Origin of the sequence: Raskinella chloraquaticus (SeqCode), from assembly GCF_021731865.1 — a bacterium.
GTDB lineage: Bacteria > Pseudomonadota > Alphaproteobacteria > Rhizobiales > UBA4765 > Raskinella > Raskinella chloraquaticus.
The window spans coordinates 114,681-166,967 of the sequence record NZ_JAKFWN010000024.1 but is presented as its reverse complement, the minus strand read 5'-3'; the positions used below and the strand labels follow the sequence as shown (position 1 = coordinate 166,967).

The 52,287-nt window shown below is 60.2% G+C and carries 42 protein-coding genes and 2 tRNA genes (1 of these 44 cut by a window edge); 30 read left to right on the top strand and 14 right to left on the bottom strand.

Annotated features, from left to right (window positions below):
• Nucleotides 1–120: 120 nt before the first annotated feature.
• A tRNA-Ser gene (locus ACINK1_RS08985) sits at nucleotides 121–210 on the bottom strand.
• Nucleotides 211–291: 81 nt separating this feature from the next.
• Nucleotides 292–2,004 carry a methyl-accepting chemotaxis protein gene (locus ACINK1_RS08980; RefSeq protein WP_376800805.1) on the bottom strand — a complete coding sequence of 571 codons (1,713 nt, stop codon included), beginning with the start codon at nucleotides 2,002–2,004 and terminating at the stop codon, nucleotides 292–294.
• A 181-nt stretch (nucleotides 2,005–2,185) separates the two neighbouring features.
• Between ACINK1_RS08980 and ACINK1_RS08975 the strand changes: the two genes are divergently transcribed.
• The 12 genes from ACINK1_RS08975 (at nucleotide 2,186) to mazG (ending at nucleotide 13,458) form a co-directional block, all read left to right on the top strand.
• Nucleotides 2,186–2,581: a hypothetical protein gene (locus ACINK1_RS08975; RefSeq protein WP_376800806.1), complete on the top strand. Its 396-nt coding sequence runs from the start codon at nucleotides 2,186–2,188 to the stop codon at nucleotides 2,579–2,581.
• A 212-nt stretch (nucleotides 2,582–2,793) separates the two neighbouring features.
• A complete protein-coding gene (locus ACINK1_RS08970; protein WP_376800807.1) occupies nucleotides 2,794–3,918 on the top strand; it encodes a septal ring lytic transglycosylase RlpA family protein in 1,125 nt (374 codons plus the stop codon).
• Nucleotides 3,919–3,989: 71 nt separating this feature from the next.
• Nucleotides 3,990–5,204 (top strand): D-alanyl-D-alanine carboxypeptidase family protein, encoded by a 1,215-nt coding sequence (locus ACINK1_RS08965; protein WP_376800809.1) that lies wholly within the window; start codon nucleotides 3,990–3,992, stop codon nucleotides 5,202–5,204.
• Nucleotides 5,201–5,869, top strand: coding sequence for a dTMP kinase (tmk, locus tag ACINK1_RS08960; protein WP_376800811.1), 669 nt, complete (start codon nucleotides 5,201–5,203; stop codon nucleotides 5,867–5,869). Before ACINK1_RS08965 ends, tmk begins: the two co-directional genes overlap by 4 nt.
• On the top strand, nucleotides 5,866–6,888 hold the full coding sequence (locus ACINK1_RS08955; RefSeq protein ID WP_376800812.1) for a DNA polymerase III subunit delta': 1,023 nt from the start codon (nucleotides 5,866–5,868) through the stop codon (nucleotides 6,886–6,888). Before tmk ends, ACINK1_RS08955 begins: the two co-directional genes overlap by 4 nt.
• Before the next feature lie 60 nt (nucleotides 6,889–6,948).
• A complete protein-coding gene (metG, locus tag ACINK1_RS08950; RefSeq protein ID WP_376800814.1) occupies nucleotides 6,949–8,502 on the top strand; it encodes a methionine--tRNA ligase in 1,554 nt (517 codons plus the stop codon).
• The gene (locus ACINK1_RS08945) at nucleotides 8,499–9,305 is read left to right on the top strand and encodes a TatD family hydrolase (RefSeq protein ID WP_376800816.1); all 807 of its coding nucleotides are present in this window, start codon (nucleotides 8,499–8,501) and stop codon (nucleotides 9,303–9,305) included. The genes metG and ACINK1_RS08945 overlap by 4 nt, the downstream gene beginning before the upstream one ends.
• Nucleotides 9,302–10,099 (top strand): MBL fold metallo-hydrolase, encoded by a 798-nt coding sequence (locus tag ACINK1_RS08940; RefSeq protein ID WP_376800817.1) that lies wholly within the window; start codon nucleotides 9,302–9,304, stop codon nucleotides 10,097–10,099. The genes ACINK1_RS08945 and ACINK1_RS08940 overlap by 4 nt, the downstream gene beginning before the upstream one ends.
• Nucleotides 10,100–10,502: 403 nt before the next feature.
• Nucleotides 10,503–10,715, top strand: a complete 213-nt coding sequence (locus ACINK1_RS08935; protein ID WP_376800819.1) for a cold-shock protein — start codon at nucleotides 10,503–10,505, stop codon at nucleotides 10,713–10,715.
• A 196-nt stretch (nucleotides 10,716–10,911) separates the two neighbouring features.
• Nucleotides 10,912–12,081 (top strand): Xaa-Pro peptidase family protein, encoded by a 1,170-nt coding sequence (locus tag ACINK1_RS08930; RefSeq protein WP_376800821.1) that lies wholly within the window; start codon nucleotides 10,912–10,914, stop codon nucleotides 12,079–12,081.
• Between the two features lie 25 nt (nucleotides 12,082–12,106).
• Nucleotides 12,107–12,613 (top strand): DUF1993 family protein, encoded by a 507-nt coding sequence (locus tag ACINK1_RS08925; protein WP_376800822.1) that lies wholly within the window; start codon nucleotides 12,107–12,109, stop codon nucleotides 12,611–12,613.
• 32 nt (nucleotides 12,614–12,645) lie between these two features.
• Nucleotides 12,646–13,458, top strand: a complete 813-nt coding sequence (gene mazG / locus ACINK1_RS08920) for a nucleoside triphosphate pyrophosphohydrolase (RefSeq protein WP_376800824.1) — start codon at nucleotides 12,646–12,648, stop codon at nucleotides 13,456–13,458.
• A gap of 24 nt (nucleotides 13,459–13,482) precedes the next feature.
• On the opposite strand, the gene hflX is transcribed toward mazG, so the two are convergent.
• From hflX to ACINK1_RS08890, 6 genes are all read right to left on the bottom strand, one after another.
• Nucleotides 13,483–14,847: a GTPase HflX gene (gene hflX, locus ACINK1_RS08915; protein ID WP_376800825.1), complete on the bottom strand. Its 1,365-nt coding sequence runs from the start codon at nucleotides 14,845–14,847 to the stop codon at nucleotides 13,483–13,485.
• Nucleotides 14,844–15,104 carry an RNA chaperone Hfq gene (gene hfq / locus ACINK1_RS08910; protein ID WP_376800827.1) on the bottom strand — a complete coding sequence of 87 codons (261 nt, stop codon included), beginning with the start codon at nucleotides 15,102–15,104 and terminating at the stop codon, nucleotides 14,844–14,846. The genes hflX and hfq overlap by 4 nt, the downstream gene beginning before the upstream one ends.
• A gap of 191 nt (nucleotides 15,105–15,295) precedes the next feature.
• Nucleotides 15,296–16,663, bottom strand: coding sequence for a sigma-54-dependent transcriptional regulator (locus ACINK1_RS08905; protein ID WP_376800829.1), 1,368 nt, complete (start codon nucleotides 16,661–16,663; stop codon nucleotides 15,296–15,298).
• Between the two features lie 9 nt (nucleotides 16,664–16,672).
• On the bottom strand, nucleotides 16,673–18,913 hold the full coding sequence (locus ACINK1_RS08900; RefSeq protein WP_395760080.1) for an ATP-binding protein: 2,241 nt from the start codon (nucleotides 18,911–18,913) through the stop codon (nucleotides 16,673–16,675).
• Between the two features lie 139 nt (nucleotides 18,914–19,052).
• A complete protein-coding gene (locus ACINK1_RS08895; RefSeq protein WP_376800832.1) occupies nucleotides 19,053–20,093 on the bottom strand; it encodes a CaiB/BaiF CoA-transferase family protein in 1,041 nt (346 codons plus the stop codon).
• A 3-nt stretch (nucleotides 20,094–20,096) separates the two neighbouring features.
• On the bottom strand, nucleotides 20,097–21,059 hold the full coding sequence (locus ACINK1_RS08890; protein ID WP_376800834.1) for an AEC family transporter: 963 nt from the start codon (nucleotides 21,057–21,059) through the stop codon (nucleotides 20,097–20,099).
• A gap of 156 nt (nucleotides 21,060–21,215) precedes the next feature.
• Between ACINK1_RS08890 and ACINK1_RS08885 the strand changes: the two genes are divergently transcribed.
• Both ACINK1_RS08885 and hspQ read left to right on the top strand, forming a co-directional pair.
• Complete coding sequence (locus ACINK1_RS08885) at nucleotides 21,216–22,256, top strand: CoA ester lyase (RefSeq protein ID WP_376800836.1); 1,041 nt, start codon at nucleotides 21,216–21,218, stop codon at nucleotides 22,254–22,256.
• An 81-nt stretch (nucleotides 22,257–22,337) separates the two neighbouring features.
• Nucleotides 22,338–22,673, top strand: a complete 336-nt coding sequence (gene hspQ / locus ACINK1_RS08880) for a heat shock protein HspQ (protein WP_376800837.1) — start codon at nucleotides 22,338–22,340, stop codon at nucleotides 22,671–22,673.
• 62 nt (nucleotides 22,674–22,735) lie between these two features.
• Here the strand turns inward: hspQ and ACINK1_RS08875 are convergent, their stop codons facing one another.
• Nucleotides 22,736–23,461, bottom strand: a complete 726-nt coding sequence (locus ACINK1_RS08875) for an invasion associated locus B family protein (RefSeq protein ID WP_376800839.1) — start codon at nucleotides 23,459–23,461, stop codon at nucleotides 22,736–22,738.
• A 148-nt stretch (nucleotides 23,462–23,609) separates the two neighbouring features.
• Nucleotides 23,610–24,398: an invasion associated locus B family protein gene (locus tag ACINK1_RS08870; protein ID WP_376800841.1), complete on the bottom strand. Its 789-nt coding sequence runs from the start codon at nucleotides 24,396–24,398 to the stop codon at nucleotides 23,610–23,612.
• Between the two features lie 271 nt (nucleotides 24,399–24,669).
• On the opposite strand from ACINK1_RS08870, the gene ACINK1_RS08865 reads away from it, so the two are divergent.
• Genes ACINK1_RS08865 through ACINK1_RS08850 form a run of 4 tightly spaced genes read left to right on the top strand, consistent with a single transcriptional unit; the run spans nucleotide 24,670 to nucleotide 29,691 of the window.
• Complete coding sequence (locus ACINK1_RS08865; protein ID WP_376800843.1) at nucleotides 24,670–26,505, top strand: extracellular solute-binding protein; 1,836 nt, start codon at nucleotides 24,670–24,672, stop codon at nucleotides 26,503–26,505.
• A 13-nt stretch (nucleotides 26,506–26,518) separates the two neighbouring features.
• Nucleotides 26,519–28,102, top strand: coding sequence for an AMP-binding protein (locus tag ACINK1_RS08860; RefSeq protein WP_376800844.1), 1,584 nt, complete (start codon nucleotides 26,519–26,521; stop codon nucleotides 28,100–28,102).
• Between the two features lie 20 nt (nucleotides 28,103–28,122).
• Nucleotides 28,123–28,998 (top strand): hypothetical protein, encoded by an 876-nt coding sequence (locus ACINK1_RS08855; protein WP_395760079.1) that lies wholly within the window; start codon nucleotides 28,123–28,125, stop codon nucleotides 28,996–28,998.
• Nucleotides 28,999–29,025: 27 nt separating this feature from the next.
• Entirely contained in the window at nucleotides 29,026–29,691 is a 666-nt protein-coding gene (locus ACINK1_RS08850; protein WP_376800848.1) for a DsbA family oxidoreductase, read from the top strand.
• 15 nt (nucleotides 29,692–29,706) lie between these two features.
• On the opposite strand, the gene mfd is transcribed toward ACINK1_RS08850, so the two are convergent.
• Both mfd and ACINK1_RS08840 read right to left on the bottom strand, forming a co-directional pair.
• Nucleotides 29,707–33,222, bottom strand: a complete 3,516-nt coding sequence (mfd, locus tag ACINK1_RS08845; RefSeq protein ID WP_376800850.1) for a transcription-repair coupling factor — start codon at nucleotides 33,220–33,222, stop codon at nucleotides 29,707–29,709.
• Nucleotides 33,223–33,226: 4 nt separating this feature from the next.
• Entirely contained in the window at nucleotides 33,227–33,505 is a 279-nt protein-coding gene (locus ACINK1_RS08840) for a succinate dehydrogenase assembly factor 2 (RefSeq protein WP_376800852.1), read from the bottom strand.
• A 59-nt stretch (nucleotides 33,506–33,564) separates the two neighbouring features.
• Here ACINK1_RS08840 and recG point away from each other — a divergent pair, with 59 nt between their 5' ends.
• Entirely contained in the window at nucleotides 33,565–35,712 is a 2,148-nt protein-coding gene (gene recG / locus ACINK1_RS08835) for an ATP-dependent DNA helicase RecG (protein WP_376800853.1), read from the top strand.
• Between the two features lie 24 nt (nucleotides 35,713–35,736).
• On the opposite strand, the gene glmS is transcribed toward recG, so the two are convergent.
• Nucleotides 35,737–37,560 carry a glutamine--fructose-6-phosphate transaminase (isomerizing) gene (glmS, locus tag ACINK1_RS08830; protein WP_376800855.1) on the bottom strand — a complete coding sequence of 608 codons (1,824 nt, stop codon included), beginning with the start codon at nucleotides 37,558–37,560 and terminating at the stop codon, nucleotides 35,737–35,739.
• Nucleotides 37,561–37,673: 113 nt separating this feature from the next.
• On the bottom strand, nucleotides 37,674–39,053 hold the full coding sequence (gene glmU, locus ACINK1_RS08825; RefSeq protein ID WP_376800857.1) for a bifunctional UDP-N-acetylglucosamine diphosphorylase/glucosamine-1-phosphate N-acetyltransferase GlmU: 1,380 nt from the start codon (nucleotides 39,051–39,053) through the stop codon (nucleotides 37,674–37,676).
• Nucleotides 39,054–39,126: 73 nt separating this feature from the next.
• On the opposite strand from glmU, the gene ACINK1_RS08820 reads away from it, so the two are divergent.
• From ACINK1_RS08820 to ACINK1_RS08770, 11 genes are all read left to right on the top strand, one after another.
• Entirely contained in the window at nucleotides 39,127–40,038 is a 912-nt protein-coding gene (locus tag ACINK1_RS08820; RefSeq protein ID WP_376800859.1) for a hypothetical protein, read from the top strand.
• A gap of 84 nt (nucleotides 40,039–40,122) precedes the next feature.
• A tRNA-Lys gene (locus ACINK1_RS08815) sits at nucleotides 40,123–40,197 on the top strand.
• 282 nt (nucleotides 40,198–40,479) lie between these two features.
• Nucleotides 40,480–40,776 carry a UxaA family hydrolase gene (locus ACINK1_RS08810; protein ID WP_376800861.1) on the top strand — a complete coding sequence of 99 codons (297 nt, stop codon included), beginning with the start codon at nucleotides 40,480–40,482 and terminating at the stop codon, nucleotides 40,774–40,776.
• A gap of 63 nt (nucleotides 40,777–40,839) precedes the next feature.
• Nucleotides 40,840–42,051, top strand: a complete 1,212-nt coding sequence (locus ACINK1_RS08805) for a UxaA family hydrolase (RefSeq protein ID WP_376800863.1) — start codon at nucleotides 40,840–40,842, stop codon at nucleotides 42,049–42,051.
• Nucleotides 42,052–42,220: 169 nt separating this feature from the next.
• Nucleotides 42,221–42,862 (top strand): DUF1638 domain-containing protein, encoded by a 642-nt coding sequence (locus tag ACINK1_RS08800; RefSeq protein WP_376800865.1) that lies wholly within the window; start codon nucleotides 42,221–42,223, stop codon nucleotides 42,860–42,862.
• Nucleotides 42,855–45,164: a virulence factor gene (locus ACINK1_RS08795; RefSeq protein ID WP_376800867.1), complete on the top strand. Its 2,310-nt coding sequence runs from the start codon at nucleotides 42,855–42,857 to the stop codon at nucleotides 45,162–45,164. Before ACINK1_RS08800 ends, ACINK1_RS08795 begins: the two co-directional genes overlap by 8 nt.
• Before the next feature lie 130 nt (nucleotides 45,165–45,294).
• The gene (locus ACINK1_RS08790) at nucleotides 45,295–47,709 is read left to right on the top strand and encodes an FAD-dependent oxidoreductase (protein ID WP_376800868.1); all 2,415 of its coding nucleotides are present in this window, start codon (nucleotides 45,295–45,297) and stop codon (nucleotides 47,707–47,709) included.
• Between the two features lie 15 nt (nucleotides 47,710–47,724).
• Nucleotides 47,725–47,949, top strand: a complete 225-nt coding sequence (locus ACINK1_RS08785) for a DUF1289 domain-containing protein (protein WP_376800869.1) — start codon at nucleotides 47,725–47,727, stop codon at nucleotides 47,947–47,949.
• Nucleotides 47,946–48,944, top strand: a complete 999-nt coding sequence (gene bmt / locus ACINK1_RS08780) for a betaine--homocysteine S-methyltransferase (RefSeq protein ID WP_376800870.1) — start codon at nucleotides 47,946–47,948, stop codon at nucleotides 48,942–48,944. Before ACINK1_RS08785 ends, bmt begins: the two co-directional genes overlap by 4 nt.
• A 324-nt stretch (nucleotides 48,945–49,268) precedes the next feature.
• Complete coding sequence (locus tag ACINK1_RS08775; RefSeq protein WP_376800871.1) at nucleotides 49,269–50,798, top strand: trimethylamine methyltransferase family protein; 1,530 nt, start codon at nucleotides 49,269–49,271, stop codon at nucleotides 50,796–50,798.
• Nucleotides 50,795–52,287, top strand: the 5' portion of a protein-coding gene (locus ACINK1_RS08770; RefSeq protein ID WP_376803759.1) for an aromatic amino acid lyase. The gene runs 37 nt beyond the window's last position; only the first 1,493 of its 1,530 coding nucleotides appear in the window; the start codon lies at nucleotides 50,795–50,797; its stop codon lies off the right edge, out of view. The genes ACINK1_RS08775 and ACINK1_RS08770 overlap by 4 nt, the downstream gene beginning before the upstream one ends.

The following is a 52,287-nucleotide window of genomic DNA, read 5'->3' as shown; positions in this document are numbered from 1 at the left end:
GGAGAACGCGACCCTGAATTCGTTGGCTGTTAAGTGCAGAGGTCGTAGCGGCAAAGCCTTTGAAACGTTGCGCTATCTGCTGCCGTGCAGCGAGTCGAAAGACGCTTCATTTGAAGGTAATGGCGGAAGGGGTGGGATTCGAACCCACGGTAGACTTGCGCCCACGGCAGTTTTCAAGACTGCTGCCTTAAACCGCTCGGCCACCCTTCCTTGCCGCGCCGTTCATAGCGGCGTTGGCGCGCTGATGAAAGCGCGATTTTGCCCACGCGCCCAGCAGATGACGGTGCCGCCTCAGGCGGCGACACGCACCCGCTTGATGAAGGCATTGAGTGCGGCATCTATATTTTCCGCACAGGCCGACAATTGCTCGGATGTCTTGCCGAGCGAGGTCACGGAATTCTGGGTCGACTGGGCGCCGGACACGACATTGCCGATTGACGTTTTGACGATGCTCGTCTGGCCACTTGCGTCATCGATGGCGCGGGCGATTTCGGTTGTGGATGCCTGCTGCTCATCGACGGCGGCAGCGATGGCGGTCGCGATCTGCTTCATGGTTCCGATCGTCTCGCCGATAGAGCCGATGGCGTCCACGGTCTGGCCGGTGGCCTGCTGCATGCGGTTGACCTGTGCGGCGATCTCTTCGGTCGCCTTGGCGGTCTGACCCGCGAGTTGCTTGACTTCGGAGGCCACCACCGCAAAGCCCTTGCCGGCTTCGCCCGCGCGCGCCGCCTCGATCGTGGCGTTCAGCGCCAGCAGATTGGTCTGGTTGGCGACATCGTTGATGATGTGCACGACATCACCGATCTTGCGGGCGGCTTCGGCCAGCTGACCGATCTGGTTCGATGTATTTTCTGCTTCCTGCACCGCCTTCTGCGCCACTTGCGAGGAGGATGATGTCTGGTGGGCAATCTCGCCGATGGAGGCACCGAGCTGCTGGGCGGCGTTGGCGACGGCCTCCATGCTGTTTGCCGCTTGCGTTGTCGCCCCGGCTGCCGACCCGATTGTATCGTTGACGGCTGTGGCGGCGTTGCTCAGCTCGTTGCGGTTGAGCAGAATGTTGCGAGCGACCTGTTGAGTTTCGCGGATCTGCCGGGTCATGTTCGCTTCAAATTCGTGAATGGCGTCGTCGAGTTCCTTGGCACGATTACCGCGCTTTTCGGCGTCTGCAAGACGGTCGCCTTCAGTGGCACGAGCCGATAACGCCTTGTCGCGCAGGACACTGACCGCTCTCACGAGCGCACCGATTTCATCAGCACGGCTGGTGTGTTCAATCTTTATGTCGAGATTGCCAGCGGCCACTTCTTTCACTGCGTCTGTCGCGCACAGCAACGGCTTCAGCCCGATGCGCACCATGACAAATGTCGCCACGGCCATGATCGCCATGCTGAAGAGGCTGAACAATCCGAGGTTGAACATGAGCGCATATAATTGCTCGGAAAATTTCTCGGTGGGGACGCCGACATAGAGGATGCCCTTGACCTTGCCGTCCTCGCCCAGGAACGGCTGATAGGCAGTATAGAAGGAGCGTCCGAACAGGACTGCCGGACCGTAATACGGCTTTCCCTGGTTCACAAAGGCTTGCGCGGGATGATCGGGCGCCAAAGCGGTGCCGACAGCCCGGTCGCCATTTTCCTTTTTGACATTGGTCGTGCGGCGAATGAAGGTGCCTTTATCGTCCACCAGGAAGATCGTCGCAGTGCCCCCGACCGACAAGGTGGTGTCGTCAACGATGCCGTGATCAGCGAAGTCCGGCAGTTTCGACATCCGCACCTCGGCTACCCGCGCGCCCTCAAAACTGATCTTCGCTTCCGGATAGGAATCACGGAGCTGAACTGTCAGCGTCCGCAGATTGGTCTCGGCTTCCATTCTGGCGCGATCGACGTTGGACTGCATGAGCATGTACCAACCAAGACTGGCCGACATCACTGCGGATGTCGCGAGAAGAAAAAACACGCACAGAAGTGATTTGGCCGTCAGATTCAACCGCGACAGCAGACTTAACATTCGCAACCTCATCCTTATTTTGAATGGTCGATTTTTAATGATGATCAATCGCTTGAATTTGCTGAAGAATGGTTAATTTTGGATTGGAGGCTGTAAAAAATCGAGTGGTGCCCGCCGGATCAAGCACAACATCCAATGCGGGACTGGTGTCGTAGGATGACTGCAGAAGAGGGAGGATGTGATGCGTTTTCGGGTTTGCGCGGTGCTCGGCATTTTTGCTCTTGCGACGGCAGGCTTTGCGCAGTCGCCGGGCGACACACCCATTTCGGGTCGCGATATCAAACCCCTCATAGAAGGGCGCCGGATCTATCTAAAAGTACCCGCTGGCGGTGAATTTCCACTCTATTACCGCCCTGGCGGCGTTGTTGACGGCACCGGCAAAGCTGCCGGCCTTGGCATTTTCGCGCGTGTCAGCGATGAGGGTAAATGGTGGGTGAGTGGTGATCAGCTCTGCCAGCAATGGCAGACATATGAGAATGGCAAACGCTTCTGCTTCCGCCTCTACCAACGCGATGACGGGCAGCTGTCCTGGCACCGCGATGATGGGCTCAAGGGGCTGGCTCGCATCGGTAGCTAAGGCTTGTCGGACGCAAATTTGTCAATTTGCTGAGCCATCTCATCTGCCGGTCGTTTCGCGATTCGTAAAGATGCCGGCTTGATTAACCGAATTGTAATCACTTCAGGTCGATTTTCGTGACAGCGGGCTTCATCCGTCACGGAGCCGCGCGCGTTCGGGTGTTTTGCGTGATTGGTTTTATCAGAATGTCTTTGCAGTCCCGACGGCGCGCTATGGCGGGCTGTTCTGTTGCCATGATCGCGCTGACGCTTGCGGCATGTTCCAATCCAGCCCGTCAGGAAACAGCAAAAAAAGGCTTCTCTCCGAGCGAATACGGCGTTGCCGCCAGCAAGCGTGTCGTTGAGCCGGGCACGCCGGTGCCGCGCGGGGGAGGGGTCTACCGTGTCGGCAAGGCCTACAAGGTCCGTGGCAAATCCTATCAGCCCAAATTCGATCCAAGCCATGATGAGGCCGGGGTCGCGTCCTGGTACGGCGATGATTTTCACGGGCGGCGGACCGCGAATGGCGAAGTCTACGACATGCATGCCTTCAGCGCGGCCCATCGCACGCTGCCGCTGCCCTCTTACGTCCGTGTGACCAATACAACGAACGGGCGTTCGGTTGTCGTGCGCGTCAATGATCGCGGTCCATTTCACAGCGATCGCATTATCGATCTGTCGAAACGCTCTGCCCAACTCCTCGATTTCCATGGTCGCGGTGTTGCCCGTGTGCGGGTCACGTATGTCGGCGCAGCGCCGCTTGATGGCAATGATGATTGGCTGGTGACGACGGTGAAGGCCAATGGTGTGCCGGTGCCGCCGCAGGAGGTTGCGCGGCTAGCCCCCATTCCCGACTGGGCGGTCCATCCGGTCGGGCAGAAATCACCGATCCAGCTGGCGCTCGCCGATACGCTGGCGCCCTTGCCGCAACCACGCCCGCGTGAGGAGCCGGTGCAGCTTGCCTCGGCTGGTGCGTTTGTCCCGACATCGGCGCCCCGGCCGGCACCGCTGGCCGCCACACCCCAACCGCCCGTTCCGGCGCTGGCAGCGCCTGTCAACGCCCCGGTGATCCTCGCTTCAACCGCGCCGGCGGTGCTGTCGGGGGATCATGAGCGCAAGGGCGGTCAAAGGCTCATATTCGGCGTCAATGCGGGGTCGTTCCGCGATCCAGCCGAAGCATTTCGTATCCGCGATGGTCTGTCCCCCCTGGGGCAAGCGGTGGTCGACCCTGTCAATGTCAGCGGCATCACCTTTTACCAGGTGCGGCTCGCGCCTCTGTTCGGTCAGCCGGCGGCTGAAAAGGCCGTCGAGAGTGCGCGAAAACTGGGCGCTGTATCGGCACGCATATTGCCGTTGTAAACCAGTAGAACGTCGATTGCCGCCGCTACCCAGGCTTGGTACCTTGGCAAATGGTGGGTACCGGGGGGTCAATGAATCGATCTAAGCTGACGCGCCTTTCAGCGGTTGCCCGGCTCGTGACGTTGTCGTGGGGTGTTCTCGTTGCGCCGGCGCTGGCCATTGCCGCAGGTCCGCCTGCCCCAGCCGGCGGTATCGACACCAGCGCTGAATTCGCCATCATGGTCGACGCCGATACGCAGACCGTCCTCTATGAGAAAAACGCCGACCGGCTCATGGCGCCCGCCTCGATGGCCAAGTTGATGACACAGGAAGTCATTTTCAACGAAATCGCCAATGCCCGCCTTACCATTGATACGGAATTTTCTGTCAGCGAATATGCATGGCGCACCGGTGGTGCGCCCTCCGGCGGCTCCACCATGTTTGCCCAGCTCAACAGCCGCATCAAGGTTGGGGATTTGCTGAAAGGTGCGATCATCGTTTCGGCCAATGATGGCTGCATCGTTCTGGCTGAGGGCCTTTCCGGTAACGAGGCGGCCTTTGCGTCGCGCATGACAAAACGGGCGCGCGAACTCGGATTGACGCAGTCAATCTTCTCCAATTCGACCGGACTGCCCGATCCGGGGACGCGGATGACAACGCGGGAACTGGCACGGCTTGCCGTTCACATCATTAAAACCTATCCGCAATTTTACCCCTGGTATGGGGAGAAACAGTTTCAGTGGAATGTGCGCAAGGCGCAGGAGAACCGCAATCCGTTGTTGCGCGAAGTGCCGGGAGCGGATGGGCTCAAGACGGGCTCAACGAGCGAATCGGGCTTCGGGCTTGTCGGATCGGTCCGGCGCGACGGGCAGCGTCTGGTCGTGGTGGTGAACGGCCTCAAAAACAGCAAGGAGCGAGCAAGTGAATCGCGCAAGCTCATCGAATGGGGGTTCCGGTCCTTCCGCAGCCGGATGCTGTTTGCCAAAGACGATATCGTCGGCGAGGCGCGCGTCTTCGGCGGCGCAAGCGGCTATGTGGCGCTGACGCCCAGGGACGATGTCCGCGTCCTGGTGCCGCGCGAGGCTGATCCGCGCGATCTGAGAGCGCGCGTCGTTTACAGCGGGCCGCTGCGCGCACCCATCGCCAAGGGTCAGGAAGTGGCAAAATTGCAGATATACAACGGTTCGGTTCTGGCAACGGAGCGGACGCTGATCACGGCGGAAGATATCGGCCATGGCTCACTGCCGCGCAAGGCCGTGGACGGGGCGTGGGAGCTGGTGAAGAGCCTGTTTCGGAGACATTCGTGAAACCGACATTGCGTGGTCGTCCCGGCGTCTTCCTTACGCTCGAAGGAGGCGAGGGGGCTGGCAAGTCGACTCTTGCCCGCGGGTTGGCCGAGCGGGCGCGGGCGGATGGCGTTGACGTTGTGGTGACACGTGAGCCTGGCGGCACGGCGGGCGCGGAAGCGGTTCGTCACGTCGTTCTCTCCGGGGCTGCAAAGCGCTTCGGCGCCTTCGGCGAAGCGCTGCTGTTTGCGGCCGCGCGGGCTGATCACGTGCGCGCGGTTATTCGCCCCGCTTTGGCGCGCGGCGCCCTCGTTATCTGCGACCGGTTCAGTGATTCAACGCGAGCCTATCAGGGGATCGCTGGCGGTCTTGATCATGACATTCTCCATGCGCTTGAGCGCGTGGCGATCGGCTCAACCGGTCCCGACCTCACGCTGATCCTCGACATTGATCCACACGACGCGGTAGCGCGTCGGCATCAACGGGCTGGCACCGGGGATCGTTTCGAAGATGAAGGTTCAGCCTTTCATGTGAAGCTGCGCGAGGCTTTCCGCCAGATCGCCAGGGACAATCCGCAGCGATGCCGGCTCCTTGATGCCGCGCAGAGCAAAGACAAGCTTGGCGCTGAAGCCTGGGGGCTGGTTGAAGGTGTGCTGGCAGCCCGGACAATGGCAGTCCACGCGTGACACGTGATTTTGTCCTGCCAGAGGATGTGGACGCGATCGCCGATGTGGCGCTGCCGCGCGCCAATCAGCTGCTCTTCGGTCATCACGAGGCAGAGCAATCCTTCCTCACATCGTTCAATGCCGGCCGGCTGGCGCACGCCTGGCTGATTGGTGGCGAGGAAGGGGTTGGAAAGGCGACGCTCGCCTTTCGTCTGGCGCGCCACGTCCTTGCGCAAAGTATTGCGCCGGAGCGACGCAGAGATGTCGATCAGGCTATTGCAACGCTCTCTCATCCTGACCTGGTGGTGATAAGGCGGGCCATTGATCAGAAGCGCAACGTCATCCGTCCTCAGATCAGGGTGGAGGATGTCCGCAAGGCCATGCAACGCGTCGTTACCACGTCGACCGGCGATGGATGGAGGGTGGTCATCGTCGATACGGTCGACGATTTCAATGATTATTGCGGCAATGCGCTTTTGAAGACCATCGAAGAGCCACCGGACCGCGTGCTCTTTTTCCTGCTGGCGCATCGACCGGGAAAAGTTCAGGCGACCATCCGCTCGCGGTGTCGCCGTCTCACGCTGGCGCCTCTGTCAGATGGCGCGATGCAGCAGGCCGTGACGGCGCTGCTGCCGTCGGCTGCGAGCGACGTGGTTGCCGCAAGCATCCGCTATGGTCATGGATCGCCCGGCAGAGCTTTACGGCTTATCGCCAAGAACTGGCTTGAGCTTGTTGATGATATGGACCGCCTTTTTGACAATCTGGGAGCGATGAGCGCACGCGATCTGGCGGCGTTCAGTGACCGCCTCGAGGGGCGCGCCAAGGATGACGCGTTTCGCCTGTTTCGTGAAACTCTCAGCGGATTTATTGCAACCAGGGCAGCGAGCTTGACACGTCGAACTGATGGAAGTGAGCGCGCCGCACGCCTGGCTGCGGTCGGTCAATTCGCGGACGCCCAGTTTGCTTCCGGCACCACCTTCAACCTGCCGCGTCGGCATATGATTATCGCCTATCTGGAGGAATTGCAGCGCGCGCTCTAGGGTCAGGCCCCAGACACAGAGCCGCTTGACAGCCGCCCTTGGCAACGCGAGGAGTTGGGTATGTCGAACAGCTTCTACATCACTACCGCCATCTCATATCCCAATGGTCCGCCGCACATCGGCCATGCCTATGAATTGCTGGCAACCGACGCGATTGCCCGCTTCATGAGGCTGGAGGGAAAAGATGTCTTTTTCCTCACAGGGACTGATGAGCATGGGCAGAAAATGCTCCAGACTGCTGCCCGCGAGGGCATTCCGGTGCAGGCGCTCGCCGATCGCAACGCGGCGCGCTTTGCCGAGATGGGACGCGCGCTCAACGTCTCGAATGACGCTTTCATCCGCACGACCGAGCCGCGCCATTACGCGGCCTCGCAGGCGTTGTGGAAACGCATGGAAGCGGCCGGTGATATCTATCTCGACAGCTACAAGGGCTGGTACTCGGTTCGTGATGAAGCCTATTACGATGAAAGTGAAACGACACTGCATGACGACGGGATCCGCCGTTCGGCCAGCGGTACGCCGGTTGAATGGGTGGAGGAGGAGAGTTACTTCTTCCGCCTGTCGGCATTCGGCGACCGGCTGCTGGCTCATTATCGCGACCATCCCGATTTCATCGCGCCCGAGAGTCGGCTGAACGAGATCGTCTCGTTCGTAAAGTCGGGTCTGCAGGATCTGTCGATCTCGCGCACGACGTTTGACTGGGGCGTGCCGGTGCCGGGGGCGCCAAAGCACGTCATGTATGTGTGGATTGATGCGTTGACCAATTACCTGACCGGGGTGGAAGCGCTGGCAGGCGGGGAGAGGGCACGGTACTGGCCGGCCGACGTGCATATCATCGGCAAGGACATCGTGCGTTTCCACGCAGTCTACTGGCCAGCCTTCCTCCTGTCAGCGGGCGTGGCGCTGCCCAAGCGTGTCTTTGGTCATGGTTTTCTCAATGTACGTGGCGAGAAGATGTCGAAATCGGTTGGCAACGTCGTTGACCCGTTTGACCTCGTCGCGCGTTACGGCGTCGACGCGGTGCGGTATTTCTTCCTGCGCGAGGTCGCCTTCGGCCAGGACGGTACCTACAGCCATGAGGCGATCGTCAACCGGCTCAATGCCGATCTTGCCAATGATCTGGGCAATCTGGCGCAACGCTCGCTGTCGATGATCGCCAAGAATTGCGGCGGCGTGCTGCCGCCTCCCGGTCCGTTGACGGCTGCCGATGAAGCGATCCTCGCATCGGCCTACGCCCTGCCTGGCGCGGCGCGCGCGGCGATGAAGGATTTTGCCCTCCACACCTATCTCAATGCGGTGTGGGCGGTGGTGGCCGACGCCAATCGTTATTTTGCGGCAGCCGAGCCGTGGGCATTGCGCAAAAGCGATCCGGCGCGCATGGGCAGCGTGCTGTGGGTGACGGCTGAAGTGTTGCGTGTGATCGCCATTCTGGTGCAGCCGGTGGTGCCGGCCGCAGCTGGCGCCTTGCTGGATTTGCTGGCAGTGGCGCCGGAGGAGCGCAGTTTTGCTTCGCTGGGGCAGGGGCATGCCCTTAGAGGCGGCACGGCTCTGCCTGTACCTCACGGCATATTTCCGCGCTATGTCGAGGAGAGCGAGGGAGGCACATCGCGTTGAAGCTGATCGACAGCCATTGCCATCTTGATTTTCCTGATTTCGCCGATGACATCGCCGGTGTTCTGGAGCGCGCTGGCGCAAATGGGGTGACCCGTCTGATCACGATCAACACAAGGGTGCGGCGCTTTCCGGCATTGCTGGCGCTTGCCGAGCGCCATCCCGGCGTATTCTGTTCGGTAGGCACTCATCCGCACAATGCCGGCGAGGAAGACGGCATCACGGCAGCCGACATTGCCGCTCTGGCGGACCATCCCAAAGTGGTGGCGATTGGCGAAGCGGGTCTTGATTATCATTACGACAAGGCGCCGCGCGAGGCGCAGGCGAGGGGGTTTCGTGCCCATATTGCGGCTGCGCGCCTGACGGGCCTGCCCCTGGTCATTCATGCCCGCAATGCCGATAACGACGTCGCCAGCATATTGGAAGATGAGTATGCCAGGGGGGCGTTCACTGCCGTTCTTCACTGCTTTTCCAGCGGCGCTGATCTGGCGCGGCGCGGTCTTGCGCTCGGGCTCTACCTCTCGTTTTCCGGCATATTGACGTTCAAAAACACCGATGAACTGCGCATGATCGCGCGTGAGGCGCCTGCAGACCGCCTCCTGGTTGAAACCGATGCGCCTTATCTGGCGCCAGGCAGATATCGTGGCAAGCGCAATGAGCCTGCCTACGTGGTCGAGACAGCCAAGGTACTGGCGGAGCTGCGCGGCATCAGCCTTGAGGCGCTCGCCGTGACGACCAGCCGCAATACGGAGCGCTTGTTTTCCAAATTGACAACGGACGAGCTTATTTCTGTGGCTGCGGCATGAGCTACGATATAACCATTCTTGGCTGCGGTTCGTCAGGCGGTGTGCCACGTGTTGCCCTTGGCTGGGGCGCCTGTGATCCGGCTGAGCCAAAAAACCGCCGCCGTCGCTGTTCGATCCTGGTGGAGCGTCGTGGCGAGGGCGGCACAACCCGCGTCCTTGTCGACACGTCGCCGGATATCCATGGTCAGCTTGTCGATGCCGGCGTCGAGGCGCTGGACGCGGTGCTGTTCACCCACGAGCACGCCGACCATACGCACGGCATCGATGATCTGCGCGGTCTGGTGCTCAGGCGGCGTTCGCGCCTCGATGTCTACAGCGACGAGGCAACCGCCGAAATATTGCACCTGCGATTTGGCTATTGTTTTGCTACACCGCCTGGCAGTGATTATCCGCCGATCCTCAACGACCGGCGGCTCCATCATAATCGCGACGTCGTCATCAACGGCCCGGGTGGTCCGATCACCGCTACCTCCATCCTCCTGCAGCACGGCACCATTCCGGCGCTCGGCTTTCGGTTTGGTGCCATCGCCTACACGCCCGATGTCAGCGCCATCCCCGATATGAGCCTCGGGCTCCTCAGTGATCTTGATGTGTGGATCATTGATGCCTTGCGGCCCAAGCCGCACCCCAGTCATTTCTCGCTCGATGAAGCGCTCGCATGGATCGACCGCCTGAAACCGAAGCAGGCGATCCTCACCAACATGCACAGCGACCTCGATTACCGCCAATTACTCGCCAGCCTGCCAGCGCATGTAGTGCCGGCCTATGACGGGATGCGGATAACGCCCGAATAAATGCCGCAACGGCGCAGCATCCTCCGCTTAAGGTCATAGGGCGGCGATAATAAAATGTTCCATAATATATCTTATGCGAATTTGATATTGCGCCGTTCTGTTGTGGCAATCTGCGGGAGCGGCGACGTCAACGCCTGCGCGCTCGAATGTTTCGTTTTTCTGGTGCTTTTGCTCGTGGTCTTTGGTTGTCCCACCTGCGCTAGTGTCATGCGCGCCTGATAAATGTGTCTCGTTTTTTCTGTAATCTGATGTTACATTGCGTGAGTGTGTCGGCTGAACCAAATGGCTGCGCGCCCCTGATCACGCGGGTGCCCGCTCACGACATTCTTCGACAACACAAACGTCACGAAGCGGCATTTCTTTGGTGCCGTGTTTCCCTGTTAGCGAATATGGAAAGACTGATATGATCACGGGCACGGTAAAGTGGTTCAATGCGCAAAAGGGTTTCGGCTTCATTCGACCTGACGCTGGTGGACCTGACGTATTTGTACACATCAGCGCCGTTCAACGCGCTGGCATGCATGGCCTCGACGAAGGTCAGAAGATTTCCTATGAGCTCGTGCCCGATCGCCGGACCGGCAAGTCGGCTGCTGACAATATCCGCCGCGTTGACTGATATCACGTAACCGGCGGGGTTCGGGGTTCTCATGCCCTGCCCCGTCAAGTGATGGTCGTCGACCTCACCTGCCAGTATCGCAAGCCCCTGACCGCTGGTAACAGCGGTCAGGGCTAGATGCGTGCACGGCACCGCGCGCTAACTTTCTTTCAACTGGCCTGGGCCATTGCCGGGCCATCTGTAAGGTCGGTCATTGATGTCGTTGCGCGCCCGCAATATTCATTTTTCAGTTCAGGAATTTGCCGACCGTCAAGCCATCACCCGGGGTCAGCTGGCGGCGCGCGGCCTTGATGGGCTGTTGATGTTTCGCCAGGAGAGTATGTATTACCTGAGCGGATATGACACGTTCGGCTATGTGTTTTTCCAATGCCTGGTGCTCACCGCCGATGGGCGCATGGTCCTGTTGACGCGCTCGGCTGATCGGCTTCAGGCCAAGTTCACGTCGGTTATCGATGACGTGCGTATCTGGACTGATGGACCGCAAGCCAACCCCGCTGTGGAACTGAGAGATATCCTCGCTGAATTGGGATTGCGCAACGCTCGGCTCGGGGTCGAATTTGATGCCTATGGGCTGACGGCGCTCAATGGTCAGAAACTGGTCGCAGCGCTTGACGGTTTTGCCACGCTGGTTGACGCATCTGATCTCGTGACGCGTCAGCGCGCGGTGAAGAGCCCGGCTGAGCTTGTTTATGTACGCCAGGCGGCGACGCTGGCTGACGCCGCGCTTGAGGCTGCCAATCGCCTCGCCCTCCCCGGGGCCTTCGAAGGTGATATTCTGGCTGAGATGCAAAGTGCGGTCTTTCGCGGTGGCGGCGACGACCCGGCCAATGAATATATCATCGGCTCCGGCCCCGGCGCTCTGATGTGCCGTTACTTCAGCGGCAGACGTCATCTCGACGCCAATGACCAGCTGACGCTCGAGTTTGCTGGGGCTTATCGCCATTACCACGCCGCGCTCATGCGCACGATTCTGATTGGCACGCCCTCCCCGCGCCTGGTCGAGATGCACAAGGCTGCCCGCGATGCCTTGCTGGCGTGTGAGGCGCGACTGACGCCAGGCACGCCTTTCGGTGACGTGTTCGACACCCACGCGGCAGTACTGGACGGTGCGGGTCATCGCGCGCATCGCCTCAACGCATGCGGCTACAGCCTTGGCACGACGTTTGCGCCGAACTGGATGGACTGGCCCATGTTTTATCATGACAACCCGGCGCTCATCGAGCCGGGAATGGTCGTCTTTCTGCACATGATCCTGTTTGATGAGGAAGCGGGCATGGCCATGTGTCTGGCGCGCACCAGCGAAATCACCGCAAACGGCGCCATGCCCCTGTCGCGCCTGCCGCTCGATCTTGTTGTCAATCACTGAGCCACATCACCCGGAAGGAACCTCCATGTCGTTTTCACTTTACGAAGCGTCTGTTCTCACATTCACCGCCAGTCTCGATGCGATATCGGGATGTCTTGACAAGGCGGCCATGCATGTCGAGCAGAGGAAGCTCGATCCGGCTGTTTTCCTGACCTTTCGTCTCTATCCCGACATGTTTGATTTCACCCGCCAGGTGCAACTGACCACGGATTTCGCCAAAGGCGCAGGTGCACGCCTCGCCGGTGTCGAGATTCCCAAATATGATGATGTCGAAAAAAGCTTTGGTGAATTGAAACAGCGCATTGCCCGCGCGATCGCGTTTTTGAATGCGCTTGATCGCAACGCAGTCGAGGACGGGGCGGATCGCGAGATCGTTATGCAGATCCGGGGCCAGACACAGACGTTCAAGGGACGCGATTTTCTCATGCACCGCGCCATTCCCAATTTCTTTTTCCACGCAACGACCGCCTACAACATCCTGCGCCATAACGGCGTTGATCTGGGTAAATCCGATTTCGTCGCCAAGCTGTGAGCGATAGCGAGGATAGGCATGCGCAATCAGCGATGGCGCCGTCGCGTGATATCGCCCGCCTGATCGAGGTCATGGCGGCGTTGCGAACGCCCGACACCGGCTGTCCGTGGGATCTGCGTCAGGACTTTGCCTCGATCGCGCCCTATACGATCGAGGAAGCCTATGAGGTCGCCGACGCGATCAACCGTGGTGATCTCGATGATTTGCGCCACGAACTGGGCGACCTGTTGCTGCAGGTCGTCTATCACGCCCGCATGGCCGAAGAGGCCGGCGCCTTCGCGTTTGGTGATGTTGTGCAGGCGATCACTGCCAAGATGATAACACGCCATCCGCATGTGTTTGGCGATCTGCGCGGCGCCGACGAGGCGGCAGTCCAAGCAAATTGGCGCCTCTTCAAGGAAGCCGAACGCGCCGGCAAAGCGCAGGCTGCGACGCCCGCCGGTGTGCTCGCAGGCGTTGCGCTTGCTCTGCCTGCATTAACCCGCGCCCACAAAATTCAGGAACGCGCGCGCGATGTTGGCTTTGACTGGCCGGATATGAGCCAGGTCTTTGACAAGGTGCGGGAGGAAGTTGACGAAGTTGCCCAGGAATTGGCGGGCAAGAGCAACAAAATCGGCGAGGAAATCGGCGATCTTCTGTTTGCAGTCGTCAATCTCGCGCGCCATGCGGGGGTTGATGCCGAGCAGACGCTGAAGGCGGCGACCGGGAAGTTTGAGCGCCGCTTTGCTGGCGTCGAAATGATGCTCGCCGCACGAGGTTTGACACCACGTCAGTCAACGCTCGAGCACATGGAAGAACTGTGGAATGAGGTAAAGGCGGGCGAAAAAAGCCCTGATGTTCGTTAGAGCGTCCTCGCGAAACAATTGCAGTCAGCTGCCTTCTGTGATCGCGAAGCGCTGACTGATTTCATCTTGGCGCGATGGATCGATGCGCAGCGCGATCACCGCTGTCCCGGTATCATCGTAGGCTGTGGATAAAACTTCCGCGTGACGGTGAAGCCAGGCAAGCGATGCGGCGTCACCGGCCGGTATGGTGAGGGTCAGGTTCACCCGTGTCCGCGCCAAAACCTCTTCGAGGCGGACTGATAACACCTCCAGCCCCTCCCCTGTGATTGCTGAAGCGACCACCGGGCGTTGCTCGGCTGGTTGGCGTCTTGCTGCTTCACGAAAGGCATCCCGTTCATTATCCGGCAGGCGATCACACTTGTTCCAGACGTCGATCACCTGGCGTGATGATCTGATATCGATATCAAGGCGAGCAAGAACCTCGGCAACATCATCGGCCTGCGTTTCCCAGCCGGCATGAGAAATGTCGTGGACATGCAGGATCGCGTCGGCGCCAACCACTTCTTCCAGCGTGGCGCGGAAGGCTGCAACCAGATGCGTCGGCAGGTCGGAGATGAAGCCGACGGTATCGGAAAGAATGATCTTCATGCCGCTTGGCAGTTTCAGAAGACGCAACGTCGGATCCAGGGTCGCGAACAGCAGATCCTTGGCGAAGACATCAGCACCGGTCAGGCGGTTGAAGAGAGTTGATTTGCCGGCATTCGTGTAGCCGACAAGGGCAACGACGGGATAGGGCACACGGCGGCGATTGGCGCGATGGAGGCCGCGCGTGCGTTTGACGCTGTCGATATCCTTTTCGAGCCGCGAAATGCGATCCTGGATGAGACGGCGATCAAGCTCGATCTGGCTTTCGCCGGGGCCGCCGAGGAAGCCGAAGCCGCCGCGCTGGCGCTCAAGATGGGTCCAGGAGCGCACAAGCCGGCTCTTCTGATAGGTCAGATGCGCAAGCTCGACCTGCAACACACCTTCACGCGTTCTTGCTCTTGCACCGAAGACCTCAAGAATAAGACCCGTCCGGTCGATGACCTTGGCATGAAGGGCGCGCTCGAGATTACGTTGCTGGCCAGGCGACAACGAGGTGTCGATAAAGACGAGGTCGATGTCATGGGTCGCAACCAGATCGGCAAGCTCGGCGACCTTGCCTTTGCCGAAATAGGTCGAAGGCCTGACTTCGGCAAGGCCGATGATCAGGCTGTTGACAATGGTGAGGTCAATCGCCCGCGCCAGACCATCGGCCTCGTCGCGCCGCGCCTCGTGATCGGTCGCATTCTGCCCGGCGGCACGCCGGAACGGCGTGACAACGATGGTTCGTGTCGGTTGCCGCCTGGTCTCATGGAGCGCCCGCCCGGATGATGTCGGGGTAACCTCGTCGTCGGTTATACCGTTCACTCCTTGCCTGTGTCGAAAGGCTCTTCAAGGCCATCGAAGAGCTGCACAGGCTGGCCTGGCATCACAGTTGAAATCGCATGCTTGTAGACAAGCTGGGAGTGACCATCGCGGCGCAGAAGGACACAGAAATTATCGAACCAGGTGACAACGCCCTGCAGTTTGACCCCGTTGATCAGGAAGATCGTGACGGGCGTCTTTTGCTTGCGGACATAATTGAGGAACGTGTCCTGAAGGTTTTGCGTACGCTCTGCGGCCATTGATTTTATCCGATAATTGTTGGCGGATACCGGCGCGCATCCATCGTGAGGATATCATGCGGCGGCTCAGCACATATTAAAAGCCATAATCCCTGTCGTTGAGCAAGCATGGAATGTGTGCTCGGAAACCCGCAGGGTTGTTGAAGGTGGTGATGCCTTGGACGCAAGAGAATATCCGCTCGCGCCGTCGTCTAGTTCAGCCCCAGCATCTTGAGCTTGCGGTGAAGGGATGATCGTTCCATGCCGACGAATTCGGCTGTCCGCGAAATATTGCCGCCAAAACGGCTGATCTGGGCGCCGAGATATTCACGCTCAAACACTTCGCGCGCCTCGCGCAGCGGCAGGGCCATAATGTGCTCGGAACCGACGCTGCTCGGCATGCTTGGCAGGAGGGAACCGACCTCCGGCGGCAGCATGTCAGCGGTGACGGCAACGTCAGGGCTGCCGGAGGCCAGAATCATGACCCGCTCAATGTTGTTACGCAATTGCCGGACGTTGCCAGGCCAGTCATGCGTTTGCAGGATGGCCATCGCATCATCGGCGATCTTGCGTCGCGGCAGGCCTGTTGCCTGCGATACCTGAGTGAGAAAATGATCGATGAGATCGGGTATATCATCGCGATGTTCGGCAAGACCTGGAACACGAAGGGGCACGACGGACAGGCGATGAAACAGGTCTTCACGGAACTGCCCTGCCCTGATCTCCGCTTCCAGATCGCGGCTGGTCGACGAGATGATACGGACATCGACATGGACGCGGGTGGCGCCATTGACGCGCGTGAAATTCTGGTCGACCAGAACCCGCAAAATACGGCTCTGCGTCTCGCGCGGCATGTCGGCTACTTCATCGATGAAAAGTGTGCCGCCATGCGCTTCTTCCAGCGCGCCGACTTTGCGGGTCTGGCCCTGGGCTGCCTCAACGCCGAATAATTCGCTTTCCATCGCCTCAGACGTCAGAGAGGCGGCATTCATGATGATAAACGGGCCTTGCGCACGGTTCGACAGCCCGTGGATTGTGCGCGCGACCAGCTCTTTACCGCTGCCCGGCGGCCCCGAGATCATGATCCGGCTGTTCGTGGGGGCGACGCGATCGATCACCGTGCGCAGCTGATTGATGACGGTTGAGCGACCGACAAGGTCGTCCGTGATCGTCGAGCGCTGGCGCAAATCGCGGATTTCGCGACGCAGTTGCAACGCTTCGAGCGCACGGGCCGCAACCAGCAGCAGCCGGTCGGCGTTGAATGGCTTCTCGATATAATCATAAGCGCCGCGCTTGATCGCCGCGACCGCCGTTTCGATATTGCCGTGGCCCGAGATCATCACCACCGGGAGTTCGGGGTGCTGCTCCTTGATGGCGTCGAGTAGTTCAAGCCCGTCGAGCCGGCTCCCCTGCAGCCATATGTCGAGAAAGACGAGCGAGGGCCGGCGCTGCACGATCGCTGCCAGTGCTTCATCGGCATGCTTGGCGGAGCGCGTCCCATGCCCTTCATCACTCAGGATGCCCGCGACCAATTCACGGATGTCACGTTCGTCATCAACGATCAGAATATCAGCAGCCATGTCTGAGCCTTACTGGGCAGATGCCGGGGCAGGATTTGCCGCGGCAGCGAATTGTGGAAATACGAGGCGAATGAGCGCGCCATGGCCTCCGCTGGCGACATCGGGCGCGTCATGGAGTTCGATACGCCCTGCGAGTTCCTCAACAATCTTGGCAACAATCGCCAGACCAAGGCCAGTCCCCTTCTCTCGCGTGGTCATATAGGGCTCAAGCAAGCGCTCACGCTGATCTTTGGGCAGGCCGATGCCGTTGTCGGTCACCTCGATAATCAGCTCATCGGCCCGTTTTTCGAGGCGAACAGTCACCTTGCCGCCACTCTCCACCTGAGTGGGGATCGCGGTCACGGCTTCGACCGCGTTCTTGATGACATTGGTCAGTGCCTGACCCAGCAGCCTGCGGTCAAAATCGGCCTCGATACGGTCGGGGGGCAGATCAGCGACGATATCCACATTGGGGTTGCCAACCCGCATCAGGAAGATCACCTGCTTGATGGTATCGGTCAGATCGTCGCGTGAAATCTGGGCGGTTGGCATGCGGGCAAATGAGGAAAATTCATCCACCATGCGGCCGATATCACCAACCTGCCGGATGATGGTGTCGACGCATTGATCAAAGACCTCCCGGTCTTCGGTGATCCGCGATCCGTAGCGACGCTTGAGCCGCTCTGCTGACAGCTGGATTGGTGTCAGCGGATTCTTGATTTCATGGGCGATCCGGCGCGCCACATCTGCCCAGGCAGCCGAACGCTGGGCGAGGACAAGATCGGAAATGTCATCGAGCGTCACCACATATCCATGCTCGTGTGCAGGACTTTCCTCGCTGGTCACCCGCACGAGGAAGACGCGGGGGCGCCCCCGGCGCTCAAGTCCGACTTCGCGCATTGCCCGGCGATTGCCCTCACTTGCATCGGTCAGGATAACCGCCAGTTCCGGCACGACATCGCCAAGCAAGCGGCCCACCAGACTGCCTTCCTCAAGATCGAGAAGCTGATAGGCTGAGCGTGTGGCAATCGTCACCACAAGATCATGATCGAGACCGATCACGCCGGCCGAAATGCCGGCAAGCACCGCCTCGGTAAATCGCCGTCGCTGGTCAAGCTGCTCATTGGCGCTCATGACTTCGTCGCGCTGCTGGCGCAGGGCCGACGTCATGCCGTTGAAGGTCTGCCCGAGATGCGCGAGATCGCCTTCACTGGGTTTCACAGGTACCTGCACGTAATAATTCCCGCGCCCGACCTGATCAGCCGCACCGATCAGGCGGCGTATCGGCTCGACCAGCCGATTGGCAAATGACACGCCAAACCAGATGGCTGACAGCAGCAGGATCAACGCAACTCCCGAATACATCAGCGCAAATGCCAATTGCACACCGGCGCGGCGGATCTGCGCGATTTCGTAATCGGCGGAGGCCGATTCAGCCTCAGCCAGATAGCCCAGTATGCGCTTGTCGATGCTGCGGGCGACGTAGAGAAAAAGATCAGGATTATTGGCAACCGGCACAACGGCGCCGATCATACCACCTGTTGGCCCTCCTCCAGGCGTCAGGATGAGCGGCTCTGACTGGGTTGCCTGTTCGAGGACCTGCTCAGGCGGCAGAGGCAACTCGGTGGAGAACCCGGTTTCGGCTTTTTGAACCACCGAGCGGTTTTTACGGATGAGATAGGCCACCGGCAGACCGCGCAGATTGGCCTGATTGGAGAAGAACAGGTTAAACCGCTGCGGCTCGGTGACAAGCAAAGAGCTTTGTGTGGCAACATCAGTTGCCATCGCCAACGTGTCACCGGCCAGTTTGCCCGCATTCTCGTTGAGATAAGCCCGCCCAACCAGGGTAGCGTTTTCGATGATTGCTTTCGTGCGCTCAGAAAACCAGCGATCAAGCCCGCCCGACAATGTCAGCGCCGACACGATTGCTACAACCACCGCCGGCACGGCCGCGACGAGGCTGAACATGGCGACGATGCGCCCGTGAAGACGGACCGCCGCCTGCCCGCGGCGATGGGCGATCCATAACGGCCAGATTTCACGAATAATCAGGGTGAAGAGGAGAAGACACAGGATGGCGTTGATCGCCAGAACAGCAACCACCACCTCGTGAGACGGAATGATCGGTGTATGCCCGGTGACAATGAGAAAAGTCGCAAGCGCCGAAAGGAGCGCCAGGATCACGGTGATTGCACCCAGCCAGCCACTCATCCGGCTGGTGGATGGCGATGAGGAGGTCAGGGCAATCGGCGACACGCTGATCTGGTTCACATCCGGGCTCGTTCAATCCAGCGGCGGCTGATATGATGCATTTTAAGCACATCGTTGCAGAAATGCGACATTTATATGACATGCCGCTAGGTCATATTTGGCAGCCAAATCCATCCTCGATCCTCGTTCAGCGGTCTTTCTAGCCGTGATCACCGCCGGCTGAGAAATGACGGGCGATTGGCAAAGGCAATATCGATTTACCATCAAAGAGAGCGCTGAATTGCGGGTTGCTGATCGCTTCGTCGACACTGTGCACAAGGCTGACGCAGCAATCAGATTGCGCAAATCGGGCCATCCATACGTCGCTATCCTCGCTGGCGATGATCGCGCGGAGGCGTTTATGGCTCGCCGCTGGTGTGGCATAGTCGTCGCGCAATTGCTCCTCAAGATCCGTGATGGCGCAGACATTGCGCCAGAATCGATCTTCGAGTGCGGCGATCGCCAGCATCCTGCCATCGCGGGTGGGATAAAGATTGTAGCGCGCCAATCCGCCGGTCAGCATGCCGGCACCTGAAGGGGGCGATGATTGCCCGCTCAACACCTCGGCGAGCGCAAAAGGCATGAGCGCGAACGTCGACTGACTCATCGCGATATCGAGATGGGTACCGCGCCCCGTCTTGTCGCGTTGCAAGAGAGCCAGCAGAATATTGATCACGCTCGGCAGGCTGCCGCCGGCGATATCAGCGATGAGAGCCGGTGGCAGGACCGGCGCGTCGCCACCTCCCCGCGACAGGCTGAGCAGGCCGCTCTCGGCGATATAGTTCAGATCATGCCCGGCCTTGTGCGCCAGCGGGCCGTTGGCGCCATACCCCGTGATCGAACAATAAATCAGACGCGGGTTGAGCGCTGACAAGGTGGCATAATCCAGCCCAAGGCGGGCCATGACGCCTGGTCGGAATTGCTCGACAACGATATCGGCGCTGGCGAGCAGGTGACGCAGTTTGGCCGTCTCTGCCGGATTTTTGAGATCGACAGTCTGACAGATCTTGCCGCGATTGAGCAGTTCGAAGGGTAATGATTTTCCGTCAACGAAAGGCCCGAACTGGCGCATCTCATCGCCCTCAGGGCGCTCGATCTTGATAATTTTTGCGCCGGCACGAGCCAGCATCAATGTCGCGAGCGGGCCCGGCAACAGCGTCGTGAAATCGACAACTACCAGGGATGACAGCGGTTGCGTCATCGCTCACGAACCAAAGACTGAAACAGGGATCAGTTTGTTTTCCAGCAGAAACAACCAGACGAGCAGCGTCGGTATCGAGACGGCAGTACCGACCAGAACGGCGGTCGAGGACCGGTCGACATAGGTGTTGTACTGGGTCGCCAGAACAAACACCGACAGCGCCGGCGGCAGGGCGGCCATCATGATGGCTGTGTACACCCACACACGATCATAAGGGCCGGTCAGCGAAACAAGAAAATAGACGATCAGAGGGTGCAGCAGCAATTTGATCGCGAGCGCTGCCGGCATTTCGGCTGGAATGCGCCCGAGCGGGCGCAGCGCGACCGTCACCCCCAGCGCAAAAAGCGCCGAGGGTGCAGCTGCACCCGTGAGAAAGGTCAATGTGCGGTCAATCGCCATCGGCAGCTTCAGGCCGGTGAAAGCGGCTGCCATGCCTAGAAACGTCGCCAGAATGAAGGGATTGAGGAGGACACGGCGGGCGATGGTCTTCAATGTTTCGAGGAGATTGGCGCGATCTTCGTGAAGGGCCAGTAGAAACGGTATAATGGCGAAGAAAAGCACACAATCGCCGCAGAAAATAATCGCCATCGGTGCCGCAGCTTCGTTGCCGAAGAGCGCCAAAGCCAGACCGGGCCCCATATATCCGACATTGCCATATCCGCCGATCCCGCCGGCAACGACTGCTTCCCGGATTTTGCCCTTCAGCAGAACAAACGAGATGCCAAAGGCAAGAGCAAAGGCCGTGTAGGATGAAAAAAGTGTCGAAAACGCAAACGTGAAATTGGTCAGTTGCTGCGGTGGTGTTTTGGAAATGAGCTGATAGAAAATCGGCGGCAAGGCGACGTAGATGACAAAAAAATTGAGCCATGCCATGCCGTCAGCCGGCCGCTTCAGGGTCTTCCCGGCGATATAGCCGACGATGATCGGGCCAAAGAATGGCAGTGCCAGGATAAGAAGTCGTTCCATGTCATTTTGGCCGTTCGATGGTCGATGGCATCGCAGATGCGCGACATTTTGTCGGGACAGTCGTTGTGCCGTAGTTAGCCGCAGGTTTGCAAGGCTGTGCACGACTGGTTGCGCTGCAGCAAAAAGAGCGCTAGCAGCGGTAGAAAAGGTGAGCATATGAAACTATCGCGCAATTTCTATCGGCCTCTGGCGCTGGGTGCGCCTGCGCCGATACGCGAAACGCCGGTGCGTGTCGAGCGCATGATCCATTTCGTGCCTCCGCATATCGAGAAAATGCGGGCGAAACTGCCTGAGCTGGTGCGCAGCGTCGATGTGGTTCTGGGCAATCTGGAAGATGCGATTCCTGCTGATGACAAGCTTGCTGCGCGGCAGGGGTTTATTCACATGGCGCGCAACACCGATTTCGGCGCGGCCGGGTTATGGACGCGGATCAACGCGCTCAACAGCCCGTGGGCGCTTGACGATATCGTCGAGATCGTTGCGGCCGTCGGCGACCGGCTGGATGTCATCATGCTGCCCAAAGTCGAGGGGCCGTGGGATATCCATTACATCGATCAGCTGCTCGCGCAGCTTGAGGCACGTCATCGCCTGAGCCGGCCGATTCAGGTCCACGCCATCCTTGAGACTGCCGAAGGGGTGATGAATGTCGAGGCGATTGCCGGCGCCTCCCCTCGCCTGCACGGCATGAGCCTTGGCCCAGCCGACCTTGCGGCCTCGCGCGGCATGAAAACGACACGGGTTGGCGGCGGGCATCCCGATTATGTGGTTCTCGCCGATGGCAGCGCGGGGACCGAACGGCATCGTTTTCAACAGGATTTATGGCACTATACGATCGGGCGCATGGTCGATGCGTGCCTTGCCCATGGCCTGAAACCGTTTTACGGCCCCTTTGGTGATTTCAGTGATCCGCAAGCCTGTGAATCGCAGTTTCGCAATGCCTTTTTGCAAGGATGTCTCGGTGCGTGGTCGCTGCACCCTACCCAGATCGAGATTGCAAAACGGGTATTTTCTCCTGATCCGCAGGAGGTTGCGTTTGCCCGCCGCATTCTCGACGCGATGCCTGATGGCTCCGGTGCGGTGATGATCGATGGCAAAATGCAGGACGACGCAACGTGGAAACAAGCAAAAGTGATCGTCGATCTGGCAAGGCTGATAGCTGCGCGCGACGAAAAGTTCAAATTGCTCTACGACTTGTAGCGCGTTGATCCGTATCTATCTATTCTCAGCGTCGATTCACCCGGCCATGGGCTCGCCCATACTGGCCTACGGAACCTAGTCATGACTGGAAAGATCAGAACCGCCCGATACAGGATTGGCGACATTGTTCGCCATCGCTTCTTTTCATTTCGTGGCGTTGTGTTCGATATTGATCCGATTTTTGCCAACACAGAAGAGTGGTGGCAGGCCATCCCCGAGCACGTCAGACCGTCCAAGGATCAACCGTTCTATCATCTTCTTGCCGAGAACGATGACACGGAATACGTCGCTTACGTCTCAGAGCAAAACCTGTTGCCGGACGACAGCGGGTCGCCGCTGCGCCATCCCCAGATCGATGATTATTTCTACGTTGACCCGCAGGGCCGCTACAAGACGCGCTCGACCTCTGCCCATTAGGCAGGATGGCGGCGACCGGTGCGCGACCGGCCGGACGCCACGCGCTGCGAACCGTCCTGACCCTAGTTTTTGGTAGCGTCGGCTGGTGCTGGCTGCGGCGCCGGCTGCTGGTCGTTTAATGGCTGCTGCTGTTTGGCTTGAGCACGCGATACAAGGCTGCCGATCCACTGCTTGTGGATTTCCTCACTTTCGCTGATGTTGGCTGGCGCGCCATCCATCGCGCTTCGGAAACTCTCGAGCGGCAAACTCACTTCCACCGGCTGATTGAACGCATCCCACAAGGTGACGATGGCCATCTGCCCCGATCGCATCTGAGAAATCAGATCCGGCGTCGGATCAAGTGCGCCAAAACAGCCATTGTTGAGACAGGTTCCATAGCGCGCGTCGAAGACTTTTCCCTGATCAACACGCAGATTCAATTCGCTGGGCAACCACGAGCCGAGCGGAACGCCAATGGCGATCCGCTTGCGGCCACCGCCTGCCGGCTCCTGAAAGGCCAGTGAGATCACAAAATTCCCGCTTTCGTCGCGTATTTCCTGCTGTGTCACGCAGGCCAGAGCCGGCGGCGTGCCCACTTCGGCGCAATGCCGGATCCAGCCCAGAGTGATGCCGGACACCTGACGGATCTTGGGGGCTTCCGGCTTTTGCGGAGCCTTTGCAGGTGGTGTCTGCCGGCGCGGCGCCTGGGTCGCAGGCGGCGTGGCGGGCGCCGGCTGGGCGAAGACATCCGTTGTCGTCCCCGCGACGACGGCGGCAACAATCAATGTCACCTTCGCCGCAGCGCTCAAGACGTTACGGCATGCTGACATGCGCGATGATGCTTGGAATAAACGGACTAACACCACTGGCCCTCCTTGGCCTTCCATTGTCGTCGTGATCTTGCGGCGGTCGCAGGCGGAACCTTACGCCGTCTGGCCTGCGGCTGCCCAGTCGAGATCAGGGTTTGGCCGCTGGTGCTGGCGCGGCGCCGGGTGCCGGGGTCGCCTGACCTTGCTGCTCCAGAAGCTTCTGGCGGGCTTCGAGCGCGCGCTTCTCCAGCTCTTTCTCAAGCTGGCGCTGTTGTTCTTCGACGACTTTAAGGTCGGTCGCTGGACCTTGATGTACCTTGACGAAGTTGGCGAGCGGAACCGTCAGATCAAGCGCGATCCCCTGCGCGTTGCGCACGGTAACGAGCAAATTCTGACCCTTGTTCATCGCCGCCAGAAGATCGCTGCCAACATCGATACCGGCAAAGCAACCATTTTGCAGGCAAGTACCGAACTTGGCCGGCACCGCACGCTCCTGATCAACGCGCACCAGCAGGCCGGCCTGCAATGCCATGCCGAGCGGCACGGCCAGGATCAGCTGCCGGCGCGGCTCGCCAACGACTTCCTGCAGGGCGATCGAGGCAAGAAAGGCGCCGTTATCCGCCCGCACTTCCTGAGAAACGACGCAACCTTCCTTGTCCGAGGTACCATCAATTTTCTGACAGACCTTGACCCAGCCTGTGGTCGTGCCGGTGATCTGGCGCGGCGTCACCGTTGCCTGCTGATCCTGCGCGGGCGGCGCGGCTGGACGCTGGCCCTGGGCGGGTTGGGCTGGCGCAGGTTGGGCGGCGCGGGGAGCGGCCGGGCGCTGCTGGGCTGGCGCTGCGGGTTGCTGGGCAAATACGACGAGCGGGGCGGTGGTTACTGAAACAAAAAGAGAGCAGGCAGCGGCGCGAGCAAGCATCAGCTTGAGGGTCATGAGGAGTGGGTCCCTGTTGGTCGGCTGACGCTATTGCGGCCGATATGACTGAAAGGTGCGAACGATCGCGGCAAGAGAGGTAGCAAATGCGGCCTAAGCATGTCGCGCGCCGTGACATAGCCGCGTTTGCCAGCAAAATGAAGAGGCAATCGGTAAATTTCTCAGCTAGTTTCGCGCAATGAGTCGCAACTTGCCTTTTGGTCTGATCGGGGGTTTGGCGCCATCGCGCCTGTCGCGGTCACATGGCGTGCCCCCTGGTCAGGCCGCATTGATGATGCGCGCGGGTGAAATCGCCAACCCGTCGCGCCGCGCTGCGCTGGCGGGAATGTTGGGCCTGCTTGGCCTTCATTTCAGCGGCCGCGCTTTGGGCCAGGAGACCATCGCCCGCCACGGGATCGCGATGCACGGTGAGCCCGCCCTGCCGCCACATTTCACCCACCTGCCCTACGCCGATCCAGCGGCCCCCAAGGGTGGTCGCCTGACAATCGGCGTGGTCGGTTCTTTTGACAGCCTCAACCCCTATATCGTTCGCGGACAGTCGGCCGGCGAAGTCCAGACTTATGTGTTTGAACCGCTGCTGATCCGTAGCCTGGACGAACCGTTCACGCTTTACGGTCACGTGGCGCAAAGCGTCGAAATGCCGGATGACCGCTCGTCGATCACCTTTACACTCAATCCTGCGGCGCGGTTTTCAGATGGCGTTGCGATCAGTGCTGAAACGGTGGCGTTTTCGCTCGATATCCTGAAGCGGCTCGGTTGGCCCAACCTGCGCAACTATTATTCGAAAGTGGAGCGCGTCGAAATTCTGGGTCCGCGGCGTGTACGTCTGTCGTTTCCCGCAGCACAGGACCGCGAATTGCCGCTGATCCTCAGCCTGCTGCCGATGCTGCCGCAACATCGGCTCGACGACACTCGCTTCGACCAGACGACGCTTGAAGCGCCCGTCGGCAGCGGACCTTACATTGTCGGCGATGTTGATGTCGGAAAGTCGGTCGTTTACAGCAAAAATCCCGATTGGTGGGCTCGCGATCTGCCCTTCACCAAGGGTCTGCATAATTTTTCCGAGATCAAAATCGAATATTTCCGTGATGACAACACGATGTTCGAGGCGCTGAAGAAGGGCATCATTGATCTGCGGCCGGAGGATAATCCGACGCGCTGGCAGACGGGCTATGATTTCCCTGCGGCGCGTGAGGGACGCGTGATACGCGAGAGCTTCACCTCTGGTCTCCCCAAGCCGATGTTCGCTCTCGCCTTCAATCAGCGCCGCGATGTGTTTGCCAGGCGCGAGGTGCGCCAGGCATTGACGGCCCTGTTTGACTTCGAGTGGATCAACGCCAATCTGTTCTCGAACACTTACCGACGAACCCACAGTTATTTCGAGGGCTCCGAGCTATCGGCCATCGGAGTTTCGGCGTCTGCCGGCGAGAAGCGGCTTCTGGAACCGTTCATGGACAAGATGCCCGCAGCTGTGCTTGGCGGCACATGGCGCGCGCCGGTGAGCGATGGGTCCGGGTTTGATCGTACCCGCGTGCGCGAAGCGCTCGATTTGCTGGCTGGCGCGGGATATCTGCCGAAAGACGGCAAATTGCGGGATCGGCAAGGGCAAGCGCTGACCTTCGAAGCGATGGTCAATCTTCACGAGCATGAACGCCTTTTGCTGGCCTGGCGCCGCGTACTCGACCGGGTTGGCATTGATTTGCGCATCAGGGTGATCGACAGCGCCCAGTTCGAACGGCGCCGCCAGAACTATGATTACGACATGATCCCGTGGGCCTGGGGGGCGTCCTTATCACCCGGTAACGAACAGGCTTTCCGCTGGGGCTCCAAAGTGGCCGACCAGCCCGGGTCCTTCAATCTTGCCGGCGTCAAAGACCCGGCGGTCGACCAGATGGTTCTGGCTTTGCTCGCGGCCCGCCAGCGCGAGGACTTCGTCGATGCCGCGCGGGCGCTCGACCGGGCGCTGATCGCGGGAGCCTATGTGTTGCCCCTCTACCATCTGCCGGAACGGCGGATCGCACACGCCTCCTCGTTAGGTCATCCCCAGAAAACGGCGCTTTTTGGTCCGACATTCGAGAGCTGGTGGCGCAAACCCGCCTCGCCATGACATAATGCGGCTGATGATCGATTCTGACCCCAACGCTCAATCCTATGCCGATGTCGGCCTGTGGGGCCGCGCCACGCTTGATGCCCTGTTCAAGCGCAATCTGGCGCGCGCGCCGGACCGCCTGGCGATGTGTGATGGCACTGAGCGCAAAAGATGGTCAGGGCGACCGGCTCTTCGCCTGACCTTCCGCCAGGCAGACGACATCATATCGGCTCTCGCGGGTCGTTTTATCGAATTGGGGCTGCGGCAGGGGTCGGTGGTTGCGGTGTCACTGCCCAATTGCGTTGAAGCCTTCCTGACGATCCTTGCCTGCGGGCGCGCCGGTCTGGTGCCTGCGGTGATGCCGTTTTTGTGGCGGGCGAGCGATGTGTCGCGTGCGCTCGAACCGCTGGCCGCCAAGGCGTTGATCACCATCACGCGTGCTGGCGATGACATGCCGGCTGATTTCATGCGCTACGCGGCCGCCGAACTTTTCGCCGTTCGCTATGTGATGGCTTTCGGCGCTGATGCGCCTGACGGGGTCATGTCGCTTGATGAGTACCTGAACGGTGTGCATCCGCGCGACGTGCGCTTTCCCCCCTCATCCGACGCGCCTGCTGATCAGGCAGCGCTCATCACATTCGCCACCCAGCCATCCGGGCCTATCGCGATTGCCCGCAGCCACAACCATTGCGTGTGTTCCGGCCTGGTCAATGTGCTCGAAGTGGGGCTTGAGCCTGGCGATGTCATCGCGACGTCATTGATGCCGACGGGAATTGCCTCCTTGTCGTCCAGCCTGTTTCCCTGGCTGCTGACGGGTGGCACCCTCCTTCTTCATCAACCCTTTGATCTGGCCGGCTTCAATGCACTCATCGAGCAGGAAAAAGTGAAGCATGCCGTGGTTCCAGGCGCGTTCCTCGGTGATCTGGCACCACGCATCGGTGATGGGTCGCATCGTCTTTTGCGTACGCTGATCGGCGTTCATGGTGATGGTGCGCGGGCGGGCGCGTTTGATCCCGTCGAATGCAAGACGGATATTGTCGATGTCGTTGCCTTCGACGAGTTTGGCGTCGCGGCACGGCGGCGGCGCAAGGGCGTAGCGCAGGCGTTGACTGCCGGCCCGCTTTATCATCCAGCTGACAGCGAGAGCGGCCCAGTATTGATCGAAACTAAAATCGGTGGCGATGGAACGGTGATGGTCAAGGGACCGCAAGTTCCCTATTCGGGAAAATTCGGCGAGGGCTATCGCCCCACGACATTGCGCGTTGGCAAGCACGACACGTCGCTTGCCGTGTTAAAGCGCCTCACAGGCGTCGCCTATGTCGGCGGCCTTGGCGTTGGCACCGGTGAAATCGAAAAGCAATTGCTGGCAAGCGATGATGTCGACGCGGTGAAAGTAACAGTCGTCCATGATCCCCTGTTCGGCCAACGGATCGAAGCGCAGATCGCTCCCCGCCTTAATGGAGCAACCCAGGGGGAGGCTCTCGTTCAGCGCATTCAGGCGCGTTTCGCAAGCGCTGGCATTGCAGCCTACAAGACACCAACGATGATCAGGATCGAGCACCGCCTTCGTGGCGACATGCATGCGCGCCAGCGCGGCGTCTCGCAAGGCAGCTAGTCGTGCGGTCAATCGAGCGTATGCAAGCCGCGCTGAAACGGGCGCAGATCGCCCTCAATCTGCCGGCAGACCCTGACACTGAAGCAGGCACGCTGCGTATCGTTGCCTTATGTCGCGGTACGATGTTCAGCGCGCTGAACCTGACGCTTGCGCCACATCAGATTGTTTGCGCGCTGTCGGAAAAAGCGGCGATCGACCTGGCGCTGGGCGATGTTGCCGAAGGTCTGGTCATTGATGCAACCATGACCGGCCTGTCGGCGATCGACTTCGTTGAGAAGGTACGGGCGCATCCTGACCTCGCCGACATTCCACTGCTGGCGTTCGCGCCGACTTACGAGCATCAGGGCCTGCTTGACGCGGGTATTGACCGGATCGTTACCGCAGCAACGATCGGCAATGATGCGCTCCCCCTATGCCATGCTTACCGCGACGTTCGTTCGCTGCGGGCAAGGTTGCGCAAGACGAAATCGTCTCCCGGTGCCCATGTGATCAGCACCGAGGCAGACGCGCTTCGCCATATCACGCTCGCGCTTGATGACGAGCATGCCTCCTTCACCCTGGCGGGGCTTAGCGCCGTACGCGTCGAAGACCCTGCAGAGCAGGTGACAGACCCAACGGTTTGTCGTGCCGTTTTCCAGATGCTGGCAAGTCTGACGCGCGCTGAAGACGTCGTTCTTGATTGTGGCGAGGCCGGACTTTTATTGATCCTGCCCGATGTATCGGCGCAACTGGCGTTGCCGATCATCTCCCGCCTTGACGGCATTGCGCGACACTCAGCCTTCCTCAAGAGCGATGGTACGGTTGTGGATGGCGTGTCATTAGAGTGCCGGCTTGTTACACCTGCCGACTTTACGTCGGCTAAGGCCATGTGGGACACAGCCTGCTCTTTTGTGTGATTTTGGTATGATCAAGAGGTGTGCTCCATGCAAAAGATGCGGGTGGATATCGTTTCTGACGTCGTTTGCCCGTGGTGCTATATCGGCAAGCGGCGCCTTGAGACAGCGATGAAGGCGTTTCCTGACGTCACGTTCGACCTGCATTGGCGCCCGTTCCAGCTTGATGGCACCATCCCGCCCGAGGGCATTGCGCGCCACACTTACCTGTCGCGCAAATTCGGTTCAGATGAGCGCATCGCGCAGATTTATGACCGCATCAGCGACGAGGGTCGTGGCGAGGGTATCGCCTTTGCCTTCGAGAAGATCGACATTTCACCCAATACGCTCGACATGCACCGCCTGTTGCGCTGGGCGGAGGCATCCGGCGTGCAGAACGCTTTGAAACAACGATTGTTCGATCTGTTCTTCATCGAGGGTGCCAATCTGGCTGATACCGACACGCTTATTTTAGCGGCCGGCTCGGTTGGCATGGATACCAAGGGTCTGGCTCAGCGCCTGAAAAGCGATGACGACAAAGACGCCGTCAGGAACGAGATTGAAGAAGCACAACGCATGGGTGTGACCGGCGTGCCGTTTTTCATATTCGATGCTGCACTCGCCCTGCCCGGGGCTCACCCACCGGAGACCATAGCCGAAGCCATTCGCCAGGCGCTGGCACGCCAGGGTGGCGTACAAACGACGCCAGCGGGCTGATCAGCATCGGTCTGATCACGCGGCCTTTCCCAGTTCCGCATCACCAATCGCGGCCAGACGGCGCATGAGCGTCATTGTGCCTTTCACGCGGTCATTGTCGCTCTTCCAGTCGCGCACGAGAACGAGCTTCTGATCGGGGCGCAGGCGCGCCAGTTTTCCCTGCTCGCCAATGAAGGCAATAAGCCCCTGCAGATTGGGCGGCGTGTTGGCGCGAAACGAGATGACGACCCCCTTGGGCCCGGTATCGAGCTTGTCGATGCCGGCGCGCCGGCACAGCGACTTGATGAGCATGACCTTGAGCAAATGCTCTGCTTCCGGCGGAAGAGGACCGAAGCGATCAATCAATTCAGCGCCGAACGCATCGATGTCGCTTTCCTCACGCAGATCGCCCAGCCGGCGATAAAGCGACAGCCGCAGATTGAGGTCGGCGACATAGGTCTCAGGCAGCATCACCGGCATGCCGAGCGCGATCTGCGGCGACCATTCCTGATCGGCCATGACGCGGGTGCCGGACTGGATTTCGGCAATCGCATCCTGCAACATCTGCTGATAGAGTTCATAGCCAACCTCGCGGATATGACCTGACTGCTCCTCGCCGAGGAGGTTGCCACCGCCCCTGATGTCGAGATCGTGGCTTGCAAGCTGGAAGCCGGCCCCAAGGCTGTCGAGCGATTGCAGCACCTTGAGGCGGCGCTCTGCAATTGGGTTGAGCTTCTGCTTTTCAGAGGTGGTGAAGTAAGCATAGGCGCGGGTTTTCGAGCGCCCGACGCGACCCTTGAGCTGGTAGAGCTGGGCTAGTCCGAAAAGATCGGCGCGATGGACGACCAGCGTGTTGGCGGTCGGAATATCGAGTCCCGATTCGACGATCGAGGTTGAGAGGAGAACGTCATATTTGCCGTCGTAAAAGGCATTCATGATGTCTTCGAGTTCCGAGGCTGCCATCTGCCCATGGGCAACAGCGACGCTCACCTCGGGGACGTGCTGGGCCAGAAATTCCCGCCGCTCGGCAAGATCAGCGATCCGCGGGCAGACATAGAACGCCTGGCCGCCTCGATAGCGCTCGCGCAACAGGGCTTCGCGTACAATGAGCGCATCAAAAGGCGTGATGAAGGTGCGCACCGCGAGGCGATCAACCGGCGGTGTCGCAATGAGCGAGAGCTCGCGCACGCCTGAAAGCGCCAATTGCAGGGTGCGCGGAATGGGGGTCGCCGTCAGCGTCAGAACGTGCACGTCCGAGCGCAGCTCTTTCAGCTTTTCCTTATGGGCCACACCGAAATGCTGCTCCTCGTCGATCACCAGCAAGCCAAGATCGCGGAAGGCGACTGATTTCCCCAGCAGCGCATGCGTGCCAACGACAACGTCCACCGTGCCATCGGCGATACCGCGCTTGGTGTCAGCCAATTCCTTGGCCCCTACCAGTCGCGAAGCGTGACGGACGTTGATAGGCAGGCCGGAAAAGCGGCTTGAAAAGGTGCGAAAATGCTGGCGCGCCAGAAGCGTGGTCGGCACCACCACGGCAACCTGCTTGCCGCTGATGGCAACCACAAAGGCCGCGCGCAGCGCCACTTCCGTTTTGCCGAAGCCGACATCGCCGCACACCAGACGATCCATCGGCTTGCCGGTTGTCAGATCATCGAGGACAGCGGCAATCGCCGCCAGCTGGTCGTCGGTTTCCTCGTAAGGGAAGCGGGCGCGGAATTCGTCCCAGGCGCCATCGGGTGGCGTAAACGTCGGCGCCAGGCGAAGCGCCCGCTCGGCGGCAATGGCAATGAGCTTGCCCGCCATTTCGCGCAGGCGCTCCTTCATTTTCGCCTTGCGCGCCTGCCACGCGCCGCCACCGAGGCGATCGAGTTGAACCTCGGATCCGTCTGAGCCGTAGCGCGAAAGGAGTTCGATATTCTCTACCGGCAGGAAGAGCCTGGTGTCGCCGGCATAGTGCAGTTCGAGGCAATCATGGGCGGCGCCCGTCACCTCGATTGACCTCAAGCCGACAAAGCGTCCAATGCCGTGATCGAGATGCACAACCACATCGCCCGGCTGAAGGCTGGTGACCTCGGCGATGAAATCAGATGCCCGGCTGCGACGCTGGCGCGGGCGAACCAGACGGTCGCCCAGAATGTCCTGCTCGGATATGATCGCAAGCCTGCCGGTTACAAAGCCGCTTTCAAGCGGCGCGACGCCAACCGCGACCGTACCGGCGGGCAGATCGGCGAATTGCTGCAGGCGCTCGACCGAGCGCGGCTCTTTCAATCCGTGATCTTCCAGGACCGGCAACAGGCGGTCGCGCGCGCCTGCCGACCACGACGAAATGAGTACCGACGTGCCGGCATCGCTCAGCTGGCGGATATGCTGGCACACCGCTTCGAACACGCCGCCGGGGGCTCCCGCCCGCTCCGGTGCAAAATTGCGACCTGCGGCAATCGTCAGGTCGATGCGGCGGCTGTTTGCCGGCACGTCGTCAAAGGATGACAACGTGACAAGAGGGTGATCAGCGCATCTCTTGTTCAGTTCGTTGTCGCCAAGATAAAGACCGGCAGGCGGCAATGGTTTGTAGGAATTGCCGTCGCTGTCGCGGCTTGCGGCTTCGCGCCGCGCTTCATAATGATCGGCAATCGTCGTGAACCGTTCACCTGCCGCTTTTTGCGCCAGATGGTCGAGAACGAACGGCACGTTCGGGAGATAATCAAACAGGGTGTCGAGATGCTCGTGGAAAAGCGGCAACCAGTGTTCCATGCCCTGATAGCGCCGGCCCTGCGAGACGGCTTCATAGAGGGCATCGCCATGGGCCGCACCGAATGTCTCGACAAAGCCGCGACGAAACCGTGTGATCGATGTGCTGTCGATGGTCAGTTCTGACAGGGGCACCAGTTCGATGCGTGACAGCGAGCGCAGGGTCCGCTGGCTTTCCTCATCAAAACTGCGGATTGATTCAAGCGTGTCGCCGAAGAAATCGAGCCGCCACGGCTCAAGACTGCCGGGCGGAAAGAGATCAACCAGGCCGCCGCGCACCGCGTATTCGCCCACTTCGCGAACGGTTGAGGCGCGCTGGAAGCCGTTTTCTTCCAGCCAACGGGCGAGGATTGCCGGGTCAAAGCGCTCGCCTGTACCAGCCGACAGGCTTTTGGCGAGCAGCGAGGCGCGCGGCGGCACGCGCTGAATGAGGGCGTTGACGGTTGTCAACAGCAGCAGCGGTGTTTCTGCCTGATCGGCCCGCGCCAATCGCGAGAGCGAGGACATGCGCCGCCCCAGCACGTCAGGATTGGGGGACACGCGATCATAGGGCAGACAATCCCAGGCAGGAAGTTCGAGGCGGGGAATGTCAGGCGCGACGAAATCAAGCGCGCGTGCGAGCATCGACATACGCTCGGCATCGCGCGCCACAAAGACGCAGCCGACACCACCTGACACATTCTTGTCGGCGCGGGCGCGGGCATAAAGCTCGCTGAGGACAAAGGCGGTTGCCGAATCCGGAACCTTCACCAGTCCCAGCGGTGTCTCATCATCAAGCAGGCCAACCGCAAAGGAAAACATCTGTTCAACCTAGATGGAAGGCCTTGAGGCGCTGGAAAAGCGGCGTGCGGTAGGCCTCGGGAACCTCGCCTCCCTTGACGATCCACGAAAACAGCTCAGGATCGCCGACGTCGATCAATTCCTCAAACAAGTCAAGCTCGTGCGCATTCATGCCCTCAAGCTCTGCATCGGCAAAGCGACCCATGATGATATCCATTTCCTTGGTGCCGCGATGCCAGGCACGGTAACGGGCGCGCCGACGCCTGAGCGTCAGCGGATCGGCGGATGCGACGCCTTCCGTCATGATGATATCCTTCCACCGGCTTGATCCGCTTCCTCTAACGCGACTGGTCACAGGCAGCAATGGCAGAAAACAAATTCACCAGAGGGCAATTGCCGATCGCTGCAGAAGATCCGCGCCCGGCGGTTCTTGATGGCTATTTCGCCCCTCTCGACACACTCAAGGGATTCGGCACCAAGCTCATCGCGCCGTTGAAGGGGTTGATTGGTCCTGAGAACGGCACGCCGGCGCGCGTCGTTGATCTTCTGTTTCACCTGCCGACCAGCACCATCGACCGCCGGTTGCGCACGACAATTGCTGATGCGCCGGAAGGCGCGATAGTCACGCTGATTGGACGGATTGAAGCGCACCGCCATGCCCCGCCCGGGCGCAGCCGGATGCCACACCGGGTCGTGGTGGGTGATGAGAGTGGGGAACTGCTCCTGGTCTATTTCGGCCAGGAGACAGGATGGATCGAACGATCAATGCCGGTTGGCAGCGAAAGGCTGATCAGCGGCGTCATCGAGAGCTTCGACGGGGTGAAGCAGATCGTCCATCCGGCTTTCGTGGTTGATCCGCAGAAGCCCGGCGGTTTCAGCGCCATCGAGCCGGTCTATCCGCTAAAAGCGGGGGTGACGTCTCGCTTTCTCCACAGGGTTGTCCGGCAGGCTTTTTCTGTCGTCAAAGAGCTTCCTGAATGGCTATCGCCAGAGAATGTTGCCGGGTTCCCGCCGTTTCTGGGGGCGCTGCGGAACGTCCATCAGCCCTCGACGCCTGATGAGGGTGCGGCAAGTTCAGCGGCAGGACGGCGGCTTGCGGTTGATTCCTTCTTTGCGAGCCAACTCGCACTTGCTTTGCTTCGCCGCCACACACGGCAGCGCCATGGCCGGGCGATGAGCGGCGATGGCCAACTGGTCGAACCGCTCATTGCTGCCCTGCCCTACACGCTGACAAGCGCGCAGGTGCGCTCGCTCGCAGCTGTTCATGGGGCCATGGCGGCGCCGCAGGCCATGCTGCATCTGCTGCAAGGTGATGTCGGGTCGGGCAAGACGGTGGTGGCGATGCTGGCGATGGCACGTGCCATCGAAGCCGGTCATCAGGCTGCCCTGATGGCGCCAACCGATATTCTGGCGCGCCAGCACCATGCGACGCTGACGCCTCTTCTGCGTGGCGTCGGCATTGAGCCGGTCCTTCTCACCGGACGCGAGCGCGCTGTCGCGAAGGCTAAAGTTCTCGCCGGCCTTGCGGATGGACGCATTCGGCTCGTCATCGGCACGCACGCTCTCTTCCAGGAGGATGTGCGCTTTGCCGATCTGGGTCTTGCGGTCATCGACGAGCAGCATCGCTTTGGCGTCAATCAACGTCTGGCTCTGACGACCAAAGGCGAAGCGGTCGACCTGCTGTTGACCACAGCGACACCGATCCCTCGCACGCTCGTGCTCGCCTACTACGGCGACATGGATGTCTCGAAGCTTGATGAAAAGCCTCCCGGTCGACAGAAAATCGCGACGCGCGCAATGCCGCTCACCCGCCTCGATGAGGTGATCGACGGGCTTCGCCGCGCGCTGGACAAGGGTGCACGTGCCTATTGGGTGTGCCCGACAATTGCCGATGAGGGCGAGGAGGAAAGCGGCGTCGAGCAGCGCGCAGCTTCTCTTGAAGCGCATTTTCCCGGCCTCGTCTCTCTCCTCCACTCTCGACTGCCTCAGGCGCGGCGGGAAAAGGCCCTGTCTGACTTTTCAACAGGCGCCAGCCGCGTTCTGGTAGCGACGACCGTCATCGAGGTTGGCGTCGATGTGCCGGATGCGACCATCATGATCATCGAGCAGGCAGACAAATTCGGCCTGTCGCAGCTCCACCAATTGCGCGGAAGGGTTGGACGCGGCACGCAGGCTTCCTCATGCGTGCTGCTCTACGATCCCGATCTCAGCGAAACGGCAAAGGAGCGCCTTCAGGTCATTCGCGACAGCGAGGACGGGTTTTATATCGCCGAAGCCGATCTGCGCCTGCGTGGGCCCGGCGAAGTACTGGGAGCGAGACAATCCGGCCTGCCATCCCTGCCGCTGGCGACATGGGAGGCGCATGTCGATCTATTGCCAACGGCCAGAAGCGAAGCGCGCGCGCTCATTGCCGCCGACCCGCTTCTCACCAGCCCGCGCGGACAGGCCGCGCGACTGGCATTGCATCTGTTTGGCCAGCAGCGCGCGCTGCGTTACCTGTTGGCCGGATGAGCGCTATTCGACGGTCACGCTCTATTATTCGACAGTGACGCTCTTGGCGAGACTTCGCGGCTGGTCGACATCGGTGCCCATGACGACCGCCGTATGATAGGCCATGAGCTGGATAGGAATGGCATAAATCAGGGGGCTGATGAAGGAATGCGCGGTCGGCACGATGATGCTGGCATAGACATCGCCGGCCTCTTTGGCTCCTTGCGCGTCGGTGATCAGGATCACCCGTCCGCCCCTTGCCGCGACCTCCTGCATGTTTGACACGGTCTTTTCAAACAGATGGTCGTAAGGGGCGACCACCACCACGGGCATCGTCTCGTCAATGAGTGCGATGGGTCCGTGCTTCAGTTCACCTGCTGCATAACCTTCAGCGTGTATATAACTGATTTCTTTTAATTTTAATGCACCTTCAAGCGCAATCGGGAAGCTCGTTCCGCGCCCCAGATAGAGCACATCACTGGCTTTGGCCAAACTCTTGGCCAGACGCTCGATCTGCGGTTCGATTTTGAGCGTTTCAGCCATCAGACGCGGCACTTCCATGAGCGCCTTGACGAGATCGTGCTCTTCGGCCGGATCAATGACGCCGCGCGCCTTGCCGGCGGCGAGCGATAAGGCCGCAAGTGCGGCAAGCTGGCAGGTGAACGCCTTGGTGGAGGCAACGCCAATCTCTGTGCCGGCATGCGTCTTGAAGATAACGTCACTCTCGCGCGCCATGGTTGAGCTTGGGACGTTGACGATCGCACCGATCTTGAGCCCGGCGCTGCGGCAGTAGCGCAGGGTCGCGAGCGTGTCGGCGGTTTCTCCCGATTGCGAAATCATGAGCGCCAGGCCACCTGGATCCAAGGGCGCCTCGCGATAACGAAATTCGGAGGCAATATCGATGTCGACAGGCAGGCGGGCATAACGCTCAAACCAGTAGCGGCCAACGAGCCCGGCGTAAAAAGCCGTGCCGCAGGCGGAAATGGCAAGCCGCGACAATTTCTTGAAGTCAACCGCCTCGAGGCTGGCTGGCGCAATAGTACCGGTCGTCAAATCGAGATAATGGCTCAGCGTATGCGACACCACTTCCGGCTGCTCATGAATTTCCTTGGCCATGAAATGCCGGTAATTGCCCTTGTCGATCAGGTTGCCGCTGATCTGGGACAGGGTGATGGCGCGCTGCACGGGCTGATCATTTTCGTCGAAAAAGACCGCGCCGGCGTGCGTGAGGATGACCCAGTCTCCTTCTTCGAGATAGGAGATGCGGTTGGTCAGCGGCGCGAGCGCGATCGCGTCGGAGCCCAGGAACATCTCACCCTCGCCGTAGCCGACCGCGAGCGGCGGGCCACGACGGGCGCCGATCAGCAGATCGTTTTCTCCTGAAAACAGGAACGCCAGGGCAAAGGCGCCGCGCAGCCGCTTCAACGTCGCTGCCACCGCCTCCTTTGGCGATTTTCCCTCCTCAAGCGCCTGCGTAACAAGGTGAGCGACAACTTCCGTATCGGTCTCGCTTTCCATACGAGCACCCTTGGCGGCAGCTTCCTCGCGCAATTCACGGAAATTCTCGATAATGCCATTATGAACAACGGCAACACGCGTGGTGGCGTGCGGGTGGGCGTTGACCTCGTTGGGGCGACCATGGGTGGCCCATCGCGTATGGCCGATGCCGACATGGCCGGAAAGCGGTCTTTCTGACAGAACGGCGTCCAGATTGTTCAACTTGCCGGGCGCCCTGCGGCGCAGAATGACGCCCCCTTCAAGCGTGGCGATCCCGGCGGAATCATAGCCGCGATATTCAAGGCGGCGCAGTGATTCAACGATCTGCCGGGAAACGGCAGTTTTGCCAATAATGCCAACGATTCCGCACATTCAACCTAGCCTTATGATCAGCGTTGTCCGCATCCGGACGCTTTGTTTGACCGTCACATAGCCGCAGGCGCTCGGGAACGCCAAATGACTGTCTGTTGCAATTCCTAACAGCTTCAAGCGCCGCGTGCCTTGCGCGCGGCGCGTTTGGCTTGATTGGCAATGACCCTATCGCGCCCCTTGCCATCGAGTTCGCTTTGCCGCGCGCGTCCGAAAGCCAGCGCTCCATCGGGCACGTTTTTTGTCAGGGTCGAACCGGCGGCGATCAAGACTTCATCGCCGATGGTAATCGGTGCCACCAGCGTTGAGTTAGAGCCTACAAACACATCGCGCCCGATCCTCGTATGGTGCTTGTCGGCGCCATCGAAATTGCAGGTGATGGTTCCAGCGCCGATATTGCTGCCGCGTCCGACCTCGGCATCGCCGACATAAGCCAGATGATTGGCCTGCACATCGGCGCCGAGTGTTGAGCGATTGATTTCGACGAAATTGCCGATGTGACTGTTCTCCCCGAGTACCGTTTGCGGGCGGATGCGGGCGAACGGTCCGATGCGGGCGCCCGCAGCAATGCGGCAGCCGGCGAGATGGCTGAAGCCGAGAATTTCCCCCGGTCCTGCCATCGACACACCTGGCCCGAACACCACGTGCGGCCCTATCCACACATCATTGCCGAGCACGGTATCGTGCGAGAAAAAAACCGTGTCGGGTGCAACCAGAGTGACACCTGCCTCCATTGCTTCCCGACGCAGACGCTGCTGCATCAAGGCTTCGGCATCAGCGAGCTGGGCGCGGGTATTGACGCCGCGCAATTCATCTTCATCAACCACCACGGCGCGGGCGATCACGCCTTCGGTGCGCGCCGCTTCAACGATATCGGTCAGATAATATTCGCCCTTGGCATTTGCATTGCCGACCTGTTTCAGCAAGCGCAGAGCATGCCTGGCTGAAATTGCCATCAATCCACCGTTGCACAAGGTGATCTGGCGTTCTTCGGCGGATGCGTCCTTTTCCTCGCGGATGGCGATCACCTGATCGCCCTGGGCCAGGACACGGCCATATCCAGAGGGATCAGTGGCCGTAAAGGCGGCAATAGCGATGTCCGCCCCTTCTCGCAGCGATTGTCGCAAGGCTTCAAATGTCGCCGGCGTCAGAAGCGGCGTATCACCAAAGGCAATCATGACATCGCCGCTGGCAGCTTGCAGGAGCGCGCCCGCCTGCAAGGCCGCATGCGCGGTTCCCAGACGATCGGTTTGTATGAAAACATCCAATTTGATGTCGAGTTTGCCAGCAAAGCGTCGGGCCATGTCAGCCACATCGTCGCGGTCAGGGCCGATGACGACGGCGAGGGCTGACGAGCCGGCAGCGCTTGCAGTCTCCATCACATGGGCAAGCAGCGGCGCACCCGCGATCTCGTGAAGGACCTTGGCGCGAGCCGATTTCATCCGCGTTCCCTCACCGGCAGCGAGGATGATAGTGGTTAGTTCGCGTGACGCCATCGCTGTCTCCGTCCAGCATTTAACCCGATTTTGGTAATTTATATCGTGCGGCGTTAACGAGCCGCGCGATAATATGTCATTGCACGCGATTCGCGGGGAGGCCATGCCACGCAAGACGATGAAGGTAAAGCAGACCTTGCAAAGTGACGATGTACTCGATCTGGGGGCTGCGCAGCACCGGGTGGGGTCAATTCGTGATTATGGCCGGGCTGAAAACATCTGGCGAGACATTCGCTTTCCCGCCGTCTGGGCCGCATCGGCGTTTTTTGCCCTCGGTCTGGTGGTCTATACCAGCACAACCAACCGCGGGGGAGAACGTCTCGCCGCGCTGCCAGGCGCGCTTGGCGAACTGATCGGGCAGGCCCAGGGCCCCTCGCCTTCGCAACTGGCGAGTATCGTCAATCAGGAAGTCGATACCGTGCGCGAGGAAACGCGCAGGCTTGTCGCCGAGCGGGCGCGACTTGAACAGCGTCTGGCGAGGCTTGAACGTGATGTTGATGACGTGACAGGGTCAACCAGACGCAGCAATGATGTTACGGGTAGCATCGCTCCAGGCGAGCCGCGCGCGAAAGCGCCGGAAATAACCTCTCTTTCGCCGCCTGTTGCACGAGACGGCGGGCGCCCGAGCGAACCGCTAATCGCGCGTAGCGGACAAGGCAGCGCCGACAGTGATCTGGCATCGGCGAGCGGCGGCATCACGCTGGCGACGCGTAGCCAGTTCGGGCTTGATCTGGGCAGCGAGACGACGATGTCAGCATTGCGCCTTCGCTGGCAACGAATGAGCGAACGCAATAAAGCGACCCTTGGACGCCTGGAGCCGCTGGTCGCCATCCGTGACGGGATCAATGGGCAGCCGATTCTTTATCTGGTTGCCGGCCCGGTCAACGATGTCGCTGATGCCGCCACGCTGTGCGCCCAATTGCGCCAAGCAAATGTCAATTGCCAGCCAACTGTCTATGATGGGCAGCGGCTGGCACTGCGCTGAGGCATTTCCATCTATTCGCGCTTTATGTGTCGCCGGTGCTTGACCCCCGCCAAGAGCATCCATAAGGTCCGCGCGCTTTCATCAGGGCCCGTAGCTCAGTGGTAGAGCATTCGACTTTTAATCGAATGGTCGATGGTTCGAATCCATCCGGGCTCACCACTCCCCTTTTCTGTCTGGCTTCAGGCAAAGTCCGTGTGCGGCGTGAGCCTGAGGCTGTTCTCTCAGCGCCGCTGTCGGCATCGGGAGCACGGTCGGCCAGACGAGCGCTTGCTCTGATCGCAATTGGCGCGTTTGATGTGGCCAATGCCGGCGCGACCGGTCGTAGCGTTATGATCTGCACGCGGCGCAGCTATTGTCACGGTTAGCAATATGGCTTTCTTTCATGAGATGATTTAGCACGCGCAATGATTCTGCCGTTCCGTTCAGACAGGAGACCTGCTTATGCCCAGCCCGTCCATTCCGCATTTTCTCGTTCACAGTCCCAAGGACAATGTCGGCGTTGTTGTTGTCGAGGGGCTGGCTGCCGGAACGAAGATGAGAGGCATCATCACCGAGACCGACACGCCGATTACCGGCAAGGCCAATCATGACATTCCGGTCGGGCACAAGGTGGCGCTGAAGGATATGAAGAAAGGCGACACCATCATCAAGTATGGCGAGGATATCGGCAAAGTTGTCGCCGACTTCAAAAAAGGCGATCACGTCCACGTCCACAATCACAGAACGAAGCGCTGGTGAGGCCGGCCGCCTATCAATTCTCATTCAAGACGATCACGGTTCAAGGCGACAAGGACGAATATGATGGCCACCAAAACTTTAAAAAAACGCAGTTCACCAGCAAAGCATAGCAATCTGCATTTCACCGGCTGGCGCCGCGAGAATGGTCGCGTGGGGGTGCGCAATCATGTCATCATCCTGCCGCTTGACGATCTGTCGAACTCGGTGTGCGAAGCGGTCGCCAACAACATCAAGGGCACGATGGCCATCCCGCATGCCTATGGGCGTCTGCAATTCGGCAAGGATCTCGATCTGCATTTTCGTACCCTCATCGGCACCGGCTCGAACCCCAATGTGGCCGCAGTGGTCGTGGTCGGCATCGAGGATGGATGGACGAAGCGGGTCGTCGATGGCATCGCCAAGACCGGCAAACCGGTGGTGGGCTTTGGCATCGAAGGTCATGGCGACATCGCTACCATTGCCAAGGCGTCCTATAAGGCGAAGGAATTTGTCCAGTGGGCATCCGAGCTGAAGCGCGAGGAATGCGGGATCGCCGATTTGTGGGTATCAACGAAGTGCGGTGAGAGTGACACAACAACGGGCCTCTCATCCTGCCCGACGGTTGGCAATATGTATGACAAACTGATCCCCAAGGGCATTTACGGTGTGTTCGGTGAAACCTCGGAGATCACCGGGGCGGAGCACATCTGCCGTGAACGAGCGATCAACAAGAGCGTCGCCGACAAATGGTACAAGATGTGGAAAGCCTATCAGGAAGAGGTCATCGAAGCGCATAAGGATGGCGATCTGTCCGAGAGCCAGCCTACGAAGGGCAATATTGCTGGCGGATTGTCGAGCATCGAGGAAAAGGCGCTGGGCAATCTCGAAAAAATCGGCCGGCGCTGCCGCTATATCGATGCGCTCGACGCAGCCGAGGCTCCCGCCAAGGGCGCGGGGCTCTATTACATGGACACCTCCTCTGCGGCCGCTGAATGCGTGACGCTGATGGCAGCCGGCGGCTGGGTGGTGCACACCTTCCCGACCGGTCAGGGCAATGTCATCGGCAATCCGATTGTTCCGGTGATCAAGATTTCCGGTAATCCGAAAACCCTTCGTACCATGCCAGAGCATATCGATGTGGATGTGACGGGCGTGCTGCGCCGCGACCAGACGCTCGATACCGCCGGTGATGCGTTGATCGACATGATCATCCGCACCTGCAATGGCCGCCTGACGGCTGCCGAAGCGCTCGGGCACCGCGAGTTTTCGATGACGAAGCTGTATCGCAGTGCGTGACGTTGGCGGTATCGCTCGATTACCGTCGCACTGACCGATGCTGGAGGCTGCATGCTCGGCTCCGGCATCGGCCATCATGGCATGATCCATTCTGAGTTGTCGCATGGCGTCGGTTTAATGCAATTTTGCGCTGGCATATCGGTTTTCCGGCGATTAGCGTCCGGGTCTGATGTCCGTTTGGCCAAACAATCCGTCGTTGCAACAGGCCGGACCGCGCTTGCTGATCATTGCCTGCGGGGCGCTGGCGCGCGAGCTGAACATGCTGCGGCGCGCCGATTGCCGAATGGTGTTTGATGTCACCTATGTTCCAGCCATCCTGCACAATCGGCCGGAGCACATTGCGAGCGCCGTCAAAGCGCGGATCGATGCGGTGCGAGGGCGCTATCACCGTATTTTTTGTGCCTATGGCGATTGCGGCACAGGCGGCGCGCTGGACGAGCTGTTACGTGCAGAAGGGATCGACAGGTTGCCCGGCGCGCATTGCTATGAGTTTGTCGCCGGTAATCAGCAGTTTTCCGCCTTGATGAGCGAGGAGATCGGAAGCTTTTTCCTCACCGACTATCTGGCCCGCCATTTCGAGCGCCTGGTGTGGCAAGGCCTTGGACTTGATCGCCATCCCGGCTTGCGTGACGATTATTTCGGGCATTACAGGCGCGTCGTCCATCTCGTCCAGGCGCCGGATAAGGCAGTTTCGGACAAAGCTGCGGACGCTGCCCGGAAACTGGCCCTGCCCCTGAAAACAATGTTCACCGGGCTTGAGTTGCTCTCCTCGCATCTTGAGGCGGCCAGCATTGCGTCCCCCCATGGCTGAGCTGACGGTGATCTATTGGCGCGATATTCCAGCCCAGCTGATCGCGCGCGCCGGACGCGCGAGCGCCAAACGCGAACTCGCTGCCCGCTTCCATGAAGCGATCGATCACGCCGCAATGCGAAGTGGTGCCAAGGATTCAGATTCCTATCTGTCGGCGTGGCGACGCGGGACGCCATCGCCCTGCGGGGATGATCTTGAAGCAGCGATCGCGGTGGCGCTGCGCCAGATCGAGGATGACTACGATCCCGCGCGTCTGCGGCGCCTCGTGCAAAACGGCGGGCTCGATCACCCGCCGCCGGCAACCGAGCCGCTGGTGTTCTTTGCGCCGTCGGGCAAGCGCGGCCGCATGGCCATCGGCACGACCGTGCTCAACGCTGCAAGATCACTCGGGGTTGATCTTGATTCCGTATGTGGCGGGCGGGGTATCTGCGGGCGCTGCCAGATTGAAATCCAGCATGGTCGCGACGCCAAGCTTGGCATTTCATCACAAGCAGATCATTGCAGCGCGCCTAACGCCGTTGAAGCGCGCTACCGCAGCGCGCGGGGGATGGCAGTGTCCCGCCGGCTGGGGTGCCAAACCGAAATCACCGACGATCTGATCGTTGTCGTTCCCGAGGACAGCCAGGTTCATCGCCAGATCGTCCGCAAAGACACCTCTGATCAGGCGATCATCGTTGACCCTGTCGTTCGCCTGCACTTCATCGAGGTCGAAGAGCCATCGCTCGACATGCCGCGCTCGGATGTTGATCGCCTGCGCGCAGCGTTGCGCGCGCAATGGGCAATCGGCGATGTCACCCTGCCGCTGCCGCTTCTGGCGCATTTGCCATCGCTGCTGCGTGCTGGCGGCTGGAAAGTAACCGTGGCACTGCGCCACGGCCGCGAGATCGTTGCTATTTATGCGGGGCTTAAAGAACAGATCGCCGGCATTGCGGTTGACATCGGCTCGACAACCCTTGCGGCTCATCTGTGCGCGTTGGGCGATGGGAAGGTGCTTGCGTCAGCGGGCGTCATGAACCCGCAGATCCGTTTTGGCGAAGATCTCATGAGCCGCGTCTCGTATGCCATGATGACGGAGGGCGGCGCGGCCGAGATGACAGCAAGCGTGCGCGGCGCGATCGACGCGCTGATCGGCGATTTATGCGCTGAGGCTGGTCTCGCGCGCGGCGATGTCGTCGACATGGTGATGGTGGGCAATCCGGTGATGCATCACCTGTTGCTCGGGATTGATCCGCGCGAGCTTGGCAGCGCCCCCTTCGCGCTGGCAATTGACGAAGCGCTCGACGTGTCAGCGGCAAACCTTGGCTTGAACGTGGCGCCTTGCGCTTACGTCCATCTTCTGCCCTGCATTGCCGGCCATGTCGGGGCTGATGCCAGCGCGATGGTACTGGCTGAAAGCCCGCAGGCGCGCGAGGAGATCACTCTTCTGGTGGATGTTGGAACCAATGCCGAGATCGTGTTGGGAAACCGCCATCGGCTTCTTGCCTGCTCATCGCCGACCGGCCCTGCTTTTGAAGGGGCGCAGCTCACCAGCGGGCAGCGGGCCGCTCCCGGCGCCATTGAGCGAATTTGCATTGATGCGGTGTCGCTTGAGCCGCGTTTCAAGGTGATCGGCATCGCACCATGGTCAGATGAGGCGGGGTTTGCGGATGCCTGTGGATCAACCAGGATCACCGGTCTCTGCGGGTCGGGGATCATCGATGTGGTCGCCGAACTGGCGCTCGCCCGTGTCATACGGCCTGATGGCGTCTTTGACAGCGACGTGGCGACGCGTTCATCTCGCCTCGTTCCGGACGGGAGAAGCTTCAAATATGTCATCTTCGCCGGAGAACCCGAAATTGCCGTGACGCAAGGCGATATCCGGGCGGTCCAGCTTGCCAAAGCAGCACTGCATGCAGGCTGCAAGCTGCTGATGGCGCGTCTGGGAATCACGCACATCGACCGCATTCGCCTTGCCGGTGCGTTCGGCGCGCATATCGACCCGCTGCATGCGCTGGCGCTCGGCCTTATTCCCGATTGCGCCCTTGAACATGTCAGTGCCGCCGGGAATGCCGCCGGGCATGGCGCGCGCATTGCTCTTTTGAATGCCCGGTCGCGGCTCGACATCCAGAAGATCGTTCAGTCGATCGAAAAGATCGAAACTGCGCTTGATCCCGATTTTCAGAGCGCTTTTGTGGCCGCGATGGCCATACCACACGCTGATGATGATTACGCGTTGACGGGCAGACATGTGCACTTTGCGCCGAAATCATCCCGTGGCACCATGCGGCGCCGACGCGCCATGCCGCTGAGAAGCGATCAATAAACAGGCAGAGATTTCGCTGGTTGCGCGAGATTAAGATCAGACATAATAAACATTGACGCCGGGTTCACGCGGAACTGAACCGGCGTCATCAGCAAGCGCACGGCGCTCCAGCCAGAGGAAGACGATCCGTATGAAGACCAAGGCGCGGGCGGTCATTATCGGTGGTGGGGTTGTCGGCGTATCCGTCCTCTTTCATCTCGCAAAGGCCGGATGGCAGGACCTGGTGCTCCTTGACAAGAACGAGCTGACCTCAGGCTCGACATGGCATGCGGCAGGTGGCGTGACGACGCTGAACTCGGACGCCAATGTCTCGCGCCTGCAGAAATACACCTTCGATCTTTATCGCGAGCTGGAGGCAACGACCGGGCTGTCATGCGGTATCCACCACAATGGCGGCATCTATCTGGCGACCAGCGATGGGCAGATGGATTTTCTCAAGCTGATCCATTCGCGCGCCAAATATCTCAAGATGGATACCGAGCTGATTACGCCGGCTGAGGCCAAAAAACGCAACATTCTGATTGCCGAAGAGTATTTCAAGGGCGCGCTTTGGCGCGAGGATGGTGGCTATGTCGATCCGTGGCTGGTGACGCAGGCTTACGCGACAGCGGCGCGCACGCTTGGCGCCGAGATCAACCGATTCACCAAGGTCATTGCGCTGCACCAGCGCAGCGACGACAGCTGGGAGGTCGTGACCGACAAGGGCACAATCCATGCCGAGCATGTCGTCAATGCCGGCGGATTGTGGGCGCGCGAGGTTGGCAAGCTCGTCGGCCTGTCGCTGCCGGTGCTGGCGATGGAGCATCACTATATTGTCACCGAGCCGGTGCCTGAACTCGCCGGGCTCGAGCGTGAAATCATCAACACATCCGACTTTACCGGAGAAATCTATCTGCGCCAGGAAGGCCAGGGTGTGCTGCTTGGTACCTATGAGCAGAACACGCGCGTCTGGGCGCCGGAAATGACGCCAGATGATTTCCACAGCCAGCTTCTGCCTGATGATCTGGAGCGCATTACGCCGGAACTTGAGCGTGGTTTCCGGCATTTCCCTGCCGCCGGAAGAGTGGGCATCAAGAAGGTGATCAACGGCCCGTTCACCTTCTCGCCTGATGGCAACCCGCTTGTTGGACCGGTGCAGGGAAAACGTAATTTCTGGCTCGCCTGCGCTGTCATGGCCGGTTTCAGCCAGGGCGGTGGTATCGGTCTCGTGCTGTCGCGATGGATGAGCGAGAATGATCCGGGGCAAGACGTGCTGGCGATGGATGCGGCGCGCTACGGTCTCTTTGCAACGCCTGCCTATACGCGCGTGAAGGTCGAGGAAAATTACCGTCGGCGCTTTCGCCTTGCCTACCCCAATGAGGAAATGCCGGCTGCAAGGCCTTTCCGGCGCACGCCTGTCTATGAGCGTTTCAAGGCGCGAGGCGCGGTGTTCGGGGCCAATTTCGGCATGGAACAAGCCTTGTGGTTCGCGCCACAAGGCGTCGAACGTGTCGAGGAGCCCACCTACCGCCGCTCAAACGCCTTCCCGCATGTGCGTCATGAGTGCATGGGCGTGCGCAAGGGTGTTGGCATCTACGAAAGCTCGAATTACGCGAAATACGAGGTCGCCGGTGCTGGTGCGCGCGCCTGGCTTGATCGGGTTTTTGCCTGCAGGATTCCGAAGCCCGGCCGTATGGGCATCGCACCGATGCTCAACGTCAACGGGCGCATCATCGGCGATCTGTCGATTGCCTGCCTTGCCGAGGATCGCTACCTCATCGTCGGGTCAGGTTTTGCTGAAACCTTCCATATGCGCTGGTTTGCCTCATCGGGCATTCCCGACAATGTGCAGGTCCGCTCGCTCTGCTCGATGCTGACAGGGTTCGCGCTTTCAGGCCCGCAAGCGCGCGATGTGCTGTCACGACTGACGTCAGAGGATGTTTCCTCGCCGGCCTTCAAGTTCTTTGCCGTACGCGAGATGGCGATTGGCATGTCGCCGACGATTGTCCAGCGCTGCGGCTTCACGGGTGAACTTGGCTACGAGTTGTGGGTGACGCCGGATTATCAATTGCAGCTTTACGAGGATATTCTGGCCGCGAGCGAGGGGCTTGATCTGGTGCATTATGGAGGGCGGGCGATCACCTCGCTGCGCCTTGAAAAGAATTATGGTTCCTTCAACAAGGATTTCCGGCCCGATTACACGGCGGGCGAAACCGGGCTTGACCTCTTTATCGACTGGAACAAAACCGGCTTTGTCGGTTATGAGGCAGCGCATCGCGAACGTGAGAAAGGGCCAAAGCGGCGCTTTGTTACCATGGTTGTCGATGCCCCGCACGCCGACGTGGTCGGCTATGAGGCGATCACCAAGGATGGCATGGTGGTCGGCAATGTGACCTCCGGTGCCTACGCGCATTTTGTCGGCAAGAGTCTGGCGGTTGGTTATGTTGAGGTTGCGCTGGCGCGCGATGGCGAGGAATTTTTCATCGATATCCTCGGCGAGCCGTGCAAGGCCGTGGTGACCGCCAAGCCGCTTCATGATCCGCAAGGATCAAGGCTGCGATCATGAGGCTGTGGAGCAGTGATGGCCATTGAAACGCCCTGCCAGAATTTGTGCGTACTGGACAGCCTCACGGGCCTGTGCATCGGCTGCGGACGCAGCAGCGATGAAATTGCCAATTGGCTTACTTTGTCGCCGGCCGAACGCGGAGCACTCATGGTGCAGCTACCGGCGCGCATGGAAGAGATGACAAAGCGTGGGGTACGCGGCGGGAAAACCGGCAATCGATCGCGAGAGGTGGGGCCATGAACAGCTTCAGCGATCTGCTTGCCAGGCGCGGGGTCTTGCTGGCTGATGGCGCCACGGGCACAAACCTTTTTGAGATGGGTTTGATGTCAGGCGAAGCTCCGGAGACGTGGATCAATCTTCATCCTGATCGCATCCAGACACTGCACCGCTCCTTTGTCGATGCTGGCGCGGACATCATCCTCACCAACAGTTTCGGCGCCAATGCGCGTCGTCTGATGCTGCATGACATGCAGGCACAGACCTATGCGCTTAACAGGCGCGCCGCCGAGATTGCAAGGGAAGTGGCGGACAAAGCCGGCCGGCCGGTGATCGTCGCTGGATCAGTGGGACCAACCGGCGATCTGCTGGCGCCACTTGGCCCGCTCACAGAGAACGATGCGTGCGATGTCTTTATCCAGCAGATGGAAGGCTTGCGCGATGGCGGCGCTGATGTCGCCTGGATCGAAACGATGTCGGCGCTCGAGGAAATGCGGGCGGCGGTGACGGCAGCGGCTAGGGTCGGGCTCGCCTGCACACTCACCGCCAGCTTTGACACGGCGGGGCGGACGATGATGGGCATCAAGCCGGACGCGCTGGCTGTGTTTGCAGCCGGACTGCCGCAACCACCACTGGCGGTCGGATCGAATTGCGGTGTCGGCGCGGCTGATCTTGTCCTGTCGATCCTGGGCCTCAGCGTGTCGTCTGCCGGACTGCCGATCATCGCCAAGGCCAATGCCGGAATTCCGACCGTTCATGGAGACCATACGCATTATTCAGGAACCCCCGAGACGATGGCGGCCTATGCGCATCTGGCGCTCGATGCCGGCGCGATGATCATTGGCGGCTGCTGCGGCACAACGCCCGCCCATCTTGCCGCCATCCGCCGGGCTATTGACCATCACCAAGCCGGCGTGCGGCCGACACAGGCCGATATCGTGGCGCAACTGGGTGCGTTGGTATCGCCGCCCAGTGACCATATCGCGCCGCGTGGGCGTCATCATCGTCGCGCGCATTAGGGTCAGGACCCATTAATTTAGGCAAAACGGCATGGCACGAATGGATAAAATGGCAGGAGAAGCCCGAAAAGCATACCCTTTGGTATGGTTGAGGGCTACGACGAACCAGTTTGCCATTCGTGCCTTGTCCTTCGGATAGGGTGAAATGACGCGATCTTTATGTCGCAAGCCTTTGAAAGTCAGACGACTTCCTGCAGGCTTGCTCCTCAACCTCGCGCCATGTCCCTCCCACCGTTTCGCCCAAATTAACGGGTCCTGACCCTAATCAGGGCTTGGGGTACGTCGATGAGCATTGAGGATCGACCGAATTGAGGATTAAAGCATATGAGTGAGCCAACTCCCGGACGGCGGCGCGAGCGCCAGCGCTTGTCACGGGCCCCTGCCCTCAGCTTTCCTCCGCTTCCACGGCTTGCCAACCCGTGGAGCCCGGTTGAAATTCTAAGCGCAGAGCAGCTCGAACGCATTCTCTCCGGCGCCTACACGATCCTCGAGGAATGCGGTCTTGAAATCCGCAGTCAGCGGGCACGCGACATCTATCGGCGGTGTGGCGCCATGGTCGATGACGACACGCAGATGGTGCGCCTCGGGCGCGATATCTGCGAGGCCTATCTGGCACATGCGCCCGAGACATTCGTTTTGCATTCGCGCAATCCCGATCGACATCTGCATGTCGGTGGCAATATCGTCAATTTCGGCCCGGTGAATGGTTCCCCGCATATCACCGATACACAGGGCGGGAGGCGTTACGGATCGCTTGACGACTTCAACAACATTCTGAAAATCACCCACGCGCTGGGGATCCTGCACTGGCAGGGCGGTGTCGTGGTGGAACCAGTCGATGTGCCGGTGCCGGTGCGCCATCTCGACATGTATCGCTCGCATATCGAATTGTCCGACATCGTCTGGGCGGCGCGCGGCGTTGGCCTGCCGCAGGCAACTGACGCCATCGCCATGGCTGCCATCGAACACGGCATCAGCGTAGATGAGCTGGCGCGGCGCCCGAGCCTCATGACGGTGACGAATGTCAACTCGCCACGACGGGTGGATGAGGAAATCCTCGACAACATCATGACGCTTGCCGAACATGGGCAGGCAGTGTGCATCACGCCCTTCACATTGATGGGAGCGATGGCGCCGGTCACTCTGGCGGGAGCATTGGTCCAGCACACGGCGGAATCGGTATGCATCCTGGTTCTGTGCCAGATGCTACGCAAAGGCGTACCAGTGATCCTCGGCGGCTTTACATCAAATGTCGACATGAAGACGGGCTCACCCGCCTTCGGCACGCCGGAATATGTGCGTGCAGTTTTGGCGATCGCGCAGATCGGCCGCCGGCTCAAAATTCCAGTGCGCTCCAGCGCGGTCAACGCTTCGCCAACAGTTGACGCACAGGCAACCTACGAAACCGCCTTCTCGCTATGGGCGTCGATCATGAGCCATTCCCATCTTATCAACCATGCGGCAGGCTGGCTCGAAGGCGGGCTGTCGGCTTCCTACGAAAAAATCATCGTCGATGCCGAATTGCTGCGTGGCTGGGCAGAGATTCTCAAACCGCTGGCGTTCGATGATGATGAACTGGCGCTTGATGCCATTCGCGAAGTGCCGGTTGGTGGCCATTTCTTCGGCACAGCCCATACTCTGGCGCGCTTTGAAAACGCCTTCTATCGCCCCCTTCTGTCCGACTGGTCGAATTACGAGAACTGGCAGGAAGCCGGCAGCAAGGACGCGACCCAGCGCGCCAGCGAGATATGGAAGAAAGTGCGTGACGCGTACCAGCCGCCACCGCTTGATCAGGCGGTGCGCGAAGAACTCGACGCCTATGTCACGAAACGCAAACAGGAACTCTCGGCGTGATCATAGCGCTTGGTGATCGGCAGTTTTCCTGTCGCGACATTCTATCGGTTGCGCAAAACGGCAATCAGCTGGCGCTCTCTGCGGGAAGCCGCGCGCGCATCAGCGCCGGGCGCGCGATCATCGAGCAGATGGCAGCCGGCAGCGAGCCGATCTATGGGGTCAACACAGGGTTGGGCGGCAATCTGCGCCACCGTATTCCAGCGGGCGACATCGAGGACTTCCAGACGCAGATCATTTTCGGCCGCATGATCGGTGTCGGACCAGCGCTCGACCCGGTGATCTGCCGCGCAATTCTCCTGTGCCGATTGATTGAATTGTCGAGCGGGGCGACCGGGGTATCTCTCGATACCATCCAGCTGCTGGTGGAGCTGTTCAATCGCGGGGTGACGCCGGTTATTCCCTCGCTTGGGTCCATCGGCGCCAGCGATATCGGCGTGCTCGCCCATCTGGCGGCAGTCGTCATCGGTCATGGCGAAGCCTGGTTTGACGGCGAGCGCATGACAGGCGGCGCGGCGCTCGCAGCTGCCGGCCTGCAACCGGCCAGATTACGCGAAAAGGACGGTATAGGCCTCATCAACCATGCGGCGGCAAGCGCGACGCTGGCCGCTTATGCGGTCTGCGCGTTGGAAGATGCCCTTCTGGCTGCAACCGCTGTCGCGGCCCTGTCCTATGAAGGGTATGCAGCCAATCCGGCCATTCTTGATCCCCGCCTTCATGCGGCGCGCCCGGCCGGCGGGCAGGAGGAAGCTGCGGCGATGATGCGGCGTGCGCTTGCCGGCAGCAGCATCCATGAACCGGGTAGCGCGCGTTATGTGCAAGATGCGTTGTCGTTTCGCCTGCTGGCGCCGACGCTGGGTGCGACGCTTGTCGCGCTGGCCACAGCGCGCCGCGAGAGCGAGATCGAGATCAATGGCGTTACCGTGACGCCAATGATTTTTATTAACGATCATGACATCCTGTCGAGCCCTAATTTTCATACGCCCGCGCTGTCGCTTGCCTTCGACACGCTGGCGATCTCCTTGACCCATTTTGCTTCCCTCAGCGCCTTTCGCCTGAGCAAGCTGATGACCGCTTCGTTCTCCGGCCTGCCACAATATCTCTCGCCGGTTGGAGGAGGGTCGGCGGGCTATGTGTCGCTGCAAAAAACGACGAGCGCGCTTTATTGCGATATCCGCTCCTGCGCCATGCCGGTCAGCCTCGATGCCTTGCCGGTCTCTGATACGGTGGAAGATGTCGCCTCTTACGCGATGCAGGCGATTGTCAAATTGCAGCGACAATTAGCGCGCTTCTGCTATCTGAGCGCCATCGAAGCGCTGGCAGCGGCACAGGCTGTCGACCTGCGCGCCCCGCCCAGGCTGGGGGCTGCCACGTCCTGCCTCCATCAGGCGATCCGTCATGTCGTCCCGCCACTTCAGGCAGATCGCCCGCCAGGGGCTGACGTTGAGGTCGTGGTGAAATGCCTTTCCGATCCGGTGCTGTTGGCGCGCTT

What these genes read in the sequence shown, in the direction of transcription:
- bmt (WP_376800870.1), top strand. Translation starts at nt 47,946, where the DNA reads ATGAACAGCTTCAGCGATCTGCTTGCCAGGCGCGGGGTCTTGCTGGCT.
- ACINK1_RS08940 (WP_376800817.1), top strand. Translation starts at nt 9,302, where the DNA reads ATGAGCTACGATATAACCATTCTTGGCTGCGGTTCGTCAGGCGGTGTG.
- glmS (WP_376800855.1), bottom strand. Translation starts at nt 37,560, where the DNA reads ATGTGCGGAATCGTTGGCATTATTGGCAAAACTGCCGTTTCCCGGCAG.
- ACINK1_RS08925 (WP_376800822.1), top strand. Translation starts at nt 12,107, where the DNA reads ATGTCGTTTTCACTTTACGAAGCGTCTGTTCTCACATTCACCGCCAGT.
- ACINK1_RS08840 (WP_376800852.1), bottom strand. Translation starts at nt 33,505, where the DNA reads ATGACGGAAGGCGTCGCATCCGCCGATCCGCTGACGCTCAGGCGTCGG.
- mfd (WP_376800850.1), bottom strand. Translation starts at nt 33,222, where the DNA reads ATGTTTTCCTTTGCGGTTGGCCTGCTTGATGATGAGACACCGCTGGGA.
- ACINK1_RS08935 (WP_376800819.1), top strand. Translation starts at nt 10,503, where the DNA reads ATGATCACGGGCACGGTAAAGTGGTTCAATGCGCAAAAGGGTTTCGGC.
- ACINK1_RS08980 (WP_376800805.1), bottom strand. Translation starts at nt 2,004, where the DNA reads ATGTTAAGTCTGCTGTCGCGGTTGAATCTGACGGCCAAATCACTTCTG.
- glmU (WP_376800857.1), bottom strand. Translation starts at nt 39,053, where the DNA reads ATGGCGTCACGCGAACTAACCACTATCATCCTCGCTGCCGGTGAGGGA.
- ACINK1_RS08895 (WP_376800832.1), bottom strand. Translation starts at nt 20,093, where the DNA reads ATGACGCAACCGCTGTCATCCCTGGTAGTTGTCGATTTCACGACGCTG.
- ACINK1_RS08775 (WP_376800871.1), top strand. Translation starts at nt 49,269, where the DNA reads ATGAGTGAGCCAACTCCCGGACGGCGGCGCGAGCGCCAGCGCTTGTCA.
- ACINK1_RS08810 (WP_376800861.1), top strand. Translation starts at nt 40,480, where the DNA reads ATGCCCAGCCCGTCCATTCCGCATTTTCTCGTTCACAGTCCCAAGGAC.
- ACINK1_RS08795 (WP_376800867.1), top strand. Translation starts at nt 42,855, where the DNA reads ATGGCTGAGCTGACGGTGATCTATTGGCGCGATATTCCAGCCCAGCTG.
- ACINK1_RS08860 (WP_376800844.1), top strand. Translation starts at nt 26,519, where the DNA reads ATGATCGATTCTGACCCCAACGCTCAATCCTATGCCGATGTCGGCCTG.
- ACINK1_RS08865 (WP_376800843.1), top strand. Translation starts at nt 24,670, where the DNA reads ATGATGCGCGCGGGTGAAATCGCCAACCCGTCGCGCCGCGCTGCGCTG.
- ACINK1_RS08870 (WP_376800841.1), bottom strand. Translation starts at nt 24,398, where the DNA reads ATGACCCTCAAGCTGATGCTTGCTCGCGCCGCTGCCTGCTCTCTTTTT.
- ACINK1_RS08855 (WP_395760079.1), top strand. Translation starts at nt 28,123, where the DNA reads ATGCAAGCCGCGCTGAAACGGGCGCAGATCGCCCTCAATCTGCCGGCA.
- ACINK1_RS08850 (WP_376800848.1), top strand. Translation starts at nt 29,026, where the DNA reads ATGCAAAAGATGCGGGTGGATATCGTTTCTGACGTCGTTTGCCCGTGG.
- ACINK1_RS08905 (WP_376800829.1), bottom strand. Translation starts at nt 16,663, where the DNA reads ATGGCTGCTGATATTCTGATCGTTGATGACGAACGTGACATCCGTGAA.
- ACINK1_RS08785 (WP_376800869.1), top strand. Translation starts at nt 47,725, where the DNA reads ATGGCCATTGAAACGCCCTGCCAGAATTTGTGCGTACTGGACAGCCTC.
- ACINK1_RS08800 (WP_376800865.1), top strand. Translation starts at nt 42,221, where the DNA reads ATGTCCGTTTGGCCAAACAATCCGTCGTTGCAACAGGCCGGACCGCGC.
- metG (WP_376800814.1), top strand. Translation starts at nt 6,949, where the DNA reads ATGTCGAACAGCTTCTACATCACTACCGCCATCTCATATCCCAATGGT.
- hfq (WP_376800827.1), bottom strand. Translation starts at nt 15,104, where the DNA reads ATGGCCGCAGAGCGTACGCAAAACCTTCAGGACACGTTCCTCAATTAT.
- ACINK1_RS08970 (WP_376800807.1), top strand. Translation starts at nt 2,794, where the DNA reads ATGGCGGGCTGTTCTGTTGCCATGATCGCGCTGACGCTTGCGGCATGT.
- ACINK1_RS08930 (WP_376800821.1), top strand. Translation starts at nt 10,912, where the DNA reads ATGTCGTTGCGCGCCCGCAATATTCATTTTTCAGTTCAGGAATTTGCC.
- mazG (WP_376800824.1), top strand. Translation starts at nt 12,646, where the DNA reads ATGGCGCCGTCGCGTGATATCGCCCGCCTGATCGAGGTCATGGCGGCG.
- recG (WP_376800853.1), top strand. Translation starts at nt 33,565, where the DNA reads ATGGCAGAAAACAAATTCACCAGAGGGCAATTGCCGATCGCTGCAGAA.
- ACINK1_RS08890 (WP_376800834.1), bottom strand. Translation starts at nt 21,059, where the DNA reads ATGGAACGACTTCTTATCCTGGCACTGCCATTCTTTGGCCCGATCATC.
- hspQ (WP_376800837.1), top strand. Translation starts at nt 22,338, where the DNA reads ATGACTGGAAAGATCAGAACCGCCCGATACAGGATTGGCGACATTGTT.
- ACINK1_RS08805 (WP_376800863.1), top strand. Translation starts at nt 40,840, where the DNA reads ATGGCCACCAAAACTTTAAAAAAACGCAGTTCACCAGCAAAGCATAGC.
- ACINK1_RS08885 (WP_376800836.1), top strand. Translation starts at nt 21,216, where the DNA reads ATGAAACTATCGCGCAATTTCTATCGGCCTCTGGCGCTGGGTGCGCCT.
- ACINK1_RS08965 (WP_376800809.1), top strand. Translation starts at nt 3,990, where the DNA reads ATGAATCGATCTAAGCTGACGCGCCTTTCAGCGGTTGCCCGGCTCGTG.
- ACINK1_RS08975 (WP_376800806.1), top strand. Translation starts at nt 2,186, where the DNA reads ATGCGTTTTCGGGTTTGCGCGGTGCTCGGCATTTTTGCTCTTGCGACG.
- ACINK1_RS08790 (WP_376800868.1), top strand. Translation starts at nt 45,295, where the DNA reads ATGAAGACCAAGGCGCGGGCGGTCATTATCGGTGGTGGGGTTGTCGGC.
- ACINK1_RS08820 (WP_376800859.1), top strand. Translation starts at nt 39,127, where the DNA reads ATGTCATTGCACGCGATTCGCGGGGAGGCCATGCCACGCAAGACGATG.